Source organism: Rhizobium phaseoli, from assembly GCF_003985125.1.
GTDB lineage: Bacteria > Pseudomonadota > Alphaproteobacteria > Rhizobiales > Rhizobiaceae > Rhizobium > Rhizobium phaseoli.
This window is the reverse complement of sequence record NZ_ML133570.1, coordinates 167,945-225,615: the sequence shown is the minus strand read 5'-3', so window position 1 is coordinate 225,615 and position 57,671 is coordinate 167,945. Positions and strand designations below refer to the sequence as shown.

Genomic DNA, 57,671 nt, shown 5'->3' with positions numbered 1-57,671 from the left:
CCGGCGCGCGCTCAGCACTCTGGATCGGGCCGGACGAATGGCTTGTCATCGACGAGGATGGCGCCGATCTGATGGCGGTGTTGTCAGGCGTCGGCGCCGTGCATTCGGCGACCGACGTTTCCCACCGCAATGTCGCAATCATCGTCTCGGGACCGGGCGCGGAAAAGACTCTTGCCGCCGGTTGCCCGCAGGACCTGTCGCTTTCTTCCTTTGCGGTCGGGGCTGCGTCTCGCACGATCTTCGGCAAGGCGGAAATCGTGCTTCTGCGCACGGATGAAGAGACGTTCCGGGTCGAATGCTGGCGGTCGTTTTCCGACTTCGTCTTCGGGCTGCTCAACGAGGCGGCTCATGATGCCGGCCATTGAGCAGGGACCAGTCCTGCCTGCATAGGGCGCCCATTTGAGGGAGGAAAAATGCTGCATCATGCCTCCCTCGGCGTTTCCGATATAGAGCGGTCGGCGGCATTTTACGATGCCGCCCTCGGCGCTCTCGGTTGTGTCAGGGTCTGGGATGACATCAGGCCTGGTCAGACGGGACAGGCGGTCGGCTATGGCCTTCCCGGCGGCGGCGACAAGCTGGCGATCAAACATCGGCCACAGGGTCAGCGCCCAGCCGGCCCAGGATTTCATCTGGCTTTTGCCGCGCTAAGCCGTGAGGCGGTCGATGCGTTTCATGCCGCGGCAATCGCGCATGGCGGTCGTGACAATGGCGCTCCCGGTTTGCGGCCTCATTATGGCGAACACTATTATGCCGCCTTCGTCATCGATCCGGACGGCCACGCTCTTGAAGCGGTTCTCAATTCCGCAGAATCATAGCCGCATCCGGGCTTAGACGTCCTCGGGACGATCCTTCGGGTCGAACTGGATGATGGTAATCCACCTGGCCGTCAGGGCCGGCTTCTTCTCGTTTTCGATTTCGATCGTGACGTCGTAGGTGGTCATCAGCATGCCGCCGCCGCGGAATCGGGCGTCGGAGAGCAGGAAACGGCCGCGCACGCGGGCACCGCTTTTGACCGGCGTCATGAAGCGGACGCGGTCGAAGCCGTAATTGATGCCCATGGTCTGCTCGCGCACCTTCGGCAGGCAGTTGTAATTCATCGCCGAGAGCAGAGACAGTGTCAGGAAACCATGGGCGATGGTGCCGCCGAAGGGGCTCTCGGCGGCGGCGCGCTCCGGATCGACATGAATGAACTGGTGGTCATCCGTTGCCCCCGCAAAGGCGTCGATCATCGTCTGATCGACGGTGACCCAATCCGAAAGGCCCGTTTCCATGCCGATCAATCTCCGCACGTCGGAGAGTGAAATTTCCGTGCCCATGCATTTCCTCGTCAGATAAGCCCGCCGGGCCAAAGCCTTATCGTGCATTTATAACGATTGCGACAAGGATTTGCGCCAAGGGGAGGCGCCGGTCATTTTTCTATGAAAAAGGCGACGGAGCGTGGCTCGACGGTGACTCGGGCGCCGGACTTCTTCGTACCCGCCGGCGTCAATTGACGCCACGAAGCGTCGCCTTCCGACGGAAGCGTAAAGAGCTCGCGGCTTTCGGAACGATTGAAAAGCACGGCAAGCCGGGTCCGCTTGCCCTTTGAGGCCCGGTCGCCGGTTGCCAGCAGCATGCCGAGGGTGGCGAGTGACGGCGTCTCCCATTCGGCGACCGTCATCGGTTCGCCCGAAATCGAAATCCATTCGACGTCGCCATTCCCCGACAGGAAATCCGTTTCGGAAAAGACGGTGAAGCGGCGGCGCAGCCCGGAGACGAAGGCGGTATGGGCGATGAGAGCCTCATCCAATGCCTTCCAGTCGAGCCACGTGATTGCGTTATCCTGGCAGTAGGCGTTGTTGTTACCGCGCTGGCTGCGTCCGCCTTCGTCGCCCGCCGTCAGCATGATGCTGCCGCGGGTGGCAAAGAGCGTTGAAAGCAGCGCCATCACATCGTTTATCCGGCGCTTGCGGATCGAGGGGTAGAGCGTTTCGCCTTCGACGCCGTTGTTCCACGAGTGGTTTTCATTGTGGCCGTCGCGGTTGTGCTCGCCATTGGCGTCGTTGTGCTTTCCGGCATAGGAGACGAGGTCGATCAGCGTGAAGCCGTCATGGGCGGCCAGGAAATTGACGCTGCGCGTCCCTTGGCCGTCGTTGCGGGAGAAGATGTCGGACGAGCCGGCAAGCGCGGTTGCCAGGGCGCCGGTCTTCCACTGGTCACCGCGCCAGTAACAGCGCAAATCGTCGCGCACCCGGTCGTTCCATTCGAGGAAGGACGACGGGAAGTTGCCGAGCTGATAACCGCCCGGACCGATGTCCCAGGGTTCGGCGATCATGATCCGGTCGGCGAGCACATTATCGGCCAGAATGGCGGCAAGCGTTCCGCCGTCGCGCTCGAAGCCGGTCGCAGTGCGGCCGAGGACGGGCGCAAGATCGAAGCGAAAACCGTCGACGCCGGCGTTGAGCACGAAATGGCGCAGGCTGTCGATGACGAGACGGCGAACTTCGGGATGGTCGCAGGCGAGCGTGTTGCCGGTTCCAGTATCGTTGACCAGCTCGCCTGGGCAATTCTGGACATGGCGGAAATAATGCAGGTTGTCGAGGCCGCGCAGCGACAGCGTCGTGCCGTACCGGTCGCTCTCGCCGGTATGATTGAAGACGAGGTCGAGGATGACGGCGATGCCTTCGGCGTGGAGGGCGGCGACCGTCTCGCGCAGCTCCGCCATGCCGCCGGGAGCAAGCCGCGGATCGAGCGCCATGAAGGCGACGGGATTGTAGCCCCAGCCGTTGGTGAGGCCGAGCGGCGGCAGGTGGCGTTCGTCGATCCAGGCGGTGATCGGCATCAGTTCGACGGCATCGACGCCGATCCGCTTCAGGTGGGCGATGATCGAGGGATGGGCAAGGGCTGCGATGGTGCCGCGCTGGCGTTCCGGTATGTCGGGATGGAGGATGGTAAAGGGTCGGACCGCCACTTCGTAGATGAAGCCGCCCGGTTTGAAAAGCGGCTTGGCGATGGCGGCGCGCGTCTCCGAGGTGACGATCGCCTTCGGCATCAGATCCTGGCTGTCTTCCCCATAGACGCCGAGACGTGGGTCGTAGCGGAACGGCCGGTCGATCTCCTTGGCGTAGGGATCGATCAGCAGTTTGGACGGATCGAACCAGAGGCCGTTGTCAGGCGCATAGATACCGTCGGCGCGATAGCCGTAGCGCGCGCCTGCCTTCAGGCCGTCGACAAACAGACGGTGGGTGTGGTCGCCGTCGCGCGCCATCGGCAGGCGCGCGAATTCCCGGTTGCCGTCCTCTTCGAAAAGGCAGAGCTCAATCTGTGCGGCGTCATGCGACCACACGGCAAATTCGACGCCGGTCTCGAAGACAATCGCGCCAGCCTGCGCCGCATTATTCCCGCGCATGTTTCCCCCGGATCAGGTGATCACGGTTGGCGCGTCGCGTCCCGTGCGTTCCCGAATGCTGGCAACGCTGTCGGCGGCCGTAATGAGATCGGCGAGCGCTTCCTGCGTTTCGATGTTGTGGCGAGTCGAATCCGGCTCGTAACGCTCGATATAGACACGCAAGGTTGCGCCAGACGTGCCGGTGCCGGAGAGACGGAAAACGACGCGGGAGCCACCCTCGAAGAGGACGCGGATGCCTTGGTGCTCGCTTATCGATTTGTCGATCGGATCGTGATAGGCGAAATCGTCGGCTTTCTCGACCTTCAGGCTGCCGAAGCTCTTGCCGGGCAGGGTGGAAAGCTGGCTGCGGAGATTGTCCATCAGCCCGTTCGCAGCATCGGTGTCGAGGCCTTCGTAATCGTGGCGCGAATAATAGTTGCGGCCGTAGGTCTGCCAGTGCTGGGTGACGATATCGGCGACGCTCTCGCCGCGCACGGCAAGAATATTCAGCCAGAGCAGCACCGCCCAGAGGCCATCCTTTTCGCGGACGTGGCTGGATCCGGTGCCGGAGCTTTCCTCCCCGCAGATCGTCGCCATGCCGGCGTCGAGCAGGTTGCCGAAGAACTTCCAGCCGGTCGGCGTCTCATACATGCCGATGCCGCGTTTTTCGGCGACGCGGTCGGCTGCACCCGAGGTCGGCATCGAGCGGGCGATGCCGGCGAGGCCGCCCGAGTAGCCGGGAGCGAGATTGGCGTTGGCGGCGAGGATCGCCAGGCTGTCGGAGGGAGTGACGAAAATGCCGCGCCCGATGATCAGATTGCGGTCGCCGTCGCCATCGGAAGCGGCGCCGAAATCAGGCGCGTCGTCGCTCATCATCTCATCGAAGAGTTCTTTGCAATGAACCGGGTTCGGGTCGGGATGATGGCCGCCGAAATCCGGCAGCGGCATGAAGTTGCGGACCGAGCCGGAGGGAGCGCCGAGGCGGTTTTCGAAGATTTCTTTCGCGTAAGGACCGGTGACGGCGCTCATGCCGTCGAACGCGATGCGGAAGCCGAGGCTGATCAGATTGCGGATGGCGCCGAAATCGAACAGCTCTTCCATCAGCGCGGCATAGTCCTCGACCGGGTCGATGACCGAAAGGATCATGCCGCCGGGAAGCTCTTCCTTGCCGATGCGGTCGAGATTGACGTCGGCGAAATCGGTGATCTTGTAGCTGTCGATCGTCTTGGAGCGAGCATAGATCGCGTCGGTGATCTTTTCCGGCGCCGGACCGCCATTGTTGATGTTGTACTTGATGCCGAAATCTTCGGTCGGGCCGCCGGGATTGTGGCTGGCAGACAGAATGATGCCGCCGAAGGCCTTGTACTTGCGGATGATGTGGGAAGCGGCCGGCGTCGACAGGATGCCGCCCTTGCCGACCATCACCTTGCCGAAGCCGTTGGCGGCGGCCATCTTGACCGCCTTCTGGATGACTTCGCGGTTGTAGTAGCGTCCGTCGCCGCCGATGACGAGGCACTTGCCCTGGTAGCCCTCGAGCGAATCGAAGATCGACTGGATGAAGTTCTCCGCATAATTCGGCTGCTGGAAGACCGGAACCTTCTTGCGCAGGCCGGACGTGCCGGGCTTCTGGTCGAGATAGGGCGTGGTGGGTACGGACTTGATCATTTTAGGTCACATGCCTTTCGAGACGAGGCTTGAATAGAGGGCAGCGTAGCGTTCGGCGCTCTTCTCCCAGGAGACATCCGATTTCATGCCCTGCTTTTGTAATTGGGTCCAGAGTTTTCGGTCCGCATAAAAATGCATTGCACGGCGGATTGCCTGCAGCAGGCCCGTTTCCGTCACAGGTGAGAATTGTATGCCGGTTGCCACTTTCGCTGCAAGTGCGGCGTGATTGGCATCGATCACCGTGTCATTCAACCCGCCGGTGCGCGCGACGATCGGCACGCAGCCATAACGCAGGCCGTAAAGCTGGGTCAGGCCGCAGGGCTCGAAGCGCGAGGGGATGATAATTGCGTCACAGCCGGCCTGCATCAGGTGCGACATCGGCTCGTTATAGCCGATCGAGACGCCGATGCGGCCGGGATGACGGCTGGCGGAGGCAAGCAGCGCGCCTTCAAGTGCGGCTTCGCCGGAACCGAGCACGACGAGCTTACCGCCCATGGCGACGATTTCGTCGGCGACGTTGGCGACGAGATCCATGCCCTTCTGCCAGGTGAGACGGCTGATGACGCAGAAAATCGGAGCATCGTCATTGTCGAGATGGAAGAACTCGGCGATCGAGCGGCGGTTCTCGTCGCGGTTCTTCAGCGTCGTCGGGCCGTAATGGGTGTGGACGACGGGATCGGTTGCCGGATTCCAGATATCGGTGTCGATGCCGTTGACGATGCCGTGCAGATTGTCGATGCGGGTGGCAATGACACCTTCGAGCCCCATGCCGAACTCCGGCGTCAGGATCTCATCGGCATAGGTGGGGCTGACAGTGGTGATCGCATGCGCAGTCTGCAGGCCGCCCTTCAGAAAGCCGGTCGTGCCGTAATATTCGACGCCGTCGATGGCGAAGGCATGACCGGGCAGGCGCAGGCCGGGAAAGATCTCGGAACCGAACTGGCCCTGGAAGGCGATGTTGTGGATCGTCAGCACGCTCGGCAGTTCCGGCGTCGGATAATAGCGCATGTAGACCGAGGTCAGCGCCGCCTGCCAGTCGTGTGTGTGCACAAGATCCGGCCGCCAGCCGGGCAGCAGGCCGGCGGCGATTTCGGCGGCGGCAAGCGACAGGGCGGCGAAACGGCGCCAATTGTCGGGGTAGTCCTTGCCGAGCGGATCGAGATAGGGGCCGCCCGGCCTGTCGTAATAGGCTGGGGCATGGAGGACGAGGAGATCGAGGCCCTCGTGCTCGACCTCGAGCACGGTTGCTTTTTCTCCGAGCAGGTCCGCGAATTCGAGCCTGACGACCGGGTCGCGAATGACCTTCATGACGGCGGGATAGCCGGGCAGGAGGGTCTTGGTCTCGACTCCGAAGGCTTTGAGAGCGATTGGCAGGGCGCCGGACACATCGGCCAGGCCCCCTGTCTTGATCAGAGGGAAGACTTCGGACGAAACCGAAAGAACTTTCATAAGTCAGATATCCAGCTTGTCGATCATCGGTTGCGTGATCAGGCAGATGCCGCTTTCCGTCCGCCGAAAGCGCTTGGCGTCGAGCTCGGGATCCTCGCCGACAACAAGACCTTCCGGAATGACGACACCATGGTCGATCACCACATTCTTGAGCTGCGCGCGGCGTCCGATCTTCACATTCGGCAGGATGACCGCCCCTTCAAGCTTGGAGAAGGAATTGGCCCTGACACCGGTGAAGAGCAGGCTCTTGTTGAGGCTGGCGCCGGAGATGATGCAGTCGCCCGAGACAACGGAAGACGTGGCCGAGCCGCGGCGATCCTCGTCGTCATGAACGAACTTGGCCGGCGGGGTGATCTCGGCATAGGTCCAGATCGGCCAGGACTTATCGTAGATGTCGAGTTCCGGAACGATCGCCGTCAGGTCGATATTGGCCTGCCAATAGGCGTCGATCGTGCCGACGTCGCGCCAATAGGGCTCGTGCTCGAAATCCGATCGGACGCAGGATTTGGCGAAGCGGTGGGCGACCGCCTTACCGTTCTGGACGATATAGGGGATGATGTCCTTGCCGAAGTCGCGGCTCGAATTCGGGTCGGCGGCGTCGCGGCGCAGCGCATCGAGCAGGAACTTGGTGTGGAAGACATAGATGCCCATCGAGGCAAGCGCGAAATCCGGCTTGTCGGGGATGCCAGGCGGATCGGCCGGTTTTTCGACGAAGGCGAGGATCTCGTCCTTGTCGTTGACGTGCATGACGCCGAAGCCGGTCGCCTCCATGCGCGGCACTTCCAGGCAGCCGATGGTGACGTCGGCGCCGGAATCGACGTGCTGCTGCAGCATCCATTCATAGTCCATCTTGTAGACGTGGTCGCCCGCGAGAATGACCATGTATTCGACGCCGTAATCCTCGATGATATCGATGTTCTGATAAACGGCGTCGGCCGTGCCTTCATACCATTGCGTCTCGGAGACGCGCTGGCTGGCGGGCAGGATATCGAAGCTCTCGTTGCGTTCGGGACGGAAGAAGTTCCAGCCGCGCTGCATGTGGCGGATCAGCGAATGCGCCTTGTATTGCGTCGCGACGCCGATGCGGCGAATGCCGGAATTCAGCGCGTTCGACAGGGCAAAATCGATGATGCGGGCCTTGCCGCCGAAATAGACGGCGGGCTTGGCACGCCGGTCGGTGAGTTCCTTGAGACGGCTCCCCCTGCCGCCTGCCAGAACATAGGCCATTGCATCGCGGGCAAGTGGCTGAATACGCTTTTCTACCATTTTCTCCTCCCACCAGTCTTAATTTTCAGGTTCAAGCATGATTGTCGCCAAGGGCGGCAGGGTGATCGAGCAGGTGATGTCGCCGCCGGCATCGACGGCCTGCACGCGCCCGCCATTGCCCTTGCCGCTGCCGCCGTAGATGTCGGCATCGGTATTCAGAATTTCCCGCCAGCGGCCCGCCAGTGGCAGGCGGATCGAATAGTTCTCGCGATAAACGGGCGTGAAGTTGGTGATGACGGCGACCGGCTTCTGGTCCGGCGCCTTGCGCAGCCAGGCGAAGACGGAATTCTCGCCGTCGTCGGCGACCAGCCATTCGAAGCCGTCGCCCTCGCAATCACGCTCGTGCAGCGCCGGCTTGCTGCGGTAGGTGAAGTTGAGATCACGCACCAGGCGGCGCATGCCCTCGTGCATACGGTATTGCAGCAGGTTCCAATCGAGCGACTTCGCCTCGCTCCACTCGCTCCACTGGGCGAATTCCTGGCCCATGAACAACAGCTTCTTGCCGGGATAGCCCCACATATAGGCGTAATAGGCGCGCAGATTGGCGAATTTCTGCCAATCGTCTCCCGGCATCTTGGCAATCAGCGAGCCTTTTCCGTGGACGACCTCGTCATGCGACAGCGGCAGGACGAAATTTTCCGAATAGGCATAGAGCAGGCCGAAGGTAAGCTCGTTGTGATGGTGCTTGCGGTGCACCGGATCGCGTTTCATGTAGCTCAGCGTGTCGTGCATGAAGCCCATGTTCCATTTGAAGCCGAAGCCGAGGCCGCCTTCATGCACGGGTTGCGAGACTTTCGGCCAGGAGGTCGATTCCTCGGCGATGGTCATGACATTGGAATGCTGGCCATAGATCCGGGTATTGAGGTCTTGCAGGAAGCGGACAGCTTCGAGGTTTTCGTTGCCGCCATACTCGTTCGGGATCCATTCGCCGTGTTTGCGGGAATAATCGAGATAGAGCATCGAGGCGACGGCATCGACCCGCAGGCCGTCGAGATGGAACTTCTCCGCCCAATAGAGGGCGTTGTTGACGAGATAGGAAACGACCTCGGTGCGGCCGAAATTGTAGATCGCCGTGTTCCAGTCGGGATGGAAGCCCTTGCGCGGGTCTTCGTGCTCATAGAGCGCCGTGCCGTCGAACCAGCCGAGGCCATGCTCGTCGGTCGGGAAATGCGCCGGCACCCAGTCGAGGATGACGCCGATGCCGACCTTGTGGCAGCCGTTGACGAAACGGGCAAAACCCTCCGGCTCGCCGAAGCGGGCGGTCGGCGCGTAGAGGCCGGTCGTCTGGTAGCCCCAGGAAGGATCGTAGGGATGCTCGGTGATCGGCAGGAATTCGATATGGGTGAAACCCATGTCGACGCAATAGGGAATGAGGCTCGAGGCAAGCTCGTCCCAGGTCAGCATCGTGCCGTCCTGTCGACGCTGCCAGGAGGCGGCATGAACCTCATAGATCGAGATCGGCTGGCGGCGCTTGTCGGTCTCGCGCCAATGTTTGAGATGGGCCTCGTCCTCCCAGACCTGCTCCAGTTCAGCGGCGGCGACCGAGGCGGTCTTCGGCCGCAACTCGCTGCGCCGGGCGAAGGGATCAGCCTTCAGCGGCAGCAATACGCCGTCATGGCCGCGGATCTCGAATTTGTAGGCAACGCCGAGCGGCACGTCAGGGGCGAAGATCTCCCAGATGCCGCTGTCGGCACGCAGCCGCATGACGTGGCGGCGACCGTCCCAATTGTTGAAGTCGCCGACGACCGAGACGCGCTGCGCATTCGGGGCCCAGACGGCGAAGTGGATGCCCTGGGCGCCGTCATGGCGAATGAGGTGGGCGCCCATCTTGTCGAATAGGCGCAGATGCGACCCTTCGCGGGCGAAATAATCGTCCATCGGCCCGAGCACCGGCCCGAAGCTGTAGGGGTCGGTGACGGCCCATTCGGCATCGCCGCGCCGGGCGCGGTAGCGCACCGGCTGCAGCCTGGTCAGCGACACTGGACCGGCGAAAAAGCCGTCGGCATGCAATTGCTTCAGTTCGCCGATGACGCCGCCGTCAAGCGTCATGGCGGTCACTTCTGCGGCGCCCGGGATGAAGCAGCGGGCGACGAAGGTGTCGCCGGCCTGGTGCGCGCCTAGGACGGCAAAGGGATTGGAATGCGAGCCGGCAAGGATCGCCTTGATTTCATCTGCCGAAATTTCCCAGGAAAGCTTTACTTCAGGGATTGTTTTCGGCGTTTTCATCCGGCTCTCCAGATTTCGTCTGCATATTGCCTGATTGTACGGTCGGAAGAGAACCAGCCCATCCGTGCCGTGTTGTTGATCGTCTTGGTGTACCAGGCGGACTGGTTGGTCCAGATCTGGTCGACGTCGCGCTGAGCCTGGGCATAGGCGTCGAAATCGGCGGCGACCATGAACCAGTCGTGCGAATAGATGCCGTCGATCAGCGCCGCGTAGCGGTTGCGGTCATCTGGCGAGAAGACGCCGGAGCCGATGGCCGAGAGCGCCTGCGAAAGTTCGCGCGAGCCCTCGATGATGGCGCGGGGATTGTGGCCGTCGCTGCGGACCTTGGCGACCTCGTCGGCCCTGAGGCCGAAAATGACGATGTTGTCCTCGCCGACATTGTCGCGCATTTCGACATTGGCGCCGTCGAGCGTGCCGATCGTCAGTGCGCCGTTGAGGCCGAACTTCATGTTGCCGGTGCCGGATGCTTCCATGCCGGCAGTCGAAATCTGCTCGGAGAGGTCGGCGGCGGGAACCATGACCTCGGCGAGCGAGACGTTGTAGTTCGGCACGAAGACGACCTTCAGCAGACCGCGCACCGACGGGTCGTTGTTGATGGTGCGGGCGACGTCGTTGATCAGCTTGATGATGAGCTTGGCGTTGTAGTAGCTCGGCGCCGCCTTGCCGGCGAAGAGCTTGACGCGCGGCACCCAGTCCAGCTCCGGATGCGAGCGGATCTGGTCGTAGAGGGCGACGGCTTCGATGATGTTCAGCAACTGGCGCTTATATTCGTGTATGCGCTTGATCTGGATGTCGAACATGGCCGACGGATCGAGCTTCACGCCCATGCGGCTGGCAACGAGATTGGAAAGCGCCACCTTGTTGGCCCGCTTCACTGCGGCGAATTTCTGCTGGAAGGCCGGATCGGAAGCGTGCGCCTCGAGCGGGCGCAGCTTCTCGGCATCATCGAGGAATTCGTCGCCGATCGCCTCGCGGATCAGGCCGGTGAGGCCGGGATTGCACTGCTGCAGCCAGCGGCGCGGCGTGATGCCGTTGGTCTTGTTGTTGATGCGGTCGGGATAGAGCTTGTGCAGGTCGGCAAAGACCGTGACCTTCATCAGATCGGTGTGCAGCGCCGAGACGCCGTTGATCGAATGCGAGCCGATGAAGGCGAGGTTGCCCATGCGCACCCGGCGGTCGCCGCTTTCCTCAATCAGCGAGATCGAGCGGATTTCGCTGTCGGAAAAGTTCTTGGTCTTGCGGGCATCGAGCAGGATCTTGGCGTTGATCGCATAGACGATCTGCATGTGACGCGGCAGCAGGCGCTCGAACAGCGGTACGGGCCAGCTTTCCAGCGCTTCGGGCAGAAGCGTGTGATTTGTATAGGAAAACGTGTGGCGGGTGATCTCCCAGGCCTGTTCAAAATCCATGCCATGCACGTCGCAGAGCAGACGCACGAGCTCGGCGACCGAGACGGCCGGATGGGTGTCGTTCAACTGGATTGCCACCTTATCAGGCAGCGAGGTGAAATCATCATATTGCTGCAGGTGGCGGCGCAGGATGTCCTGCAGCGAGGCGGACGAGAAGAAGAACTCCTGACGCAGGCGCAATTCCTGACCGGCGGGGGTGGCGTCGGCCGGATAGAGAACCCGGGTCAGGCTTTCGGCCTTGTTGCTTTCGCGCAGCGCGCCGATGTGGTCGCCGGCGTTGAAGGCATCGAGCAGGATCGGATCGATCGGCTGCGCCGACCAGAGGCGCAGCGTGTTGACGCGTTTGCCGCGCCAGCCGACGGCCGGCGTGTCGAAGGCGGCGGCGATGACGCGCTCGGCCGGTTTCCAGACGTAGCGCGGCTGGTCGTCATGGGTGGTGATGAATTCGACGGAACCGCCAAAGCCGATTTCGTAGGAGCTCTCGCGGCGCTCGAACTCCCAGGGATTGCCGTGGGCAAGCCAGTTTTCCGGCAGCTCCACCTGCCAGCCGTCGGCCAACTGCTGGCGAAAGAGGCCATGGACATAGCGAATACCGTAGCCATAGGCCGGGACGTCGACCGTCGCCATGCTCTCCATGAAACAGGCGGCGAGACGCCCGAGGCCGCCATTGCCGAGCGCGGCATCCGGCTCCAGCCCGGCGATGACGTTGACATCGACGCCGAGCGAGGCGAGCGCATCGCGCACCTCTTCCATCAGGCCGAGGTTCGAGACGGCATCGCGCATCAGGCGGCCGATCAGGAATTCGAGGGAAAGATAATAGACGCGCTTGGCACCCGTCGCATAGACCTCACGGGTGGAGGCCATCCACTTGTCGATGATGCGGTCGCGCACGACCAGGATCGTCGCCGTCAGCCAGTCATGCGGCTTTGCCACCTTGGCGTCCTTGCCGATGCGGTAGGTCAGACGTTCGATGATTTCTTCAGCGAGAATTTCCGGCCTTGAGCTGCGGGGAGCGGGAGAAGGGATAACCGGCTTGGAAACGGTGTTCATGGTCAGATCTCGCCAATTTTAATTTGGTTTCAGGGTGTTATGCCTGATTTAATCGATTTGTCGCTGCGCTGGCCACAGTTTATGCATCGTTAGGAAGCACTTGCAACAAAGGATTTGGACAAACGAAAAATTTGCGAAACCTTCATATGCACGCCGTTCAAGGGGATTGATTTCAATGGATTTTCCCGATCTGATGCCGGCACAAAAACAAAAAAGCCGCGGCGGTCTGGTCCGACGCGGCTTTTTGTTTGTTGTCTGTCGAGCGTTCTATCAGTTCGTCAGGCGCGTCAGCTGCGACGATGCCTTCGCTCCGATCGCCTTGAAGGCGGCGAGGAGGTCTTCCATTTTTTCCGCCTGGAAATAATGGGAGTCGTCGGAAGCGCAATAATGCAGCAGCGCCTGTCCGCCCGCGGGCGCCATGAAAGCGATCGTATAGATTTCGATGCCTTTCGATTTCGCGTCGTCGCATGTCTTCTTCGTCGCGGTGTCGTAGGAACGGCCGCCGCTGGGATCATTGTTATTGTCGCCGTCCGTCATGAAGACGATGTACTTCTTGGGTACCTGACCGGTTTTCTGCTGGTGGGCGGCGTTTTCTGCGTCATTCCCCGCAGCGTTCTTAGCCGTTAAGGATAGATAGGCCGTGTTCATCGCGCCACTAGAGTTTGTGCCGCCATCCGCTTGAAGTGCGTTGACGTAGCCTGAGACGGCGGTAGTTCCCCAGGCGAGACTGCTGGCCGGGTATTCAACGATATCGTAGGACACCGCGCCTGTGCGTACATATTCGGCATTGGGATCCGCGCTATTGAGCTGATCAAAAAGATCGCCAGCGGCGAGCTTCAGCGCTTCTATTTTTGTGTAATAACGCGTGCGCGTGCCGGTGCAGGTGTCGTAGATTGTCTTGCCGTTTTTGTTGGGGTGAGGGTTGCATTTATAGGTGTATGATTCCGTCGTGGTGGTGGCGGTCGGATCTCCCATCGACCCCGATTTATCGAGTGCGAGATACATCGAGATCGAGCCCTTAGTCTGCGAATGGCCGCCGACTGTCGTGCCTGATGTCGAAAGGTGCTGCGTGGTGAAACCGACTGCTTGCATCAGCGGATTGACCGTCAGGTCGTAGGCCGGCGAAACCGTTACCTGGTAGGATGTCGAATTTCCCGATGTGCTCGTCTGCACGGTGACGCCCGTCGCGCTTTTGATATCGACGCCGCTTTGCAGATAATTCGCCATTTGCCCTGCGACGAAATTGCGCGCGAAGGCCTCGGCCTGAGAGGTTTGGATGGTGCCGTTCGCTAGTGCGGTGGCGGTCGCAAGCGCCGCGGAGTCGGCTGCTTCCTGCAGTTGCTGCTTGGAGATCAGCATATCGCCGACCTGGATCGCCATGCCGGCAGCGCCGAGAAGAACCGGCGCCAAAATCGCCGTCATGATACCGAAATTACCGCCTCGATCGCTGAACATGCGACGCAGGCAGGGATGCAAAAAGGAGGTGCTCATCATGTTCACCCAACTGGAAACCCTGTGAGGTGATTAACGCACGCTGGTTCTTTACGGCGCCCTTACGGCGTCAATCGAATTTTAACGAATCGTCGGTTTTTTCCAGTTTTGGGATTGGCTTATTTTAGCGGGATCACATCGACCGCCTGGACGGCGCGTTGGCTGCCATAGCTTTTCAACACGCCGATAACAGGGACGACGTCGGAATAGTCGCGGCCATAGGCGACGACGATGTGATCCATGCCGGCGGGGATGTCGTTGGTCGGGTCGAGCTCGATCCAGCCGATCGTCTCGCCGCACCAGATCCTGACCCAGGCATGCATGGCATCCGCCCCTTCCAGCCGTTCCTTGCCAGGCGGCGGAATGGTGCGCAGGAAACCGGAGACGTAACCCGCCGGAATGCCGAGGCTTCGCAGCGCCAGGATCATGATGTGGGTAAAATCCTGGCAGACGCCGCGCTTCAGCTTGAACGCCTCGAGCGGCGTCGTATCGACGGTCGTCGCGTCGGAATCGTAGGTGAAATCCTTGTTGATGCGGGTGCAGAGCGCATGGGCGATCTGCATCGCCGTCAGATCGGGCTTGGCGCAGCTTCGTGCATAGTCGGCGATTTCACGCATCTGCGTCAGACGCGGGCTGTCGCCGAGGAAGTGGTGCGGCGAATCCGGCGCCAGCGACCAGATGCCTGCTATCTCCTCGGGCAGGTCGGCAAGCAGCGGAGAGAAATCGGCGGCGATCGGCTGACTTTCGACCTGCACGCGGGCCTGCATGCGAATGTCGAGCGCCTCGTGCGGAGCGCGCAGCATGAAGGAGGTGGCGGGGTGTTGAAAGAAATCGACGAAATGCGACTGCTCGTCCGGCGTCGGCGAAATGGTGATCGATCCGGCGACCAGGCGTTGCCGGTTGGTCAGCGACAGTGGCATCAGGCGCATGACGTGGCGAGCGCCGGAGGCCGGCGCGTCGTAGCTGTAACCCATGCGGAGCGAGAGATCGTAGAGCACTGTCGTCACCCGAGATAGGTCTGGGCGAGCAGGTCGGAAAGCTGCTCCAATTCGCGTTCGAGCCGCTGATAGACCTCGGCTCCCATGCCCTCCGGCGTCATCACCGCCAGGCCGGAATGAAGCCGCATCGCCTCGCGGTAGAAGGGCGACATCTGGCCGTTGATCAGGGCATTCGGCAGTTGCTCGACTTCGTGATGGATTTCGTTCACCTGGAAGAGCACCGAGCGCGGGTTGAGCGGATCGAGCGCCAGCAGATCGGTGACAGTCAGCCGCGCCGTGTTGACGTTGTAGCGGCGGCGGTGGGTCATGACGCTGTCGCCGATCTCCAGCAGCATGTCGAGCGCGCCGTCGGGCGCCTCCGGGCCGGACATGTGGCCGAGCAGGCGGGTCATGTGCAGGCCGCGTTCGATATAACGGCCGAGCGAGAGGAAACGCCAGCCCATGAAGCGGTACATGTTCTCGTGCACAAGGCCGGCAAAGCCGGCAAGCTTGCGCAGAAGGATCGTCATCGCATGGCTGGCATCGTCGCCGGCAGAGACGGTGACACGGAAACGGCGGGCGGTCTTGGCGAGATCGTTGAGCGCCAGCCAGCCATCCGGCGAGAAACGGTCGCGGATGTTGCTCGCCGAATAAACCGCGCTGTCGATGTTGCGCAGCAGCGTTTCCGGCACGGCTTCCGCCGTATCGATATCGACGGCGGCGAGATAGGCCGAGACGTCGGCGAGCAGCGGCTGGCTCGGATCGGCGGCCTCGGCATAACGTGCATGCCAGGCGCGCAGGATGCGCAACGCCCCTTCGGCGCGTTCGATATAGCGGCCGAGCCAGAACAGGTTGTCGGCCGCCCGGCTGGGCAGGCTGCCCGGCATGTTGCGGGTGAAGCTGCCTTCGGCCGGCAGCAGCGTATGGCGCTCGACCGGTTTGTCGCTGACGATCCAGACATCGGCGGCCGCGCCGCCCGACTGCATGGCGATCGCCGCGACGTCGGCGCCGGAGCCGATGCGGGCAAAACCACCGGGCATGATCTGCCAGCCGTTGGCGGTGCGGGCGGCGAAGACGCGCAGCGACATCGGCCGCGGCACCAGCTTACCGTCCACCCAGGCTGGTGTCGTCGAGAGAGTGACGACCTCCTGGCCGACCAGCTTCGGACCGTCCGAACTCAGCCAGTCGGTGATGGAATCCCTGGCGGTCGCCCGTAGCGATGAGCCGAGCACGGATTCGCCGTCGTCGTCGAAGAAGGGCGCCCGGGAATAGGCCGGGCCGATCACCATCTTCTCGATATTCTTGGCGACGTGCTCGCGCTCTTCCTCCTGGCCGCACCACCAGGTCGCAATCGAGGGCAGTCGCAGATCCTGCCCCAACAGACGGCGGCAGATGGTCGGCATGAAGGCCAGAAGCGCCCGGGTTTCGAGAATGCCGGTGCCGAGCGCATTGACGATGGTGACGCTTTCGGTGCGCAAGGCTTCGACGAGGCCGGGCGTGCCGATATGCGAATTCTGGTTCAGTTCCAGCGGATCGGCGAAGGCAGAATCGAGACGGCGCCAGAGCACGCCGATCGGCTTCAGGCCGGCGACGGTGCGCACCATGACGCGGCCCTTGACGACAGTGAGATCCTCGCCCTCGAGCAGCATGAAGCCGAGATAACGGGCAATATAGGCGTGTTCGTAATAGGTCTCGTTGGCCGGGCCCGGAGTCAGCACGGCGATGCGGTCGTCGCCGGAATGCTTCATGTCCTGCAGCGCGTCGCGGAAGGCACCGAAAAAGGAGGCGAGGCGGTGGACCGGGGTTTCGGCGTAGATATCCGAGAAGGCTCGGGTGGTGGCGACGCGGCTTTCCAGCGCGAAGCCGGCGCCCGACGGCGCCTGCGTCCTGTCGGCGAGCACCCACCAGTTGCCGTCAGGCCCGCGGCCGATCTCGAAGGCGCAGAAATGCAGATAGTGGCCGGATGCCGGTCTGATGCCGGAGAGCGGGCGCTGGAATTCGGGATTGGCGGCGATCAGCGCCGGCGGGAGGACGCCTTCCTCCACCAGCCGGTTGTCGCCATAGATATCGGCAACGATCGCTTCCAGGAGATCGGCGCGCTGGACCAGGCCCGCCGACAGCGCCTGCCATTCGCGCTCGTCGATCAGCACTGGAATATGTGAGATCGGCCAGGCGCGTTCGCCGGTGCCCTTGCTGCCATAGGCGCGGTAGAAGACGCCGGCATCCCTGAGATAACGGTCGGCCCGGGCGAAACGTTCGGCGAGATCCTTTTCCGGCATCGCACTCAGATGCGAGAGGAAACGCTGCCAGACAGGGCGAACGACGCCATTGTTGTCGACCATCTCGTCGGCGGTGCCGGGAAGCGGTGCATAGTCGAAGGCCGCATCCTTGCCGATGCGATCCTCTGCCTCACCCTTGCGCTCCGCTGCGGGCCTTTTACCCATCAAAACTCACATCCCAACCCCGGTGTCAGCCCTCGGCCTCGACCCGCTCAAATTCCGGCGGGCCGCCGCAGATCCAGCGTCAGCGGGAATTCCGGCGAACCCGTCTCGGCGCGCGGAATATAGCCGCCCGCCGTATGTCCCCACGGCTCGAACCGGGCGAGCCGCCTTGCTTCCGCCTCGTTGCCGTTGACCGGGAAGGTGTCATAGGTCCGGCCGCCCGGATGGGCAACATGATAGATGCAGCCGCCGATCGAACGCTTCGACCATGTATCATAAATGTCAAATGTCAAAGGCGTGTTGACCGGCAGGACGGGGTGCAGGCCCGAGGCCGGCTGCCATGCCTTGTAGCGGACGCCGGCGACCGATACGCCGGAAGTGCCGGTCGGCGTCAGCGGCAGGGTGCGGCCGTTGCAAGTGACCGTGTAGCGAGCCGTATTGCTGGTTTCGAACCGCACCTGAAGGCGCTCGACCGACGAATCGACATAGCGCACCGTGCCGCCGATCGCGCCTTGCTCGCCCATGACATGCCACGGTTCCAGCGCCTGGCGCAGTTCCAGCTTCGAGCCTTCATATTCGACTTCGCCGCAGAAGGGGAAGCGGAATTCGAGCTGCGCCTTGAACCATTCGGGGCTGAGATCGAAGCCGTTTTCGCGAAGGTCGGCGAGCACGTCGAGAAAATCGGCCCAGACGAAATGCGGCAGCATGAAACGGTCGTGCAGGGTCGTGCCCCAACGGACGAACTTGCCGTCGACGGGGTTTGTCCAGAACCGGGCGATCAGCGCGCGCACCAGCAATTGCTGGGCAAGCGACATGCGCGCGTTCGGCGGCATCTCGAAGCCGCGGAACTCGATGAGGCCGAGCCTGCCGGTCGGACCGTCGGGCGAGAACAGCTTGTCGATGCAGATCTCGGCGCGGTGGGTATTGCCGGTGACGTCGGTCAGCAGGTTGCGGAACAGGCGGTCGACGAGCCAGGGCAGAGGCTTTTGGCCGCGGCCGGGCGGCGCGATCTGCGCCAGGGCAATCTCCAGCTCGTAAAGGCTGTCATGACGGGCCTCGTCGATGCGCGGCGCCTGGCTGGTCGGGCCGATGAACAGGCCGGAGAACAGGTAGGACAGCGAGGGATGACGCTGCCAGTGCAGGACGACGCTCTTCAGGAGATCGGGACGGCGCAGGAAAGGGCTGTTGTTCGGATTGGCGGAGCCCACGACGACATGGTTGCCGCCGCCGGTGCCGGTATGGCGGCCGTCGATCATGAACTTGTCGGCGCCGAGCCGGCTGGCGCGGGCCTCCTCATAGATCGCCGTGGTGATGTCGACCGTATCCCTCCATGTCGAGGACGGGTGGATGTTGACCTCGATGACACCGGGATCGGGAGCGACGCGGATGACGTTGATCCGCTCGTCCTGCGGCGGCGGATAGCCTTCGATGTGGACGGGCAGATCCAATGCGGCGGCCGCGCGTTCGGCCGAGGCGACAAGATCGAGATAATCTTCAAGTGTTTCTGTCGGCGGCATGAAGATGCAGAGGCGGCCGTCGCGGGGTTCAACGGAAAGCGCGGTGCGGACATGGCCGCCGATCTCGTTGGCCGATTGTGGCGTGATCGGTTGCTGGCCGTTGAAGGGCTGGAAGTGCGCTGCCTGCAGCGCGCGTCCGCTATCCTGCCCGAAATCCGGCAGCTCGGGCCGCTCAACGAAGGGATCGAGCGGATTGATATAGGGATATCGCGATGGCGGGATATAGGCGAGCGAATCGAGCGGCAGGCGATAGCCAACCGGGCTGTCGCCCGGCACGAGGAAGATGCGGCCACGCCGCGTCGACCATTTCTCGCTCGTCCACGTGCGGCCGCTGGCGCGCGCATTCCAGGCCTGGACAGGCAGCACGTAGCCGGTCGGGCGCGTCAATCCGCGATCGAAGACGCGGGCGATGCGGCTGCGTTCCTCGGCATCCTCAAGCTTAGAATTGGAGGGATCGACATTATCGGGCAGGCTCGCTTCCTTGACCAGCCATTCCGCCGGATCCTCGAAAGCGGGCGTGACATATTCCGGTGCAAGGTCGAGTTCGCCGGCGATGGCCGTCAGCAGGCGGCCGGCATCGTCCTCCGACACCTGGTAGTTGCGGCCTTCGGTGGCGACGAGATTGTCGTTGGACCAGATCGGCAGGCCGTCTTTGCGCCAGTAGAGCGAGAAGGTCCAGCGCGGCAGACTTTCGCCGGGATACCATTTGCCCTGTCCGTAGTGCAGAAAGCCGTTCGGCGCAAAGCGGTCGCGCAGGCGGCGGATGAGCGTGTCGGCCTTTTCGCGCTTGGTCGGTCCGACGGCGGCGGTATTCCACTCGTCGGACTGGAAATCGTCGATCGAGACGAAAGTCGGCTCGCCGCCCATTGTCAGCTGCACATCCTCGGCCTCAAGAACACGGTCGACCTTTTCGCCGAGTTCGTTGAGCTCCTCCCAGCTGTCGTCGGAGAAGGGCTTGGTGATGCGCGGGTGTTCAGCGACGCGCGAGACCTTCATGTCGAAGGCGAATTCGGTTTCGGCCTCGCCGAAGTAACCGCCGGAGATCGGCGCGGCATTGCGGTAATGCGGCGTGGCGGCCAGCGGAATATGGCTTTCGCCGGTCAGGAGGCCGGAGGTCGGGTCGAGGCCGACCCAGCCGGCGCCGGGCAGATAGACCTCGGCCCAGGCATGCAGATCGGTGAAATCGACCTCGGTACCCGAGGGGCCGTCGAGCGCCTTCAGATCCGGCGTCAGCTGGATGAGGTAACCGGAGACGAAGCGGGCGGCAAGGCCGAGATGACGGAGAATCTGGACGAGCAGCCAGCTGGTGTCGCGGCAGGAACCCGTGGCGCTTTCCAGCGTCTCCTCCGGCGTCTGGACGCCGGCCTCCATGCGGATGACATAGCCGATCTGCCGCTGCAGGCGGGCATTGAGGGCGACGACCATATCGATCGTCGCCTGGCCCGGCGACCAGTCGAGCGTCGGCAGCAGCGCCTTCAGGCGCGGCCCGGCCGGCTCGGGCGTCATGTAGATCGACAGATCCTCGCGGATCGTTTCAGGATAATCGAAGGGCCACTTGGTCGCTTCTTCTTCGACGAAGAAGTCGAAGGGATTGTAGACCGTCATGTCGGCGACGAGGTCGACCTCGATCTTGAACTCCGTCACCGGGTCCGGGAAGACGTAGCGGGCGAGATAGTTGCCGTAGGGATCCTGCTGCAAATTGACGAAATGGTTGGAAGGCGTGACCTTCAGCGAGTGGCTGAGCACCCGTGTCTTCGAATGCGAGGCCGGTTTCAACCGGATTATCTGGGGGCCGAGGCGAACCGGCTTGTCGTAAATATAATGCGTCAGATGATAGATGCTGGCTTTGATCGACATATTTCTCTTTTTATCCGGCGCGCATCGTCGTGCGTCTTGCTGTTCCCAAAGCCAGTCTGTGCAATGCAGCGAAAGAAAGCAAGGTGGAAAGGCCGGGGTGGCGACGGCTTTTACGACGCCCTGGCAAAGGTAACGGCCACCTTCAGCCCGCGGCCGCCCGTTCCGGGCTCCAACGTCATGACGGCGTTGAAAAGATTGGCGATTTCTTCGACGATGGGAAGGCCGAGGCCGGCGCCGGGCGCGCCGGATTCATTGCCGCGCGAAAAACGGCGGCGCACCGCCTCCAGCTTTTCGCGCGGAATACCGGGGCCGTTGTCTTCGACCTCCAGGCGGATCGTCTCGGTGGCGGCGATGACGCGGACGGTGGCTTCTGCCCCCTTGCCAGCATAGGCGATGGCATTGCCGGCAAGATTGCGCAGCATTTCGCCGATCAGCAGCGGCTCGGCGCGGATCATCGCCGGGCTCTCGCCTTCGAAGCCGAGATCGATGCCGGCGATGGCGGCGGCCGGGATCTGTTCGCCGGTAATTTCCTGGGCGAGGGCGGCGAGATCGATGGCGGAGGGGGCCAGCGCCTCCTTGGCCGTGGCGGCGTCGATCTTCGCCATCAGCAGAAGCTGGGCAAGGATGCGCTCGGCATGGGCGACGGCCTGGTCGCCTTTCAGCGCCGCCGCCTGAGCTTCGTCAAGCGAGCCGGCCCGAGCCGACAGAGCAAGCTGGGTGCGGATGATCGCCAGCGGCGTGCGCAGCTGGTGGCTGGCATTGCCGGTGAAATGGCGCAGCGCATCGAGGGCCGACTGCAGGCGGACCATGAAGGAATTGACCGTATCGACCAGCGGCTCGACCTCGCTCGGCACGCTCTGTTCGATCGGGTGCAGGTCATCAGGACTGCGCTCGCCGATGGCGTCGCCGAGCTTGTAGAGCGGACGGAGCGCCATCGTCACCGAGATCCAGACGATGACCGCCGCTCCGGCGATCATGACGGCGAGACGCAATGCCGAGCGCACGAGGATCGCCTGGGTCAATTGCCGGCGGGCAATGGTGGTTTCGGCGACCGTCACGACGAAGGGCACCGAGCGGATGCCGGTCGAGGCGGAACGTTCGAGGGTGGCGATGCGGATGGGCTCGCCGCGAAAATTGTCGTCGGCGAAGGCAGCCGCTCCGCTCGGCGTCTTCTGCAGGACCGGCAGAGCCTGGTAGCCGGTGATGAATTGGCCCGGCGGGCCGTCGACGCGGTAGAAGACGCGGTCCTGCGCAGCCGAGGTCAGCATTTCGAGCGCGACATAGGGGATATCGACCTGCAGCGTGCCGTCTTCGGCAACGACGACTCGTTCGGCGATTGCGAGCGCCGAGCCGGCGAGAACACGGTCGGAGACGATGTTCGAGGTCTGCACAGCCTCGCGATAGGTGTCGGCAAGCGCCACCGTGCCAATCACGGCCGTGGAGACGAGCAGCCAGAAGAGCAGCCGGCGCCTGAGGGAATAGGCCGCCTTCATGGGGCCTCGGGCAGCTTGTCGAGATAATAGCCGATGCCGCGAGCAGTCTTGACCGTCAGGCCGTGCGGCGACAGGCGCTTTCTCAGCCGGCTGACATATTGCTCGATCGCGTTTGCGGAAATGTCGTCGTCGAAGGCGGTCAGCGACTGGATGATCGCCTCCTTGGCGACGACCTTGCCGGCCCGCATGAAGAGGATTTCGAGCAGGCCAAGTTCGCGGGCGGGAATGTCGAGAGGGGTGGAACCGGCGGAGAAGGTGCGGGAATTGAGGTCGAAGGAAATGCCGCCGAAGCCGACCGTCGCCGAACGCAGCCCGGCCTGGCGGCGCAGCAGCACGCGCACGCGGGCCTCGAATTCGGCGATGTCGAAGGGTTTGATCAGATAATCGTCGGCGCCGAGATCGAGACCCTTCACCCGTTCTTCCGGCGCGCCGCGCGCCGTCAGGATAAGAACGGCCGCCTGGTTCTGCCGGGCGCGCATGGCGCGCAGCACGTCGAGCCCGTCCATCTCCGGCAGGTTGAGGTCGAGAATGACAAGGTCGAAATTTTCAGCGGCGATGACCGCATTGGCAGACGCGCCGTCATGAACGACGTCGACGGCATGGCCCGTGCCGCGCAAGATCGCCGAGAGCCCATCGGCCAGCGCGATATTGTCTTCGGTGAGCAGGATTCGCACGGATTTTCCCCTGTTTTTCGAGCGACGTTACAGGGGCGAAGGCGGGTTGTCACAGCGATTTTGAAGATTGGTGAAGGGGTCGGACAAGATCGATCTCAGCTGCCCGTCCGCTCCATCTCCCGGCGCTGCGTCATCGCGGCGGCGAGCAGCTTCTGGAAGCGCGGGTCGTCGCGGATGTTGTCGAGGTCGGAATCATTGTTGAACCATTTGATATGGTAGACGGAGCTGTTCGGCAGCAGCTTCTCCAACAGGTCGATTGCCTGGTCGACGTCGCCGAGGACGGAATAGACGCAGGCGAGATTATATTGGGCGACAATGTCGTCGGGATCGATGGCGATCGCCCGCGCCGCCCAGTCGCGTGCGCGCGCCGCGTCGCCGAGATGGGCAAGCGCCAGCGCGCCGCGATGGGCCGGGCCGGAATTTTCCGGATTGAGATTCAGCGCGCGTTCGGCGCGCAGCAGACCGAGGCGCGCCCAGTTTTCCCTGTCCACCTCACGGCCGAGCGAATGGTAGGCGGCCATCAGATGGATCGGCGAGACGTAGTCGTCAGGGCGGATTTCGGCGGCGCGGGTGAAATAATGAACGGATTCGGCAAAGTTTCCGTGCATGAAGAAGAACCGGGCATAATGGAAATTCGCCTCGAAGAGGTTCGGGTCGAGCGTCAGGGCACGTTCGAAGGCTGCCGCCGCCCGATCATCGTAGCCGCTCTGGTGCAGCGCCAGACCGTGCGAGGCATGGGCTTCGGGAAGATCGGGATCGAGCGCCAGCGCGCGGGCGCTCATCTCGAGGATGCGTCTCAGCGGCACATCGTCGGGTGCCCAGTCGCGGATTGCGGCGTCGCAATCGGCGATGCCGGCATAGGCGCGGGCATAGTCCGGATCGAGCTCGACTGCCTTGCAGAACATGCGTCTGGCGAGCTGCAGATAGGATTTCGTCCAGGTGTGGGAAAGCTGGCGGCCCCGGAGATAATAGGTATAGGCCTCGACATTGGCGGTCGGTTCGTTGGCGATCGCTTTCTTCTCCTCCGGCAGCAGGCGCACCTTCAGCTGGCCGACGATCGCATGGGTGATCTCGTCCTGGATGGCGAAGATGTCGGTGAGGTCGCGGTCGTAGCGCTCGGCCCAGAGATGATCGCCATTGGCGGTGTCGATCAACTGGCCGGAGATGCGCACGCGCTTGTCGAAGATGCGCACGCTTCCTTCGAGCACATAGCGCACGCCGAGTTCCTGGGCGAGCCGCTTCAACTTCACCGATATGCCCTTATAGGTGAAGATCGTATTGCGCGGCACGACGTGCAGGCTGGAAATCTTGGAGAGATCGGTGATGATGTCTTCGGTTATGCCGTCGGAGAAATAATCCTGGTCGGCGTCGCCGCTCATATTGGTGAAGGGCAGCACCGCGATGAAGCAGGTATTGCGGTTCTGCGCTACGAGCCTGGTGGAAGAGGGCGGCGCGAGCGTGACGGTATAGACCTGCACTGGCTGCCGGATGTTCTTCAGCATGTGCTCGCCGATGAATTCGAAGCCGAGATTGAGGCGCGAGCCGACCTGATCGCGGACCGAAGCCGACACGGCAATGCCGCCGGGCGCGGCGATACGCTCGAGTCTCGCGGCAAGATTGACGCCGTCGCCGAAAATGTCGCCGTTTTCGACGACGACGTCGCCGAGATTGATGCCCATGCGGAATTCGACGCGCTCATCCTTGGGAACGTTCTCGTTGCGGGCCGACATGCTGCGCTGGATCTCGGCGGCGCAGGCGACCGCATTCACCACGCTCTGGAATTCGGCAAGGATGCCGTCGCCGGTGAGTTTGACGATCCGGCCCTTGTAGTCCGAAATCCGGATATCGACCAGCTCGCAGCGATGGCGGTTCAGCGCCTGCAGCGTGCCTGACTCATCGATGCCCATCAGTCGGCTATAGCCGACGACGTCCGCAGCGAGAATAGCGCTCAGTCGTCGTTCCATGACCCCTCCCATGGATCTTCCTGGAATAACCTAGCTATTTTCAGAGTTTTTCGTCGCGCATAGTCGTCGCCCAAAAACAAAATTCGGGCCGCTTCGACGTTTTGACGCGGTAGCGCGACCATATATCGTCGCGGGTCTTCATCAATACTCTAAAGGGGTGAAGGACGGCTTTGATTGCTAATACTTTATGGTGAAAAAGGGTTCTCGTTGGCGGAAACGAAATAGACGGCATGGTCAAAGCTTGCCGGTCGGCACCGAAAGCGATCAGTTACCGAGTTGCGTTGGCTGACCGGCGGGGTTCGCTGCGGCGCGCCCTTGCCCCCTTCCGCAGGCTCGGGCATTGTTACGGCATGAGGAGAATTTTTATTTTGCTGTTGGCGTTCTGGCCGGGTTTTGCGCTCGCCGATCAGACCTTCTATCCGGCGAAATCGGGCAGGGCCGAGGCGCCGGTGCTGACAGTTTATTCCTCGCTCGACGAGCCGCTGGCGCAGCCGATGATCCGGGGTTTTCAGGAGGCCAATCCCGATGTCGCGGTCAGGTATGAGGATATGCTGACGGGCGAAATCTACGACCGGATCGTCGGGGAGACGGATGCCGGCGGCAAGACCGCGGATTTTGCCTTCTCCTCGGCGATGGACCTGCAGGTGAAGCTCTCGAATGACGGCTATGCGCAGGTCAGCAATCTGCCGATGAGCGCCGCATGGCCGAAATGGGCGAACTGGCGCAACACCGCTTATGCGCTGACCTTCGAGCCGGCGGTCTTCGTCTATCACAAGCCGAGCTTCGCGCATGAGCCGGTGCCAAGTTCGCGGGCGGAATTCGTCGACTATCTGAAGCGCAAGGGCAATGCGATCTATGGCCGGATCAGCACCTACGATATCGAGCGGTCCGGTGTCGGCTTTCTGTTCATGGCGCGCGACCAGGAGCAGTTCGGCGACATCTGGTCGGTGATTGGCGCGATGGGCGCGGCCGGCGTCAAGCTTTACTCGACGAGCTCGGCGATCCTCGAACGGGTTGCCGATGGGCGCTTCGTGCTCGGCTACAATATCCTCGGCTCCTACGCCGCCGACTGGGCGTCGCGGCATCCCGATGTCGGCATCGTGCTGCCGAAGGACTATACGGTGGTGATGTCGCGGATCGGCCTGGTGCCGCAGGCGGCCGCCGAGCCGGAGCTCGGTCGCCGCTACCTTGCCTTCTTCATGTCGAAGGAGGGCCAGACGATCATGGCGCGCGAGCTGCAGATCCCCGCGGTGAGTCCCGAGGTGGCCGGCGAGAATACCGCCAATACGCTGCAGGAGCTGCTCGGCGCCCAACTTCGGCCAGTGCCTGTCAGCCCCGGGCTGATGGTCTATCTCGACCAGGTGAAGCGGGCGCGGCTGATCGCGCACTGGAACGAGGTCCTGCGGGCGCAGTGAAAGGCTCCCAGCAAGACGACGCGTGCAATTACGGCAAAAAAGTGTCCTTTCCTCCTGGATATCTGGCGGCTGTCAGCTAGATGACAGCTTGTTGTGGTGGCTTTGGCTACTTCTTCTCCGTGGAGGCGGAGAACCGAAGCCTTGGGAGGTCTTCCGCTCGTCATTCAGGACAACTGTGTCCGCCGGCCGGCTACCCCTCCCGATTCCCTGGAGAATAACAGGCGGTGCGCTCAGCCGCCGACGGAGGACACATCGTGAAGCATACGTTCATCGCAACCATCATTGCAGCGGCGATCGCGCTGCCCGCCTATGCGGCCGACTACACCATCATCGCGCCGGCCGCGCCCGGTGGCGGCTGGGACCAGACGGCCCGTTCGCTGCAGACAGCGCTGCAGCAGGAGAAGATCTCCGGCAACGTCCAGGTCCAGAATGTCCCCGGCGCCGGCGGCACCATCGGGCTGGCGCAGTTCAGCAGCCAGGCCGCCGGCAACCCGAACTCGCTGATCGTCGGCGGCTATGTGATGGTCGGCGCCATCCTCACCAACAAGTCGCCGGTGACCCTCAAGAACGTCACGCCGATCGCTCGCCTGACCGGCGAATATGAGGCCGTCGTCGTTCCCGCCTCGTCCGATATCAAGACGATGGCGGATCTGGTCGCGGCGCTGAAGAAGGATCCGGGCGCGGTTTCCTGGGGCGGCGGCTCGGCTGGCGGCACCGACCACATCACGGTCGGCCTGATCGCCAAGGCCGCCGGCGTCGACCCGACCAAGATCAACTATGTCGCCTTTTCCGGCGGCGGTGAAGCACTTGCCGCCATGCTCGGCAGTCAGGTTACAGCCGGCGTATCGAGCTACAGCGAATTCGAATCGCAGGTGAAAGCGGGCACGCTGCGTCTTCTTGCCGTATCGAGCGACAAGCGTATCGACGGCGTTGATGCGCCGACGCTGAAGGAAGCCGGCACCGATGTCAGCATCCAGAACTGGCGCATGGTCGCCGCGGCCCCCGGCCTGTCGGCAGAGCAGGTCGCGGCCATCACTTCCGATTTCGAGAAGTTGCACAGCTCCGCCACCTGGCAGGAAACGCTGAAGACCAAGGGCTGGGCCGACACCTACCTGTCCGGCGACGCCTTCAAGGCGCAGCTCGAAAAGGATGTCGCCGCCACCGAAGGCATTCTCAAAGAGATCGGACTTGTTCAATGAGCGGGGATAACACCTCCTCGGCAACCACACGCCGCCCTGATTGGGCGGCGTTCATCATTGCCGCATTCCTCTTTCTTGTCGCCGGCGTGATGTTCTGGGATGCATCGCATCTGAAAGCAATCGCGCAGTACGACCGCATCGGCCCGGCAACGATGCCCGAAGTGGTGGCCTTCGGCCTCTTCTGTCTTGGGATCTGGACCGTCGCCGAAGCCTGGCGCGGCGAGTTTCCGGAACGCGATCGGCAGGAAGTGGCGCCCGTCATCTGGATCGTTGCCGGTCTTGTCGGACAGATGCTGCTTCTGCGCCTTGCCGGCTTCTCGATCGCCACCGGTCTGCTGTTTGCATTCACGGCACGCGGCTTCGGCAAACGCAAGCTCTGGATCTCGCTGCCGTTCGGCATCGTCTTCAGCTTCGTCGTCTGGGCGATCTTCTCGCAGCTGCTGCAGCTGACGCTGCCGGCCGGCCCGCTCGAACGCCTGTTCTTCTGACAGCGCGGATGCGCTGTCGGCACTTTTGATTTTGCGCAGCGCCGGTCGGGTAACGCACGGCCGGGAACGCGCTTGGGATATCAAGATGAGCACATTCGAATTCCTATGGCAGGGGATCCTGGTTGCGATGCAGCCGATGAACCTGGTTTATGCGCTGGTCGGCGTGACGCTCGGCACTGCCGTCGGCGTGCTGCCCGGCATCGGACCTGCACTCACCGTGGCGTTGCTGTTGCCCGCCACCTATAAACTCGATCCCGGCGGTTCGCTGATCATGTTCGCCGGCATCTATTATGGCGGCATGTATGGCGGTTCGACGACCTCGATCCTCTTGAACACGCCAGGCGAAAGCGCCTCGATCGTCACGGCGCTCGAGGGCAACAAGATGGCGCGGGCCGGGCGTGGTGGGCCGGCGCTGGCGACGGCGGCGATCGGTTCTTTCGTCGCCGGCCTGATTGCGACACTCGGGCTCGCCTTCATCGCTCCCTATATCGTCAAGCTGGCGCTGGTTTTCGGACCGCGTGAATATTTCGCACTGATGGTGCTCGCCTTCGTCACCGTCTCCTCGGCTTTCGGCGATTCGGCGCTGCGGGGGCTGACCTCGCTGTTCATCGGCTTTGCCCTTGCCATGGTCGGCATCGACCAGCAGACGGGGCAGGCCCGGCTTTCCTTCGGCATACCCGACCTGCTCGACGGCATCGAAGTGACGACGCTGGCGGTGGCGATGTTCGCAATCGGCGAGACGCTCTATATCGCCGCACAGGGCAACCGGGGCGAGGATAAGGTCGAAGCCGTCAAGGGCTCGCTGTGGATGAACGCGCAGGACTGGGCGCGTTCGTGGAAGGCGTGGCTACGCGGCACGCTGATCGGCTTTCCGATCGGCGCCATGCCGGCGGGCGGCGCCGAAATCGGCACTTTCCTCTCCTATGCGACGGAAAAGCGGCTGGCCAAGAACCCCGAGGAGTTCGGCCATGGCGCGATTGAAGGCGTGGCCGGCCCGGAGGCGGCGAACAACGCGTCTGCGGCTGGGACGTTGGTGCCGCTGCTGACGCTCGGCCTGCCGACGACGGCGACGGCGGCGATCATGCTGGCCGGCTTCCAGCAATACGGGCTGCAGCCCGGGCCGCTGCTGTTTGCCACCAACCCGCAGCTCGTCTGGGGTCTAATCGCCAGCCTGCTCATCGCCAATGCGATGCTCCTCGTCCTGAACCTGCCGATGATCGGGCTCTGGGTAAAGCTGCTGACGATCCCGAAGCCGTGGCTCTATGCCGGTATCCTGCTGTTTGCGACGCTCGGGACGATCGGTGCCAATCCGTCGGTGTTCGAGCTCGGCATGCTGCTGGCGTTCGGCCTGCTCGGTTACGTGATGCGGCTCTTCGGCTATCCGATTGCGCCGACGGTTGTCGGCCTGATCCTCGGGCCGCTTGCCGAACAGCAGCTGCGCCGGGCGTTGGCGATCAGCCAGGGCGACGTTACGACGCTGGTCATGTCGCCGATCGCCGCCGGCCTGCTCATTGTCGCAGCCGCCGCCTTCCTAATCCCGCTGATCCTGCGGCTGCGGGGCCGCGGACAGGTGCTTGCGCAGCTGGCGGCAAACGAAGACTAAAAAGACAAACCCTGCCTCAAGGCCGGCCATGGAGACATGCGCCGGCCGCTTCTTTTTGCATGGCTGAGGTGATTTTCCGTTCATTGTGCTGCGGGACGGGCGGCCCCACTTACAGGTGGTCAATCATAGAACGAGAGTAAAACACAATGTCCGCTATCCGCAGTTCAATCCGCACCGGTTTGCTTGGCCGTGCATTTGCCGTGCTCGGCGCCGCAAATGCAGTCAGCGCCGCTGTCGAAGCCGGCCGCCGGCCCCGCGCCCGCGACCTCAGGGAACTCGGCATCGATCCGGCTTCCTTCGATCAGGTCACGCGCTAAAGCGCGTCGCGATCTTTCAGATTCGCTCTTCGCGCTTTAGCTCTTTGTTTTGACGCATGTCGTTGCCGCAAAACCGCTGCTCACTTTTGCGCGACATGCTTTAAGATCTTCAAGGCATGCATGAATGAAACAGCCCGCAACCGGATGGTCGCGGGCTTTATTTTTGATATCGTCAGGCGTGAAGTTCTTCCTGCCGGGGCGCGTGATCTTCCCGCTCGCGCCTGTTGTGGCGGATGGATGACCAGAGCGACAGGCCGATCAGGGCGGCGCCGCCAAGGCCGGTGATCACCTCGGGGATGTGCACCAGGGTCTGCGCATACATGATCACTGCGAGGATCAGGATGGCATAGAAGGCGCCATGCTCGAGATAGCGGTATTCGGCAAGCGTTCCCTTCTCCACCAGCATGATCGTCATCGAGCGCACGTACATGGCGCCGATGCCGAGGCCGATCGCGATGACGAAGAGGTTCTGCGTCAAGGCAAAGGCGCCGATGACGCCGTCGAAGGAGAAGCTGGCATCCAGCACCTCCAGATAGATGAAGGCGCCGAGGCCGCCCTTGGCGGCCGCGCTCATCGTCTGCTGCGAAGCATCGAGCAGCTCGCCGACGACCTCGACCGCCAGGAAGGTGAGCAGGCCGTAGATGGCGCAATGGACGAAGATGCTGGCTTCCTCGCCGCCGATCAACCAGGAGAAAACAAGCATCAGCGCCAGCACGAAGGCGATCTCGATGCCCCTGATGGTCGCCGAGCGCGCCATCACCTTTTCCAGGCCGCGCAGCCAATGGATTTTCTTCTCGTGGTCGAAGAAGTAGCTGAGGCCGACCATCATCAAGAAGGTACCGCCGAAGGCGGCGATCGGCAGGTGCGCATCGTTCATGATGCGGGCATATTCTTCGGGCTCGCGGGCAGCCAGCACCAGCGCGTCCCAGGGACCGATCCGTGCCGCGATCGCGACGATCGCCAGCGGAAAGACGATGCGCATGCCGAAGACGGCAATGATGATGCCCCAGGTGAGGAAGCGCTTCTGCCAGAGCGGCGTCATCTCCTTCAGCTTGTTGGCATTGACGATGGCATTGTCGAAGGACAGCGAGATCTCGAGCACCGCAAGCACGGTGCAGATGAAGAAGACGGTCGCCATGCCGCCGATGGTGCCGGTCGTCTGCCAGCCGAGCACGGCGCCGAGAACAAGGCCGAGAGCGGTGACGATGAAAGCCCAGCGGAAATAGCCGAGCGAGGATTTATGGGTTGCAGATTGAATCATGGCCGCACCTCCCGGCCGCAAATCTTGTTGGAGAGCTTTGAGAGCGAAAAACGCGGCATGCCACAACGGGCATGCTGGCAAGGCATGGTGAGCATTTTCATCGATGAAAAATCCGCCGGCTAAGCTGCAGGCGGTACCGACATCACGAGAGCGCCGTAAAAACTCTCGCCAGAGGGGCCCGGCACCAAACGTTGCCCGCAGCCGATGTCTGGAAGGCTGCGAACAAGCTCTAGGTAATCAACTTCCCGGCGCAGTCAAGGCCGTCGTCGCAGGCAGATCGGCCGATTTTTTGGGAACCATCCCGGCGCCCGCTCGTTAAGCTCTGGTTGAGCTGAAAAGGAGGCCGATGATGCACACTTCGACCCATGTTCCGGACAAACGAACGGAGGCGTCAGACCGCATGAAGCGGGCGAAGCCGAACCGCATGCAGAAGGCGCAGGTGTTGCCGCCGCATCACGTCGACCTGACGCTGACGCCCGGCGTCATTCATGACATCCATGTGCCAGCGCATGTGACCGGCGCTGATCTTTCCAAAGGCGGCCCCGACCTGAAGGGGCACACCGAAACCAAGAAATAACGCCTATTCCAGCGGCCTCTTCAGCGCCTGCTAGCAGATTTCGAAACAGGATGAGGAACATATGACGATCACCTTTGTGCCCCGCGACATCGCCATCCGGCATGAAAACGAATGGCAGGCTATACGCGAGGCGGCGGACGAACGCATCGATATCGGCAAACGCGAGAAGCCGCTTGTCTCGTCCATTCCGGGCTCGGCATTGGGTGGGAAAAACGATTCTTCGGCCGCACGCGCCGAATGAGCAGTAGACCCATCATGTCGAGACGGCGCCCGGCATGATGCCGGGCGTTTTCTTTCTGGCGCTGTTCATCCCGGTCGGCACGTTTTGCGGCGCCATTCCCTCGCCGGCTATTTATGGCTTGGGAATTCGTTCGGCTTTTTCCTTCATGCCGATTGCAGCTTCCGCGCAGGTTTTTCCGTCTGACGCCCGGCCTGTCGATTCCATTCGTGGGAAAGATCGGGCGTGCAAACATCTTCGATCGCCGCGCCAACCTTTCGGAAAGGATTGGCCGGCGATAATCCCGGCCTCACGGGAATCGGACAGATGGCCAAGACAGCGACACGCGGCCGCCGCAAGGCGCCGGCGAGAGGAAAGAGCAAAGCGCGCAGCGGCGGCGGATTGCTGCCCTGGGCGGTGATCGGCATTGCCGCGATTGGCGGCATTGTTGCTCACGACCATTGGAAGAGCATTCAGCCGCTGCTTGCGCGCCAATCGGCGCCGGCCACGCGGGAAACGGCGGAGGCGAGGCCGGTTGCCAGGAGGGATGTGCCGCCGAAGCAGGTGGCGCTTGCCGCGCCGACGCCGAAAACGGCACCGGCCACGCCGCAGCCGTTGCCGCCGGCCGCCATCCCGACACCGGCCATCCAGCCGATCAAGGCGGTTCCGGCCGCGATCCCTCCCGGGGCTGCGGAAACGGGAACGGCCGCCTTCGGTTATTGCGGGCAGGGCGCCCATATCAACTGCGTCGGCGACGGCGGCGTCTTCTGGTACAAGGGCGAGAAGATCATCATCGCCGATATGGCAAGTCCGGTGGTCGACCGGGCGCGCTGCGATGACGAGCGGAGGATCGCCTTTGCCGCCAAGTCGCGCCTGCTGACGCTTCTGAACGCCGGGGCCTTCACCATGAATGCGGCGGGCAAGACCGACGCTTCCGGCGCCCCGCGCGTCGTTTCGCGCGATGGGCGCTCCTTTGGGGCGCAGCTGATCAACGAGGGGCTGGCGCGCAAGCCAGGAGCGGGCGGCGCCTGGTGCGCCTGATAATCGTTACTTGCCCTTTTTCACCAGTTTGCCGCCGGTGTGGAAGCTGCCGGTGAAGGAGGAATCCTTGCTTTCGGCGGTGCATTCGATCGCGATCGGCTTGCCGGCGTAGGGATTGCCGAAGGTGCAGAAGCCGGCGACCTTGACCTGACCGGTCATCTTGTTGCCGACGCCCGTGGTGACGAGGCTAAGCGGCAGGCGGGCATTGCCATTGGAGGCGGGCTTGATCCCGGCGCCGTCGCCCTGGAAGCCGAGCGCCTTGCCGTCCGACGTGAAGATGAACGTCACCGAGCCATTGGCCAGTGTGACGCTGGCAAGCTCGTCCTTGCAGCCCTTGGTGGCGTCGAACTTGGCGACGACGAGCTTGGCGCATTTGCCGGCAAGGGTGATGACGCCGGCTGCGCCGGGAAAAGTTTCGGCGGGAGAGGCCGGCGCGGCGGCGGCCGGCAAGGCAAGGGCGGCGGCAAAAAATGCGGCGGCGGCAAGCGCGGATAAGTTCATTTCGATTTCAAACCCCATGTGCTGGCGAGGCGAATCACTGCCTCATCCTCGATTCGCCATGGCATGGTTCTGTGTCCGAATTTGGTTCCGCTGTCGCCGCGGCCTGAGATTCTCGCTGGCTGCGGGTGATCAGCGATCGACGGCAAATGGGAAGAAAAGCCCGTTGAGCTTGCTTCGGCAAGGGCGTCGCCGTCAGGCATCGACAACAAGCCGACAGGATATGACGGTGGCAAGGCACTCGTCGAGCGCCTGCCGTGTTGAATGCACTGTCTGATCAGGGGGAATGGGTCCAGGCAGGGAAGTCCAGACCCATTCTTTCCCGATCGGAGGTCAGTCGGATCAGGAATTTGCGGCTGCCGGACGAGCCGGCAGCCCTTTTTATTAGAATGCGCGCTGCAGGCGGAAGTAGCCCGAGGTGACGTCTTCAGCATTGTCCGGATCGAGGTACTGAACCGAAACCTTAGCCGAAAGGTTGTCGACGATCTGGTAGTCGATCGTTACGCCGGCCTTCCAGGCGTCAACGTCGTCGTTGAACTCGCCAGCAGTGACGCCGTAGTTGTTGTAGTACTGAACAGCCGGGGTGATCTTCAGCTTGTCAGTCGCCTTGATGGCGTATTCAGCAGCGATCGCCCATTCGGCCTTGTTGTAGTAGGCGTTCGGGTTGGATGCGTAGACGACTGCGAGGCCGAGCGTGCCCGGGCCGACGGCAACCGTACCCATAGCGCGGACGGCGCCTTCTTCGTTGTCGGTGTCGTAACCAGCCGTGATCTGGTAGCTGAAGGCACCGGCCTTGCCGCCGAGACCAATGGCAACGCCGACGTTGTTGGCGGTTTCGCCGTTGTAGAACGGGCTGTCTTCCAGCTCGTCGACGCTGATGCCAGCGTAGAAGGCGTCGGTTTCGTACTGATAACGCAGCGAGTTATGCAGCGTGACCGGAGAACCGATATCGTCGGTTTCGCCCGAGAGGCCATCGTCCCACCAGCTGTAGAACAGACCAGCGCGGAAGCCGGCGATGTCGAGGTAAGCAGAGTCGAGCTGGGCCTTCTGGGCCGAAGCGTTGTCAGCATTGAACTGCATGACGATGACGCCGGTCAGCGGACCGTACTCGGTGTCGCTCTTGGCGGTGAACTGAACCTGGCCGCGCGTACGGGCGTCCCAATCGGAATCGTTGGGAACAGAACCGCCGCCGCCGGCGCCGATCGAGCTGGCGTTCGGGGCAACGTCAACCTGGAAACGGATGTAGCCGTTGATCTTGAGGCAGGTTTCGGTGCCGGGGATGTAGAAGTAGCCGGTGCCGTAAGCGTCGCAGACGCGAACGTATTCAACCGGTTCCGGCTCGGCAGCAACGATAGCGTCAGCCGCCTGAGCGCCGGATACTACTGCGAGAGCAGCAGCGGAGCCGAGAAGAAGGCTCTTGATGTTCATGGAATAACCTCCAGTTCAGATGGGAGAGGATGAAGACCGTTGCCATCGGCAGTCCCTACGGATCTTCACCCCGTGTGAGCGAAGCGGCACCTTTTTGACCAGGTGCCTGCCTCGCCGCGGTAGTTACATGGGGGATGTTGCGCCGCAATAACGATCTCGATCATGACAGCAGGCCGGTGTTGCTATGTTGCTGAAACAACACGCGTTTTGTCATCTGTTCGTCACAAACTCGACACCTCCTGATGCTTGATCAACGAGGAGCTTGAAAACGCTAATGCAAGTGACGGGCGTGTGAGCATATCCTCATATACTGTCGCGCCGTCGCTGTGATCTGCGCGAAATCCGGGGATGGCGCATAAGTTACTGCGATGAGCATGATCGGAGCGTGGCAAGCGACACTGGGACCGCGGCGCTTTCGTTATCTGCCTTTTTATCTTTTTGCCGTGGGTGCGGAAGCTACCGGGAGAGCGGAGTGGCGACGACCAGTCCGGGGCACTTGCGGGAGGCGTAATGACCCGGGGGCGCCGGGAAGTGTCTCAGGCGTGGAGGCAGCCGTGGCAAAGGCCGGCAAGGCGAGGACGGCGGCAACAAGGGCCGCGGGTGCCGAGACGAAAAAACTCCTACCCACTGTCTGCGCGGCGAACCCGCCGTTTGCTGGAAGGTCAGCGGCGGCGAACGCCTGTGCCCAAGAAATTTACTCCAGGGTGGCTTCCTTGCGGGCAACATTGCCGCTCACATCGATGTCACTGCCCAACATCGCACTGCCGGTCAGGTCGACACCGTAGTCCAGGAGGTTCTGACGCGTCAGGTGAAGCACAATCCGGCCGGCCTGCTCGACCGGCCTGCCACGCATATGGGAGACGACGTACTCGGCCGTGACGGGGTAGCGTCCCTCAGGAAGGCTGATACCCTTTGCAAGGGAAATCTTGTCGTTGGAAACCACAAGAGTTTTGCGTCGTTTGATGACCTGGGCCAAGTCTGAAACTCCTACTGGGGGCAGGTGTATCACACCCGCAAGCCGCGATGTAAAAAGGCCTCTCGATTTCTCGAAAGGCCTTCTAGCTCAAGCAATCTGGATGGTGGGCGTGACAGGGATTGAACCTGTGACCCCTACGATGTCAACGTAGTGCTCTCCCGCTGAGCTACACGCCCATCCGATGGCGGCGCATAGATCACAAAACCTTTGGAGCCGTCAATAGGCTTTTTTCAGTTTTGTGACGTGCCGCCCGGCAAGCCTTATGCGGCAAGCATTTTGTTGACCTCGTCGACGAGGTCGCGCAGGTGGAAGGGCTTGGAAAGGACCTTGGCATCCTTCGGCGCCTTCGAATCAGGGTTGAGCGCCACAGCGGCAAAACCGGTGATGAACATCACCTTCAGGTCGGGATCGAGTTCGGTGGCGCGGCGCGCCAGTTCGATGCCGTCCATCTCGGGCATGACGATATCGGTCAGCAGCAGGGAAAACGGCTCCTCGCGCAGCCGGTCATAGGCGCTGGCGCCGTTATCATAAGAAAGGACCTTGTAACCGGCCTTTTCCAGCGCTTTCACCAAGAAGCGGCGCATGTCGTTGTCGTCTTCGGCGAGAAGTATCTTCTGAGTCATCAATCCAGACCGCTGATCAATAGGTTTTGGGTGGGCTGCCAGCCGTTTACACTAGTCGTTGCCCGGTAAACAACCGGTGAATTGCCTGTGCGTGATTGCCATCCCTCCTACATAGTATGGACTTGAGGCCGGGCAACTGGCAACATGGCCGAAGCAGTCAGTTCATGACATGGTAAAGAGGGCCGAAAGTGCCGGAAATCCGCGAATACGAGCTTTTTGAAGTCCATGAGCCCGTGTCGCAGACCATTCCCTTCGTCTACAACTCCCCCCATAGCGGCCGCATTTATCCACCGGAATTCATCGCCCAGTCGAGGCTCGAAGGCATCGCCATCCGCCGTTCCGAGGATCACTACGTCGATGAGCTCTTCGGTTCGGCCGTCACCCTCGGCGCGCCGCTTCTCGCGGCCAACTTTCCGCGCGCCTATCTCGACGTCAACCGCGAACCCTACGAGCTTGATCCCAGGATGTTCGACGGGCTGCTGCCGCCCTATGCCAATGTCAATTCGCTGAGGGTTGCCGGCGGGCTCGGCACCATTCCGCGCATCGTCGCCGAGAACATGGAGATCTATGCGCGGCGCCTGCCGGTGCAGGAGGGGCTGGATCGGGTGGAGGCGGTCTACAAGCCTTACCATGCGGCGCTGCGCCGGCTGATCGCCCGCACCCATGTGCAGTTCGGCTTCGGCGTGCTGATCGATTGCCACTCGATGCCCGGCAATGTACGCGTTGCCGGCTGCACCGGCCGGCCCGATTTTATCATCGGCGATCGCTACGGCACCAGCGCTTCGGCCGAGCTTTCGCGCGCCGCCATCGCCATCCTCGAGGAAATGGGCTTTGCGGCGATCCGCAACAAGCCCTATGCCGGCGGTTTCATCACCGAACATTACGGCCGCCCCTCCCGCGGCCTGCATGCATTGCAGATCGAGGTCAACCGGGCGATCTATGTCGACGAAGTGACGCTGGAGAAGCGCGAGGATTTTGCCGCGGTGGCCGACGCCGTGACGGCCTTCATGCAGCAGATGGCGGATTACGTCGAAAAGTTCGCCGGGGACCGGGCGCTGGCCGCCGAATAAGCTCTCTGTCAAATTGGGATTTTTAAATGGCCGCCGTCTTTCGCAAGGGCCAAAAAAGAACCGCGCTTGTCAGCGCGGCTAAGTCTAGGGAGGAAACACCCAAGGAGGGTATTTACAGTCAGAAGACTGTACCGAAGACGCTACTATTGCATTGCACAAATGTCAAGCAATATATTGCGCTGCGATATCTTTGGGCAGTACGTCCGAAATTGCCCGCTGCGTTTGCATTCCCGCCACGTTTCGCTATGAAAGCCCCGTTCCCGCCAGCCAAAGGGTGCCACCATGCTTCCTGACCGTTCGTTCTTCAATCGTCTGGCGGAGGCCGCCCGCGCCGAGACGCTGCCGCGCTTCCGCTCCGGCCTCGATGTCACCAACAAGCTTTCCTCGGGATTCGATCCGGTAACGGAAGGCGACCGGGCGGCCGAGCTCGCCATCCGGGCGCTGATCGAGGAACATTTCCCCGATCACGGGATTCTCGGCGAGGAGCACGGCAATGTCGGGCTTGACCGGGACCATGTCTGGGTGATCGATCCGATCGACGGAACCCGCGCCTTCATCGCGGGTGTACCGGTCTGGGGAACGCTGATCGGTCTGCAGAAGAAGGGCCGGGCGATCATGGGGATGATCGAACAGCCTTTTACCGGCGAGCGCTATTTCGCCGACGAAAACGGTTCGATCTACAGCGGGCCGGAGGGCGAACGGCGGCTGGTGACGCGCCGGTGCGACAGGCTTTCGGACGCCATCCTGTTCACCACCTCGCCGCATCTCTTCGGCGGCGCGGAGATGGAAAAATACCGGGAGATCGAGAGCCAGGTGCGGCTCTTCCGTTACGGCTGCGACTGCTATGCCTATGCACTGCTTGCTGCCGGCCATGTCGATCTCGTCATCGAGAACGGCCTCAAGCCCTATGATGTCGGCGGCATCATTCCCGTCATCGAGGGCGCGGGCGGCATCATCACCACCTGGGACGGCGGCCGGCCGGAAAATGGCGGCTCGATCATCGCCGCCGGCAGCCGGGCGGTCTATGAGCAGGCGATGGCCGTGCTGCAACGCTAATCCCTTGACCGGCCATCCCCCGGTCAGCTTGGTCAATCCCCCGATCGGTTCCTGATCCGGGCTCACGTGCCGAGGGCGGCCACATCCTGGTTCTCCTCGGCATCGCTGCCGGGAATGAAGGCATGGAAGGCCGCCAGCGCCGCAGCGCGGTAGATATCCCGTTCCTGAAAGATTTCATGGCGGGCGCCGTTGATCGGCACGAGCTGACCGGCGCGGAAATAGCGCGAGAGCCGCTCTTGTGCGGTATAGGGAACGACGCCGTCACGCGTCGGGGCGATCACGATGGTCGGGATGGTGATCGAAAAGAGATGGTTGGGTGAGGTGACCCGATCCATGGTGCGGAACGCCTCGGTGAGCCAGCGGGCGGTCGGCGGACCGAGCGTCAGCTCCGGATGAGCCTTCATCATTGCGACATTGCGGTCGAAGCGGTGCTCGTCCGAAGTCAGCGGGTTGTCGCTGAAATCAGGCTCCTTCAATTTCGAGGTCAATGGCAGGAAACCAAGGCCGAGAGCAGTCAGCGTGCCGGCAAGGATACGGATGACGCGTGGCGAGGCTGCCTGGCCGGTCAGGCCGATGAAGGGGGCGGACAGCACCATGCGGTCGATGCGGGTGGTCAGATAAGGCGCGGCCGACAGCGCGATCAGCCCACCGGTGGAATGGGCGAGCAGGTAGAAAGGCAGGCGTGTATCCGGCAGCACCACCTTTTCGAGGAAGGTGTCGAGATCGTGCTCATAATCGGCAAAGCGGCGGATGTGACCGTGATTGCGGCGCTTCATCAGCCGCGGCGAACCGCCCTGGCCGCGCAGATCGAAGGTCGCGACCCAGAGGCCTTTCGCTGTCAGGTCGCGGATCGTTTCGAAATACTTCTCGATATATTCGTTGCGGCCATGGAGAATGACCACGGTGCCCTTGGCGACCTGGCCGCCGGAGCGAAAGACGGCGTAACGCAGCTGGTGGCCGTCATGGGTTTCAAAATACCCTTCCGTGCGGTTTTCCGGGGCGGGATTGTCGGGCGTCGAATAGAGAACCTGATCCATGACTTTGCCAATGCGCCGCTGCTGACTGCTTCTCCATCAGGGATAGCGCATGGCTCCCGGCTTGGAAAGCGGCGGCTCCGCAAAGCGGCGGGAGAAAAGGGCCGGCAGGAGCATGAGGGTGCCCGCAGCCGGCCTAAGTTGAGGCTGAAGAAGAAGGGACGATGCACTTCAGCCGTCGGGACCAGATTTACCCGACGCTGCAATCTCTAGGCGCATGCGTCTGAATGCGTACCGAACCGGTCGTTCATGCGGGGTTCACGGGCCGTTCAAGGCGATTTCGAAAGGGTCTTGAACTCCGCAAATCCCATCACCATCTCCTTGCTGCGGGTGCCAAGAAGGGCCCGCGCACCGTCCCGGGGCCGCCAAACATGGGGTTTCAGGGACAATTTATCGCAACACGTCGCTTCCACAGGAGGACATCATGCGTCACGTAGACTTCTCTCCCCTTTATCGCTCGACGGTCGGTTTCGACCGGCTGTTCACCATGCTCGACAGTCTTGCCCAGCCGGAGCAGGCGCAGACCTACCCGCCCTATAATATCGAGCGCACCGGTGAAAACACCTATCGCATCACCATGGCAGTTGCCGGTTTCGACGAGACCGAACTTTCGATCGAAGCCCATGCCCATGTGCTGTCCGTGAAGGGCGAAAAGAACGAGGACACCGCCGAAGGCGGCGAATTCCTCTACCGCGGCATTGCCAAGCGCGCCTTCGAGCGCCGCTTCCAGCTTGCCGACCATGTCGAGGTGACCGCCGCTTCGCTGAAGAACGGCCTGCTGCACATCGACCTTCTGCGCAATATTCCCGAGGCCATGAAGCCCCGCAAGATCGCGATTGCCGCAGAGCCGGTCGAGGTTCCGAAGGCCATCGAGGCGCAGGTCGTCAACAGCTGATCATCATCCTGTTTGGGTAGATGGACGGCGCTCCGCTTGGGGCGCCGTTTTTTATTGCCGCTCGCTTTATTGCTGTTCAGGCCGGGCTGGCGGCGTCCTTGATCTGCTGGTCGGTTGCGCGGCGGGCCGCTGCGGCGGCATATTTCTGGGCGATGACGGCGCAGACCATCAGCTGGATCTGGTGGAAGAGCATCAGCGGAAGCACGATCGCGCCGATCGATTGGCCGGCAAATATGACGTTTGCCATCGGCACGCCGCTTGCGAGACTTTTCTTGGAACCGCAGAAGGTGATGGTGATCTCGTCGCCCTTGCCGAAGCCGAGCCGGCGGCTGCCGAACATCGTCAGCACCAGCACTATCCCCAGAAGTACGGTGTCGGCGACGACGACGACGGCGATATCCGCGACTGAGAAGGTATGCCAGAGGCCCTCGACGACTGCCTTCGAGAAGGCGAGATAGACGACCATCAGGATCGAGCCGCGGTCGACGGGCATCAGAATCTTCTTCCTCCTGGCGCGAATCCAGTCGCCGATCCAGGGCTGCAGGATCTGGCCGACGATGAAGGGGGCAAGCAGTTGCAGCAGGATCTGCTGAAGCGCGTCGAGGGAGAAGCCGCCATGGCCGCCGACGGAAAAGAGCAGGCCGACGAGCAGCGGCGTCAGAAACATGCCGAAAATATTCGAGGCGGAGGCCGAGCAGATGGCGGCAGGCACGTTGCCGCCTGCCATCGAGGTGAAGGCGATGGATGACTGCACCGTCGACGGCAGCACGCAGAGGAAGAGAATGCCGAGATAGAGCGGCTGCGGCAGGATCGTATCCGGGATGAAGCCGAGCGCCAGGCCAAGCAGCGGGAAGATGCCGAAGGTCGTCAGCAGGATGACGAGATGCAGGCGCCAGTGCAGCAGGCCTGCTATGACGACATCACGCGAGAGGCGGGCGCCGTGCAGGAAGAACAGGGCGGCGATGGCGAGATCGGTGGCGATGCCGAAATAAGCCGCGAAGGTGCCGCTTGCCGGAAACAGCGAGGCGAGGATGACGGTGCAGACAAGCAAGCTGGTGAAGGTATCGGGCAGAAAGCGGCGCATGGGCGGTCTCGCGGCAAAACAGGATTGGTTATTGTTCTGTCGTCCATTATGATCCAGGATACAAGAAATAACAGTTATCAAGAAGCTGGATTTCATGCTGGACCTTTCGCAATTGCGCAGTTTCGTCGCCGTCGAACAGATGGGCAGTTTCACACTCGCCGCGGAAAGGCTGGGTCTCGGGCAATCGACGGTCAGTCAGCATATTCAGCGGCTGGAGGCGACGCTCGGTCGCAAGCTTTTGGCGCGCGACACGCACAAGGTCATGCTGACCGGCGATGGCGAAGCGCTGCTGACGCATGCGCGCGCCATGCTGTCGATCGAGGGGCAGGTGCAGTCGCTGTTTAAGAGCAACAGCCTGCGCGGCAGCCTGCGGCTCGGCGTCTCGGAGGATTTCGTTACCAGCAAGTTGCCGGCGGCACTGGAGGATTTCGTTCGGTCGCATCCGTCCGTCGACCTGGAATTAACCGTGGCGCTTTCCGGCGTCCTTTACGAGATGCAGGACAATGGCGACATCGATCTGGTGCTTGCCAAGCGTCGGCTCGGTGATGCGCGCGGCAAGCTCGTCTATCGCGAGCCGCTGGTCTGGCTGGCGCGCGATCCCGAACGCGTGCTCGCCTCCGGCCCGCTGCCGCTGATCGCCTTCCCGCCGCCGAGCGTGACGCGGGCGATCGCCCTGGAGGCGCTCGGGCGCAACGGCGTGTCGTGGCGGATCGTTTGTACCTGCGGCAGCCTCAGCGGGCTGACGGCGGCGGCGCGGGCCGGGATGGGTGTGCTGGTGCAGCCGCGCAGTATGGCGCCATCGGGGCTGAAAGAGATCGCCGCAGGAAAATTGCCGGCGCTGGAGGACGTGGAATTCGTACTCGTGCCGCGCAAGGGCGCCGACCAGGCGCTGGTCGCCGCCCTTTCGGACGATATTCTGCAAAAGGTCAGGGGGCTGAGGTCGGCGTGAGCCATCGTCGGCACCGGGAGCCGGCCCGGCGGCGGGCTCGGCCGATCAGGCGGCCAGGCACTTCAGGAAACCATCCACGTCTGCTTCCGTGGTCGCAAAGCTGGTGACGAGACGGATCAGGGTTTCGCCGTCGGCGACGAGTTCGGGCATTGCCGCAGGCACCGGCCATGCGTAGAATTTTGCCCCCCTTTCCTCGGCGGTTTTTGCCGCGCTTTTGCTGATGACGGCAAAGACTTCGTTTGACGCGGTCGGCCAGGCGAGCCGGGCGGCGTTGCTGGCGCCGATGCCGGCGCGCAAGCGGTCGGACATGCCATTGGAATGGCGAGCGAGGTCGAGCCAGAGGCCGTTTTCGAAATAGGCGTCGAACTGGGCGGCGATGAAACGCGACTTGGAGAAGAGCTGGGCGGCGCGCTTGCGGATGAAGGGCATTTCGCGCGCCCGCTCCGGATCGAAGAAGACGATCGCCTCGGCGCACCAGCAGCCGTTCTTGGTGCCGCCGAAAGAGAGCATGTCGACGCCGCGCTTCCAGGTCATTTCGGCCGGGGTGGCGCCGAGCGCAATCAAGGCATTGGCGAAGCGGGCGCCGTCCATGTGGAGCGGCAGGTTGCGCTTTCTTGATATGGCGGCGATCTCGCCGATCTCCGGCAGGGAATAGACGGTGCCGATCTCGGTTGCCTGAGTGATGGTGACGGCGCTGGCACGGCCGTGACGGAGGGCGTCCTCCGGAAAGTTTGCGATCTTCGCCGAAAGCTTGGCGGGATCGATCTTGCCGGCTTCGCCGTCTACGGGGACGAGGCGGGCGGAACCGGAGAAGAATTCTGGCGCACCGCATTCATCCTCGATCACATGCGCCTCGGAATGGCAGAAAGTAATGCCGCCGGGGCGCTGGACGCTTGCCAGAGACAAGGAATTGGCGGCGGTGCCGGTGGCGACGAAGAAGACGGAAACCTCACGCTCGAAGATCTCGCAGAAACGGGTCTCGATCTTTGTGTCGAGATCGCCAGCGCCATAGGCCGGGGCAAAACCGGCCGATTCCGCCAGCAGGCGTTCGGCAATGGATCTGTGGGCGCCGGCCCAATTGTCGGATGCAAAGAACATAGCGGAGCCCGTGGGGAGTGAAACAGGTTGGGAGGTTCGCAGCGGACATTACGTCAATCCTTTACGGGATCAAGGCTCTTGCCGGCAATCCATGACGAAAACTGAACGGCGCAATCAATAAATAAAATGTCCCGCGCTGGCGTAATTTTATTTCGTGATTGCGACTGATTTGGTAATCTTCCTTCGCAAAATGACGATTTTTGGTGCGGCGCTCTTGCGAAGCCAAATGCTTTCTGGCATAGAGCAGGTGAATTAGGACAGTGTTGCTGTCCTATTTTGGCCATTGCGGCCGAAGAGGCGCCGAAAGCCCTGGAACAGGCGGGCTTTCACGCTATAGTTCTTCCGAGCGCCAAGCCCCAGGACGGGCGGCGCGCGGAGGCGAATGGCAGGCGCGGAACGCGACGGTTTGCTTTCCCTAAAAGCAGATGTCTGCGGCGATCTTCACAATGCAACAGCGCTGTCATGCGCCGACCCTATCTTCAGGTTGCGGCGCATGACGAAAAGCCGCTCGCGGCACCGTGGGCTTCGACAGGAGGAAAGATGATGACGAAGACGCCATCCATGGAATTTGACCGGTTTGCTGCTGCCGAGGCGCGCGCGACGGCCAATATTTCCAAATCCGCCTCCGGCCTGCCGAAGAAGCAGGGCCTCTACGATCCCCGCAACGAGCATGATGCCTGCGGCGTCGGCTTTGTCGCGCATATGAAGGGCGAGAAGTCGCACCAGATCGTCAAGGACGGCTTGTTCATTCTTGAGAACCTGACGCACCGCGGCGCCGTCGGCGCCGATCCGCTGATGGGCGACGGCGCCGGCATCCTGGTGCAGATCCCCGACCGCTTCTTCCGCGAGGAGATGGCCGGGCAGGGGATCACGTTGCCGCCGGCCGGCGAATATGGCGTCGGCCATATCTTCATGCCGCGCGATGAAAAGCAGATCGAGCACTTCAAGAAGGTGATCAAGGACGTCATCGAAGAGGAAGGCCAGGTCCTGATCGGCTTCCGCGACGTGCCGGTCGATAATTCCTCGCTCTCCAAGGCGCCGGCAATTGCTGCCACCGAGCCGCATCATGTGCAGGTCTTTATCGGTGCTGGCGAGGATGCCGAGAACAACGACGAATTCGAGCGCCGGCTGTTTACGCTCCGCAAGGTGATCTCCAACCGCATCTATGACGAGTTCGACGGCGAGGAGAGCAATTTCTATCCGGTGTCGCTGTCGTCGGCGACCGTGGTCTACAAGGGCATGTTCCTGGCCTATCAGGTCGGCGCCTATTATAAGGACCTGTCGGACCCGCGGTTCGAGAGCGCGGTCGCCCTCGTGCACCAGCGTTTCTCGACCAACACCTTCCCATCGTGGAAACTCGCCCATCCCTATCGCATGGTCGCCCATAACGGTGAGATCAACACGCTGCGCGGCAACGTCAACTGGATGGCGGCGCGCCAGGCGTCGGTTTCCTCGCCGCTGTTCGGCGAAGACATCTCCAAGCTCTGGCCGATTTCCTACGAGGGACAGTCGGACACGGCCTGCTTCGACAATGCGCTCGAATTCCTAGTGCGCGGCGGCTATTCGCTGGCGCATGCGGTGATGATGCTGATCCCGGAAGCCTGGGCGGGCAACCAGTCGATGGCGGCCGAACGCAAGGCCTTCTACGAATATCATGCCGCATTGATGGAGCCGTGGGACGGGCCGGCTGCCGTCGCCTTCACCGACGGCAAGCAGATCGGCGCGACGCTCGATCGCAACGGCCTGCGGCCGGCGCGCTACCTCGTGACCGATGACGACCGTGTCATCATGGCGTCCGAAGCCGGCGTGCTGCCGGTTCCGGAGGAAAAGATCATCCAGAAGTGGCGCCTGCAGCCGGGCAAGATGCTGCTGATCGACATGGAGGAAGGCCGCATCATCTCCGACGACGAGGTGAAGTCGCAGCTTGCGACGGCACATCCCTATCGCAGCTGGCTCGACCGCACCCAGCTCATCCTCGAAGAGCTGAAGCCGGTGGAGCCGCGGGCGCTGCGCCGCGACGTGTCGCTGCTCGACCGCCAGCAGGCCTTCGGCTACACGCTCGAGGACACCCGCATCCTGATGTCGCCGATGGCGACGACAGGTCAGGAAGCGATCGGCTCGATGGGCACCGATACGCCGATCTCGGCGATGTCGGAAAAGCCGAAGCTGCTTTACACCTATTTCAAGCAGAACTTCGCGCAGGTGACGAACCCGCCGATCGACCCGATCCGCGAAGAGCTCGTCATGAGCCTTGTCTCCTTCATCGGCCCGCGCCCGAACATTCTCGACCATGAAGGCATGGCGAATGCCAAGCGCCTCGAAGTGCGTCAGCCGATCCTAACCAATGGCGACCTCGAGAAGATCCGCTCGATCGGCCATACGGAAGACCGGTTCGACACCAAGACGCTCGATTTCACCTATGATATCGAGCGGGGTGCTGCCGGCATGCCCGAAATGCTCGACCGGCTTTGCGAGCGCGCCGAGGCAGCCGTCAAGGGCGGCTACAACATCATCGTGCTCTCCGACCGTCAGATCGGACCTGATAGAATCGCCATTCCCGCGCTGCTCGCCACGGCTGCCGTGCATCATCACCTGATCCGCAAGGGGCTTCGCACCTCGGTCGGCCTCGTCGTCGAGACCGGCGAGCCGCGCGAAGTGCATCATTTCTGCCTGCTCGCCGGCTACGGCGCCGAGGCGATCAACCCCTATCTCGCCTTCGACACGCTGCTCGACATGCATGCCAAGGGGGAGTTTCCCAAGGAAGTGGACGCCTCGGAAGTCGTCTACCGCTACATCAAGGCGGTCGGCAAAGGCATCCTCAAGGTCATGTCGAAGATGGGCATCTCGACCTATCAGTCCTATTGCGGTGCGCAGATTTTCGATGCGATCGGTCTGTCGTCGGAACTGGTCGACAAGTACTTCTTCGGCACCGCGACGATGATCGAAGGTATCGGCCTCGAGGCGATCGCCGAAGAGACCGTCGCTCGCCACAACGCTGCCTTCGGCAAGGATCCGCTGCTTGCGACGACGCTCGATATCGGCGGCGAATATGCCTATCGCATGCGCGGCGAAAGCCATGCCTGGACGCCGGATGCGGTGGCAGCGCTTCAGCATGCCGTGCGCGGCAATGCCGAGGATCGCTACCGCGAATTCGCCGAGATGGTGAACATCACGGCCCTGCGCATGAACACGATCCGCGGGCTCTTCAATATCAAGAGCGCCGAGTCGCTCGGCCGTAAGCCGGTGTCGATCGACGCGGTCGAGCCGGCGGCCGATATCGTTAAGCGGTTCTCGACGGGCGCGATGTCCTTCGGCTCGATTTCCCGGGAGGCGCATACGACGTTGGCGATCGCCATGAACCGGATCGGCGGCAAGTCGAACACCGGCGAGGGCGGCGAGGAATCCGACCGCTACATGCCGCTCTCCGATGGCTCGAGCAATCCTGAACGTTCGGCGATCAAGCAGATCGCGTCGGGCCGCTTCGGCGTCACCACCGAATATCTGGTCAACGCCGACGTGCTGCAGATCAAGGTGGCGCAGGGCGCCAAGCCCGGCGAAGGCGGCCAGCTGCCCGGTCACAAGGTCGATGCGACGGTCGCCAAGACCCGTCACTCGACGCCGGGCGTCGGCCTGATCTCGCCGCCGCCGCATCACGACATCTATTCGATCGAGGATCTGGCGCAGCTGATCTACGATCTGAAGAACGTCAACCCGACGTCGGATGTCTCGGTCAAGCTCGTCTCCGAAGTCGGCGTCGGCACGGTTGCCGCCGGCGTCGCCAAGGCGCGCGCCGACCATATCACGGTGGCCGGCTTTGACGGCGGCACGGGTGCATCGCCGCTGACCTCGCTCAAACATGCCGGCAGCCCGTGGGAAATCGGCCTTGCCGAAACCCAGCAGACGCTGGTGCTGAACGGCCTGCGTTCGCGTGTTGCGCTGCAGGTGGACGGCGGTCTGAAGACCGGCCGCGACGTCATCATCGGGGCGCTGCTCGGCGCCGACGAGTTCGGCTTCGCTACCGCGCCGCTGATCGCGGCCGGCTGCATCATGATGCGCAAGTGCCATCTCAACACCTGTCCGGTCGGTGTGGCGACGCAGGATCCGGTGCTGCGCAAGCGTTTCAAGGGCACGCCGGAGCACGTCATCAACTACTTCTTCTTCGTTGCCAACGAAGTGCGCGAAATCCTCGCTTCGCTCGGGTTCACCCGGCTCGACGAGATCATCGGCGCCTCGGAGCTGCTGGAGAAGGACGAGATGCTGGCGCATTGGAAGGCCAAGGGGCTCGACTTCAGCCGCATCTTCCATAAGGTCGATGCTGCCAAGGAAGAGACCTTCTGGACGAGCCGGCAGCAGCATCCGATCGACGATATTCTCGACCGTGCGCTGATTGCGCAGGCCGAGCCGGCGCTGACCGACAAGACGCCCGTCGCCTTCGAGGTCGACATCAAGAATGTCGACCGTTCGGCAGGCGCGATGCTGTCCGGCGAGGTCGCCAAGCGTTATCGCCACCGCGGGCTGAAGGAAGATACGATCAATGTCACGCTGCGCGGCACGGCGGGTCAGAGCTTCGGCGCCTTCCTGGCGCGTGGAGTCACCTTCAACCTGATCGGCGACGGCAACGACTATGTCGGCAAGGGACTTTCGGGCGGCAAGATCATCATCCGGCCGCCGGAAAATTCGCGGATCGTCGCCGAAAACTCGATCATCGTCGGTAACACCGTGCTTTATGGCGCAACCGAGGGCGAATGTTACTTCCGCGGCGTGGCGGGCGAACGTTTCGCCGTCCGCAACTCGGGAGCGATCGCCATCGTCGAGGGTGTCGGCGACCATGGGTGCGAATATATGACTGGCGGTGTCGTCGTCGTGCTCGGCGCCACCGGCCGCAACTTCGCGGCCGGCATGTCCGGCGGCGTCGCCTATGTGCTCGATGAAGCCGGCGATTTTGCCAGCCGCTGCAACATGGCGATGGTCGAACTCGAGCCGGTGCCCGAGGAGGACGACATGCTGGAGAAGCTGCATCATCACGGCGGCGATCTCATGCACAAGGGACGCGTCGACGTCTCGGGCGACATGACCCGCCATGACGAGGAGCGCCTTTACCAGCTGATCTCCAATCATCTGCACTATACGGGCTCGTCCCGCGCCAAGCAGATCCTCGATCACTGGGCCGACTACCGTCCGAAGTTCCGCAAGGTCATGCCGGTCGAATACCGCCGTGCGCTTGAGGAAATGGAGCGCAGCCGGATGGGCATCGCCGCCGAGTGATTTGCACCGGGATATTCGCCACTGGCTGATTGCGGGTGGCGAATATCGGAAACGTCTCGATGATCCGTGACGATCATGCCGACGGCCGATGGCCGTCGAGATCGACCGGAAGTTTCAGGGGATATGTTCCAATGACGGTCAAGAGAAGCAACCCGCCCGGAATGCCGGGGCTGACGACAGACAATTGGCCGCGGATGAGGCGGTCATGAGGGTAAGGGACGAAGAGATGGGTAAGGTAACAGGGTTTCTGGAAATCGACCGGCAGGTGGCGAAGTACCAGCCGGCGTCGGATCGTATCCGCCATTTCCGCGAATTCACGATTCCGATGTCGGATCCGGAAGTGCAGAAGCAGGCCGCGCGCTGCATGGACTGTGGCATCCCCTATTGCCACGGCCCCACCGGCTGCCCGGTGCACAACCAGATTCCCGACTGGAACGACCTCGTCTACAACAACAACTGGGAAGCGGCGATCCAGAACCTGCATTCGACCAACAACTTCCCGGAGTTCACCGGCCGCGTCTGCCCGGCGCCTTGCGAGGAAGCCTGCACGCTGAATCTCGAAGATGCGCCTGTTGCCATCAAGACGGTCGAGCAGGCGATTGCGGACAAGGCCTATGAACTCGGCTTCATCCGGCCGCAGCCGGCCACCGTCCATACCGGCAAGAAGGTCGCGGTCATCGGCTCCGGTCCGGCGGGCATGGCGGCGGCCCAACAGCTCGGCCGCGCTGGCCACGAGGTGCATGTCTATGAGCGTGAGACCAAGCCGGGCGGCTTGCTGCGTTACGGCATTCCCGATTTCAAGATGGAGAAGAACTTCATTGACCGCCGCGTCGAGCAGATGAAAGGCGAGGGCGTCACCTTCCATTGCGGCGTCAATGTCGGCGTCGACGTCAAGGTCGAGCAGCTGCTCGCCGATCATGACGCTGTGCTCTATTGCGGCGGCTCCGAGACCCCGCGTGAGGCTGGCATTCCGGGCATTGACCTTGCCGGCGTGCATGATGCCATGCCCTATCTGGTGCAGCAGAACCGCCGCGTCGGGCGCGAGAACATCGACAGCGTCGGCTGGCCGTCGGATCCGATCCTGGCCGGCGCCAAACATGTCGTCGTCGTCGGTGGCGGCGATACGGCATCGGACTGTGTCGGCACGGCGTTCCGCCAGGGCGCCGTCAAGGTCACCCAGCTCGACATCCGGCCGCAGCCGCCGGAGAAGGAAGACAAGCTCGCCGTCTGGCCTTTCTGGGCGACGAAGATGCGCACCTCCTCCTCGCAGGCCGAGGGCGCCGTACGCGAATTCCAGGTGGCGACACTCGAATTCATCGGCGAAGACGGTGTGCTGACAGGCGTCAAATGCTGTGAGGTCGATGAGCGCCGGCGGCCGGTTGCGGGCACGGAATTCGTCATCCGAGCCGATCTCGCCTTCATCGCCATCGGTTTCCGCGGCCCGTTCACGACAAGCGTGCTGAAGGAGCTCGAGGGCAAGCTGACGCTCAATACTGATAAGCGCGGCTCGACCAACGTCGTCGCCAACGACCGGGACTACAAGACCTCGATCGACAAGTTCTGGACGGCGGGCGACGTGCGCCGCGGCCAGTCGCTGGTGGTCTGGGCGATCCGCGAAGGCCGCCAGGCTGCCCGCGCCATCGACGAGGCTTTGATGGGCTCGACCGTGTTGCCGAACTGACGGTCGGCTCACCCAGACTCAGGAAGAGACGAACTCCGCCTGTGAACTGACCCCCGAAGGTTGTTGCCCAACTTTCGTGGGTCAGTTCACAGGCGGAATTTTTTATGGAGTCGCGTCCAGAACGGCGCTTTGTTGCCGGTGCGACCGCTTGACGCGCCGGGCTTCCCCGCAAGCCTCGAGCAATGCCCGCACATGAAGCTTGCGGCGGACGCGGGCTCAGGAGGAGCCGGCGGCGACCGGAGCGGAGGTGCCCCGCCGTTTCGGCCAAGGCATTTCACCATCGGCCGCGGCACTGGGGGATATTGACCGCCGCGAATGATCGACAAGGATCTTTCAAATGGTTTCCGCGCTTGACAGCACACGGATGGTTTCGGCCCAATATGCCCTGAAGAACCTCCGCAATTCCGACGACGACTCGCAGGATACGCAAAGTTCGTCGGCGGCCAGTATCCTGAGCAGCTACGGGCTCGATCCGAGCTCCGCATCGCTTCTTTCCAACCAGGCGCTGTCGGGACTGCTCGACACGCTTTCATCCCAGAGCGACACGACTGAAGAAACCGATGCGACGGGTGACCGCGCGGATATCACCAGCGCCTCCTTCATGGCGATGCTGAAGCAGCAGTTGCAGGAAGCCGCCGCCGCAGAGGGCGAGAGCGGCAAGGCTCATAATATGCTGGCGGCGCTGGAAGCAGGCACGCTCACCATTTCCGATCCGACGCAAGGCGTGTCGGTCGCTGCCTGGGACGTCGACGATCCCGATGAGGCAGACACAGAAAGCAAGGCCGGCAAGGCGATCGACGTCAGCGGCTGGAGCGATTTCCTGAATGCACATCTGGAGCGTGGCTCCGATGGCGCCTTCGTCAAGGAAAACGGCAGCTATGTCGACCAGACGACCGACAGCAATGCCTTCTTCGGCCTGATCGGTTCGAACTATTATTATCTGAGCTGGCCGCAGGCGGCGGCAAAGTGAAGGCAATAAAGGCGGCTCGAACAGGATGATTTTAGGCCCGGTCGGCCTAAAATCTGAATCCTGTTCTAAATTAAAGAGTTAGAGCATGATGTCGCCCGAAAACCGCGCACAGTTTTCGGCATCATGCTCGCACCGCCTTTCTCATTTCACCGAGACTTCGGCCGGCGTCTTGGCCGCCGGCATGCGGTAGTCGTCGACGCGCCCGACGGGCGCCGGCGTCATCTCGCCCTGCTCGACGAGAAGATCGCGCGGCGATTTCGTCAGCGTCACAGGCGGCGGCCGTGCGCCGAGAAGCTCGGTGCCGCCGTCGAGATTGGGATCGGAGAGACTGATGGGCACGGTGTGTTCGACCGGATTGGTAGGAAGCCCGAGACCGGGCAGGGCACTTTCGTCCAGCCGCACCAGATCCGGGCTTGCCTGGGTGCCGAGAATACGGCGGGCCGGCTTTTCCACATAGAAGGCAAGTTTGCGGCGGCCGGCTTGCGTGAGATTGATACCGTCGGACGTGCGCAGGCGCACCTGCTGGCCGTTCACATCCGAACCGGTGACGATGAAGTTGCTGTTTTCGTCGACGAAGCCATCCCAGATATCGACGAATTCGCCGCCGAAGCTTTCGACCTGGTTGCGATAGAGCTGGTTCATCTGAACAGCATCGGCCGTCATCTGATCGGATTCGAAGGCAGGCAGCCCGACCCAGAGCAGCGGGATCTTCCGGTCGGTAACCTCTTTGCCGAAGGCAAGGACACGGCGACGATATTCGGCGAACCAGCCGTCGGTGCGGAATTTTTCCTTGGCGGTGTCGGTTACCATCTGCTGGCGGTCATTGGCGCCGATCATGACGACGACGATGGCCGGCTTCAGTTCGTCGATCATCTTCGGCAGCTGTTGCGGCCAGTCGTAATAATCGTCGCGGACAAGGCCTGAGGAGACGTTGCCGCGGGCTTCGACGACGACGCCGGGCGAAGTCTCGAAGGCGGCGGTCAGGCCATCGCCGAGGCCGCTGGCGAGGAAGTCGCCGACGATCAGGATTTTCTTGGCATCGCCGAGCTTCTGCACGACCGGCTCTTCCTGCACCGGCGGCCGCACCGACGGCGCGGTGCGGGTATTGACCACCGCCTTCTGCGCCGGCGGGCGCTTGCGCTGCTGCTGGCGTCTCGGCTGCGGGGCATCAGGGACCTGCGGACTGTCATCGAGATAGCGCCGGCCCAGGAAGAAATCGAGGATCGACCGGCGTTGGTAGCGCTGCTCCTGGGCCTCGGCGACATGCACCGGTGCAAGCGCGCCGATACACAGCGAAGCCGCCGTCAAGGCGAGCACCAGCCAACGGGTTGGGGGTCGATCCATTTTCTTCATCATGGGCAGTTCCGCATCTGCCGGCATCTTGCACGCGGGGTAGGTCCGCGTCCACTCCCGCTATTCATGTAGGTCACGGTTCTGCCGCTTCCAATCAGGGCTTGCTTTCCGGCATGGCGATAGAACGTTTCCGTTTTTCTTCGAATCACGAAAATGTTCTATCTTTTCCTTTTCACACAATTCCGAATGCAAAACCGCGGCACACTTTCGCTGGAATTGCTCTAGCGGCGAAGTGCGTTCAGAAGCGGCAGGGAGGGCTCGCCGTCCGGCTGCATGCCGATGCGCTCCTGCACCGCCGATATCGCCGCCTTCGAACCCGAGCCGAAATTGCCGTCGACCTCGCCATTGTAATAGCCGAGGGTCTTGAGGCGGGTCTGCAGCTCGAATTTCTCGGTGATATCAAGGGCGCCGTCCGGGCGCGGCCAGCGCTGCTGCATGCCGCCGTAACCGGCGATCTGATCGGCCAGCAGGCCGACGGCAAGCGCGTAGCTGTCCGAGGCGTTGTAGTTCTTGATGGTGAAAAAGTTGGCGGTCATCAGGAAGCCCGGGCCGTTCGGTCCGGCCGGCATTTTCAGCATGGCCTTGGTGCCACCCTCACGGAAGGCCTTGCCATTCGGTCGTTTCAGACCAAGCTCCGCCCATTGGGCGAGCGTATGGGTCTTGCCCACCTGCTTGGCGGCGGCCGCGGGAACGACGACTTCGTAGCCCCAGGTCTTGCCGGTATCCCAGCCGTTCTTCATCAGGAGATTGGCCGAGGTCGCCAACGCGTCCGGCACCGAATTCCAGATGTCGCGATGGCCGTTGCCGTCGGCATCGACCGCGTAAAGCAGGTAGCTCGTCGGGATGAACTGCGTGTGGCCCATGGCGCCCGCCCAGGAGCCGGTCATCTCGCGTGCCGGGACGTCGCCGTTCTGCAGGATCTTCAGCGCGGCAACCAGCTGCTTTTTGGCGAATTTGGCGCGGCTCGGGTCGGCATAGGCCAACGTCGCCAGCGCGCGCGGCACGTAATGCAGCCGGTCGTCCTTGTCGAGAATCGCTCCGTAATTGGATTCCATCGACCAGATGGCGAGCAGAATAGTCTTGTCGACGCCGAAGCGCTGCTCGATCGCCTTGAGCGTGCGGGCATGCTTGGCGGCCATCTCGCGGCCGATCTTGACCGTATAGGGATTGACGCGCGAATCGATGTAATCCCAGATCTTCGAGGTGAATTCCGGCTGATAGGCGGCTTTTTCGAGCACCGTCGGGTCGGGCTCGCTCACCCCCGAAAAGGCCTTTTGGTAGGTTGCCTTACTGATGCCACTCTGTGCGGCTGTTTGGTAAAAATCCGCGATCCATTTCTGGAATCGGGAATCGGCTTTCGCGCTGTCGGGGACCAGGCCTACCTGGGCGGCGACAACGAGGGCGAGAGCAAGACTACGAAGGGAGTTTTTGTGATTCTGGATCATCGACAGTCGTATCCGTCATCTTCAGTTTTCGGTGCAGCAGAGGCGTCATGTCCGCCCAGACCCGAGACTACAGGAACGGAGTCAACAAATTCTTTACCATGGCGGCGCGCTCCGGTCACCATTGCAAAACAGTAGCAATTCTATACTAGGTAGAGCGAAAAGGCTCATTTTCCAAAGCGATATGGCGAAGCAGGAGGCCGGTGTGGCTCAGCACAACAAAGTTCGTAAAGCAGTATTTCCGGTGGCCGGGTTGGGGACGCGATTCCTGCCGGCGACAAAGGCTGTTCCGAAGGAAATGTTGACCGTCGTCGACAAGCCGATCATTCAATATGTCGTCGACGAGGCGATCGAAGCCGGGATTGAACATCTGGTTTTCGTCACCGGGCGCAACAAGCACGTCATCGAAGATTATTTCGACATTCATTTCGAGCTGGAACAGACGTTGCGCGAGCGCGCCAAGAAGGCGGAAATCACCCTTCTCGCCCAGCAATTGCCGAAGGCCGGCACGGTGAGCTTCACCCGCCAGCAGGAGCCGCTCGGCCTCGGTCATGCGGTCTGGTGCGCCCGCGAAATCGTCGGTGACGAGCCTTTCGCACTGCTGCTGCCCGACATGATCATGAAGGGCGACAAGGGCTGCATGAAGGGGATGATCGACCTTTACGGCCAGAGCGGCGGCAATATTATCGCCGTTGAGGAATGCGCGCCCGACCAGGCGCATAAATACGGTATCGTCGGCGTCGGCGAGGCGATCGGCGAGGGCTTCCGGATCACCGGCATGGTGGAAAAGCCCGCCAAGGGAACGGCGCCTTCCAACTTCTTCATCAACGGCCGCTACATCCTGCAGCCGGAGATTTTCAAGATCCTCGAAACCCAGGAGCGCGGCGCCGGCAACGAGATCCAGCTCACCGACGGTATGCTGAAGCTGCTGAAGGAACAGGATTTTGCCGGTTATCACTTCCGCGGCACGACCTACGACTGCGGCGCCAAGGATGGCTTTATCCTGGCAAATGTCGCCTACGCCCTCGAGCGCGCCGATATCCGCCCGACCGTCGAAAGCGGCTTCAAGGACTTGCTTGCCGGCCTGAGGTAAGCTTCTCTTCAGCGCATACTTGACAGAGCGCCGCGCGTCCCACCGGATGTGCGGCGTTTAGCGTTTCAGCTTAAGCCCGACGCCGGCGCGCCATTGCTGCGAGTCGGTGCCTTCCTTGCGCGTCGTCAGTTCGTAGCCGAGCGTGCTGGTCAGATCGAGATAGCGGTTGATGTTCCAAGTCAGGCCGGTCGCCGCGGTATAGACGAGTTCGTCGTTGATGGTGCTGTCGCTGGGATAATCGCGCCAAGTCACCCCGCCGATCATCGTGCCGACCAGATTGTCGCGCAGCTGATGTGTGACCGTCGTTGTCAGCGCGTGCGAGACGTAACCGCTCTCGCCTGCCGTGGTCGTCGGCTGGATGCTCGTCTGCAGGTCGAGATTGACATCGGTGCCGCGGATCGGCGACCAGAGCAGGCTCGCATCGAGCGTCGCCGTGTCGATCGACGAGAGCCTGTTATCTTCGAAATCCGCCCTCTCGTAGCCGACGCCGACTTCGCCTTTCAGCTTTTCGCCGAGATCGACCTCGACGCCGGCTTTGGCGCCATAGCTATGGCCGGAACGCTCGTAGCCGGCGGAATCGCGCGTCTCGTCATAAAGCGTCCGGCCGATCGTCGCCTCGATGAAGGGGATGAGTGCGGGCGACAGCTCGTAGCCGACGCGGCCGCGCAGCGTGCCGGTCGTCTGGTTGCGGTCGCTCAGCTCAACGGTTGTGCCGTTGGCAAGCGTGGCGTCGGAATAGATCGAGCGGGTGAGTGCCAGCGCCGTCGTACCGCGCAGGATGCCGAAATCGCGTTGGACGGAGGCGCCGGCCGAAAATTCCTGCACATCGGATTGCTGCGTCGCATTGGCGATCGCGTCGGGATCGTCCGTATCTTCGCGGTAGAAATTATACCCGGCGGTGAGGTGCGCGACCGTATCCTGAGGAAGATCCAGCCTGAGGTCGCCGTTGATCTTGAAGGAAGGCTGCTCCTCGCCTTCGCCGCTGATATTCTTCTGCCAGGCGCCTTCCGAGGTGACGCTCAGCTGGTGGCGGCTCCAGTCGGAGGTCAGCGTCGCTGCCGCATCGGTCTCGAGGAAGGCGCGCCGCTGCCTGGTGTCGCCGTCCTTGGTGGTCTCGGTGTTGATGCTCTGGGTGACGCTCGGACGGAGCACGAAAGTGCCGAGCGGAATGCCCGGCGTTTCCGCCGTCGAGGCGCTCTCAGCAGCCCGGCGGCGCGACGTTTCGTCGATCGGCGCTTCGCGGGTGTTCAGCCGGCGGATGTCGTCGTCGAGGATGGAGCCGGTAATGTCGTCGCCGGTTTGCGGATCCGCTATTGCGGGCCGCTGCTGGGCTTCATCCGCAGTCGCGGCCGCGCCGTTTGCCGCAGGCGCGGTGGAAACATCGGTTTCCTCATCGAAACCGGTGGCTGCGTTGTTTGTGGTGCGGGTGTTCGTCGCGCTTGCCGGCTGCTGGGAGGCGGACTGCGCGAAAGCGGGGGTCTGGCCGAGAAGCAGGCAGCCGAATGCAGCAAAAGAGACGGCACGGCTCATGGCGCGGAGCGGCGTCACACTGCTCGTCTGATTTGGGTGGCCCATGCAATTCGCGCCTGACATGCTTTCGGTTCTTACCCAAAGGTAAAGCCTCGTGGTTAATCATTCGTTGCCGTCGGCGGGCGTCGTTCACAATTCGGAAAGATGCCGGGGTGGACTTGGAAAGTGAAAAGGTCTAACGCAGGTCCATGAACAGAAGAGCGATAAAACTGGTCGAAAACGGCGTGCTCGAATCAGCAAAACGCACGATCGACATCGAAAAACGCGGTCTTGAAGCGCTCGAACAGGCCTTGGACAATGGATTGGCCGGCCCGTTCACCCGCGCAATCGAAGTCATCGGCGATATCTCCGGCCGGGTGATCGTCACCGGCGTCGGCAAGAGCGGCCATATTGGCGCAAAGCTGGCGGCGACCTTCGCTTCGACCGGGACGCCCGCCTTCTTCGTGCATGCGGCCGAAGCCAATCACGGCGATCTCGGCATGATCGCGCGCGACGACGTCGTGCTGGCGATTTCCAAGGGTGGCGAGAGTGCCGAGCTCAAGAGCATTATTTCCTTCACGCGGCGCTTCTCCATTCCGCTGATCGCGCTCACCTGCGGCGAAAGCTCCTCGCTTGCCACTGCCGCCGATATCGTGCTTCTGGTGCCGAATGAGCAGGAAGCC

44 protein-coding genes and 1 tRNA gene (2 of these 45 running past the window's edge) are annotated in these 57,671 nt (G+C 62.3%); 19 read left to right on the top strand and 26 right to left on the bottom strand.

Annotated features, from left to right (window positions below; all coding sequences use genetic code 11):
* Both EFD56_RS12905 and EFD56_RS12900 read left to right on the top strand, forming a co-directional pair.
* Nucleotides 1–365, top strand: partial view of a sarcosine oxidase subunit gamma gene (locus EFD56_RS12905; RefSeq protein WP_064818988.1) — the 3' portion only. It extends 184 nt beyond the left edge of the window; the window shows 365 of its 549 coding nt (coding positions 185–549); its start codon lies beyond the left edge, outside the window; its stop codon occupies nucleotides 363–365.
* 48 nt (nucleotides 366–413) lie between these two features.
* Complete coding sequence (locus tag EFD56_RS12900) at nucleotides 414–815, top strand: VOC family protein (RefSeq protein ID WP_126905455.1); 402 nt, start codon at nucleotides 414–416, stop codon at nucleotides 813–815.
* Nucleotides 816–827: 12 nt separating this feature from the next.
* On the opposite strand, the gene EFD56_RS12895 is transcribed toward EFD56_RS12900, so the two are convergent.
* The 14 genes from EFD56_RS12895 to EFD56_RS12830 form a co-directional block, all read right to left on the bottom strand.
* Complete coding sequence (locus EFD56_RS12895; RefSeq protein ID WP_126905454.1) at nucleotides 828–1,316, bottom strand: MaoC family dehydratase; 489 nt, start codon at nucleotides 1,314–1,316, stop codon at nucleotides 828–830.
* Between the two features lie 92 nt (nucleotides 1,317–1,408).
* On the bottom strand, nucleotides 1,409–3,388 hold the full coding sequence (gene glgX, locus EFD56_RS12890; RefSeq protein ID WP_126905453.1) for a glycogen debranching protein GlgX: 1,980 nt from the start codon (nucleotides 3,386–3,388) through the stop codon (nucleotides 1,409–1,411).
* A 12-nt stretch (nucleotides 3,389–3,400) separates the two neighbouring features.
* Nucleotides 3,401–5,032, bottom strand: coding sequence for an alpha-D-glucose phosphate-specific phosphoglucomutase (locus EFD56_RS12885; RefSeq protein WP_004668364.1), 1,632 nt, complete (start codon nucleotides 5,030–5,032; stop codon nucleotides 3,401–3,403).
* A 6-nt stretch (nucleotides 5,033–5,038) separates the two neighbouring features.
* Nucleotides 5,039–6,481, bottom strand: a complete 1,443-nt coding sequence (glgA, locus tag EFD56_RS12880) for a glycogen synthase GlgA (RefSeq protein WP_126905452.1) — start codon at nucleotides 6,479–6,481, stop codon at nucleotides 5,039–5,041.
* Nucleotides 6,482–6,484: 3 nt separating this feature from the next.
* Nucleotides 6,485–7,747: a glucose-1-phosphate adenylyltransferase gene (gene glgC, locus EFD56_RS12875; protein ID WP_004668370.1), complete on the bottom strand. Its 1,263-nt coding sequence runs from the start codon at nucleotides 7,745–7,747 to the stop codon at nucleotides 6,485–6,487.
* A gap of 18 nt (nucleotides 7,748–7,765) precedes the next feature.
* Nucleotides 7,766–9,973: a 1,4-alpha-glucan branching protein GlgB gene (gene glgB, locus EFD56_RS12870; protein ID WP_126905451.1), complete on the bottom strand. Its 2,208-nt coding sequence runs from the start codon at nucleotides 9,971–9,973 to the stop codon at nucleotides 7,766–7,768.
* Nucleotides 9,970–12,432, bottom strand: coding sequence for a glycogen/starch/alpha-glucan phosphorylase (locus EFD56_RS12865; protein ID WP_004677859.1), 2,463 nt, complete (start codon nucleotides 12,430–12,432; stop codon nucleotides 9,970–9,972). Before EFD56_RS12865 ends, glgB begins: the two co-directional genes overlap by 4 nt.
* A 270-nt stretch (nucleotides 12,433–12,702) precedes the next feature.
* Complete coding sequence (locus EFD56_RS12860; RefSeq protein WP_126905450.1) at nucleotides 12,703–13,923, bottom strand: TadE/TadG family type IV pilus assembly protein; 1,221 nt, start codon at nucleotides 13,921–13,923, stop codon at nucleotides 12,703–12,705.
* A 119-nt stretch (nucleotides 13,924–14,042) separates the two neighbouring features.
* Nucleotides 14,043–14,930, bottom strand: a complete 888-nt coding sequence (locus EFD56_RS12855) for a transglutaminase family protein (protein WP_126905449.1) — start codon at nucleotides 14,928–14,930, stop codon at nucleotides 14,043–14,045.
* Nucleotides 14,927–17,344 (bottom strand): circularly permuted type 2 ATP-grasp protein, encoded by a 2,418-nt coding sequence (locus EFD56_RS12850; protein WP_126905448.1) that lies wholly within the window; start codon nucleotides 17,342–17,344, stop codon nucleotides 14,927–14,929. The genes EFD56_RS12855 and EFD56_RS12850 overlap by 4 nt, the downstream gene beginning before the upstream one ends.
* Before the next feature lie 47 nt (nucleotides 17,345–17,391).
* On the bottom strand, nucleotides 17,392–20,715 hold the full coding sequence (locus EFD56_RS12845) for a transglutaminase family protein (RefSeq protein ID WP_126905447.1): 3,324 nt from the start codon (nucleotides 20,713–20,715) through the stop codon (nucleotides 17,392–17,394).
* Between the two features lie 110 nt (nucleotides 20,716–20,825).
* On the bottom strand, nucleotides 20,826–22,208 hold the full coding sequence (locus EFD56_RS12840; protein ID WP_126905446.1) for a sensor histidine kinase: 1,383 nt from the start codon (nucleotides 22,206–22,208) through the stop codon (nucleotides 20,826–20,828).
* The gene (locus EFD56_RS12835) at nucleotides 22,205–22,882 is read right to left on the bottom strand and encodes a response regulator (protein WP_037117355.1); all 678 of its coding nucleotides are present in this window, start codon (nucleotides 22,880–22,882) and stop codon (nucleotides 22,205–22,207) included. The genes EFD56_RS12840 and EFD56_RS12835 overlap by 4 nt, the downstream gene beginning before the upstream one ends.
* A gap of 95 nt (nucleotides 22,883–22,977) precedes the next feature.
* Entirely contained in the window at nucleotides 22,978–24,846 is a 1,869-nt protein-coding gene (locus tag EFD56_RS12830; RefSeq protein WP_126905445.1) for an adenylate/guanylate cyclase domain-containing protein, read from the bottom strand.
* 368 nt (nucleotides 24,847–25,214) lie between these two features.
* Between EFD56_RS12830 and EFD56_RS12825 the strand changes: the two genes are divergently transcribed.
* From EFD56_RS12825 to EFD56_RS32600, 5 genes are all read left to right on the top strand, one after another.
* The gene (locus EFD56_RS12825) at nucleotides 25,215–26,261 is read left to right on the top strand and encodes an ABC transporter substrate-binding protein (RefSeq protein WP_126905444.1); all 1,047 of its coding nucleotides are present in this window, start codon (nucleotides 25,215–25,217) and stop codon (nucleotides 26,259–26,261) included.
* 254 nt (nucleotides 26,262–26,515) lie between these two features.
* Nucleotides 26,516–27,460 carry a Bug family tripartite tricarboxylate transporter substrate binding protein gene (locus EFD56_RS12820; RefSeq protein ID WP_126905443.1) on the top strand — a complete coding sequence of 315 codons (945 nt, stop codon included), beginning with the start codon at nucleotides 26,516–26,518 and terminating at the stop codon, nucleotides 27,458–27,460.
* The gene (locus EFD56_RS12815; RefSeq protein WP_126905442.1) at nucleotides 27,457–27,948 is read left to right on the top strand and encodes a tripartite tricarboxylate transporter TctB family protein; all 492 of its coding nucleotides are present in this window, start codon (nucleotides 27,457–27,459) and stop codon (nucleotides 27,946–27,948) included. The genes EFD56_RS12820 and EFD56_RS12815 overlap by 4 nt, the downstream gene beginning before the upstream one ends.
* Before the next feature lie 85 nt (nucleotides 27,949–28,033).
* Nucleotides 28,034–29,551: a tripartite tricarboxylate transporter permease gene (locus EFD56_RS12810; protein ID WP_004677843.1), complete on the top strand. Its 1,518-nt coding sequence runs from the start codon at nucleotides 28,034–28,036 to the stop codon at nucleotides 29,549–29,551.
* A gap of 146 nt (nucleotides 29,552–29,697) precedes the next feature.
* Nucleotides 29,698–29,868 carry a hypothetical protein gene (locus tag EFD56_RS32600; protein WP_164736826.1) on the top strand — a complete coding sequence of 57 codons (171 nt, stop codon included), beginning with the start codon at nucleotides 29,698–29,700 and terminating at the stop codon, nucleotides 29,866–29,868.
* A 172-nt stretch (nucleotides 29,869–30,040) separates the two neighbouring features.
* Here the strand turns inward: EFD56_RS32600 and EFD56_RS12805 are convergent, their stop codons facing one another.
* Entirely contained in the window at nucleotides 30,041–31,129 is a 1,089-nt protein-coding gene (locus tag EFD56_RS12805) for a DUF475 domain-containing protein (RefSeq protein ID WP_126905441.1), read from the bottom strand.
* A gap of 346 nt (nucleotides 31,130–31,475) precedes the next feature.
* On the opposite strand from EFD56_RS12805, the gene EFD56_RS12800 reads away from it, so the two are divergent.
* The 3 genes from EFD56_RS12800 (at nucleotide 31,476) to EFD56_RS12790 (ending at nucleotide 32,964) form a co-directional block, all read left to right on the top strand.
* Entirely contained in the window at nucleotides 31,476–31,706 is a 231-nt protein-coding gene (locus tag EFD56_RS12800; RefSeq protein ID WP_010008599.1) for a hypothetical protein, read from the top strand.
* A gap of 61 nt (nucleotides 31,707–31,767) precedes the next feature.
* A complete protein-coding gene (locus EFD56_RS12795; RefSeq protein ID WP_126905440.1) occupies nucleotides 31,768–31,947 on the top strand; it encodes a hypothetical protein in 180 nt (59 codons plus the stop codon).
* 303 nt (nucleotides 31,948–32,250) lie between these two features.
* Nucleotides 32,251–32,964: a hypothetical protein gene (locus EFD56_RS12790; RefSeq protein WP_126905439.1), complete on the top strand. Its 714-nt coding sequence runs from the start codon at nucleotides 32,251–32,253 to the stop codon at nucleotides 32,962–32,964.
* A 6-nt stretch (nucleotides 32,965–32,970) separates the two neighbouring features.
* Here the strand turns inward: EFD56_RS12790 and EFD56_RS12785 are convergent, their stop codons facing one another.
* From EFD56_RS12785 to cpdR1, 5 genes are all read right to left on the bottom strand, one after another.
* A complete protein-coding gene (locus tag EFD56_RS12785) occupies nucleotides 32,971–33,465 on the bottom strand; it encodes a hypothetical protein (RefSeq protein ID WP_097602253.1) in 495 nt (164 codons plus the stop codon).
* 381 nt (nucleotides 33,466–33,846) lie between these two features.
* Nucleotides 33,847–34,890, bottom strand: a complete 1,044-nt coding sequence (locus EFD56_RS12780) for a porin (RefSeq protein ID WP_126905438.1) — start codon at nucleotides 34,888–34,890, stop codon at nucleotides 33,847–33,849.
* A 694-nt stretch (nucleotides 34,891–35,584) separates the two neighbouring features.
* Entirely contained in the window at nucleotides 35,585–35,866 is a 282-nt protein-coding gene (locus EFD56_RS12775) for a hypothetical protein (RefSeq protein ID WP_080711960.1), read from the bottom strand.
* 101 nt (nucleotides 35,867–35,967) lie between these two features.
* Nucleotides 35,968–36,042 (bottom strand) — tRNA-Val (locus EFD56_RS12770).
* A gap of 84 nt (nucleotides 36,043–36,126) precedes the next feature.
* Nucleotides 36,127–36,489 (bottom strand): response regulator CpdR1, encoded by a 363-nt coding sequence (cpdR1, locus tag EFD56_RS12765; protein ID WP_003542883.1) that lies wholly within the window; start codon nucleotides 36,487–36,489, stop codon nucleotides 36,127–36,129.
* 188 nt (nucleotides 36,490–36,677) lie between these two features.
* On the opposite strand from cpdR1, the gene EFD56_RS12760 reads away from it, so the two are divergent.
* On the top strand, nucleotides 36,678–37,559 hold the full coding sequence (locus tag EFD56_RS12760; protein ID WP_010009312.1) for an N-formylglutamate amidohydrolase: 882 nt from the start codon (nucleotides 36,678–36,680) through the stop codon (nucleotides 37,557–37,559).
* 282 nt (nucleotides 37,560–37,841) lie between these two features.
* On the top strand, nucleotides 37,842–38,615 hold the full coding sequence (gene hisN / locus EFD56_RS12755) for a histidinol-phosphatase (RefSeq protein ID WP_004677817.1): 774 nt from the start codon (nucleotides 37,842–37,844) through the stop codon (nucleotides 38,613–38,615).
* 62 nt (nucleotides 38,616–38,677) lie between these two features.
* Here hisN and EFD56_RS12750 read toward each other — a convergent pair whose 3' ends face one another.
* Entirely contained in the window at nucleotides 38,678–39,652 is a 975-nt protein-coding gene (locus EFD56_RS12750) for an alpha/beta fold hydrolase (protein WP_126905437.1), read from the bottom strand.
* 421 nt (nucleotides 39,653–40,073) lie between these two features.
* Between EFD56_RS12750 and EFD56_RS12745 the strand changes: the two genes are divergently transcribed.
* Nucleotides 40,074–40,544, top strand: a complete 471-nt coding sequence (locus tag EFD56_RS12745) for an Hsp20 family protein (protein WP_126905436.1) — start codon at nucleotides 40,074–40,076, stop codon at nucleotides 40,542–40,544.
* 76 nt (nucleotides 40,545–40,620) lie between these two features.
* On the opposite strand, the gene EFD56_RS12740 is transcribed toward EFD56_RS12745, so the two are convergent.
* A complete protein-coding gene (locus EFD56_RS12740) occupies nucleotides 40,621–41,628 on the bottom strand; it encodes a bile acid:sodium symporter family protein (protein ID WP_126905435.1) in 1,008 nt (335 codons plus the stop codon).
* 94 nt (nucleotides 41,629–41,722) lie between these two features.
* On the opposite strand from EFD56_RS12740, the gene EFD56_RS12735 reads away from it, so the two are divergent.
* On the top strand, nucleotides 41,723–42,577 hold the full coding sequence (locus EFD56_RS12735) for a LysR family transcriptional regulator (RefSeq protein WP_126905434.1): 855 nt from the start codon (nucleotides 41,723–41,725) through the stop codon (nucleotides 42,575–42,577).
* Between the two features lie 45 nt (nucleotides 42,578–42,622).
* On the opposite strand, the gene EFD56_RS12730 is transcribed toward EFD56_RS12735, so the two are convergent.
* Nucleotides 42,623–43,675 carry a threonine aldolase family protein gene (locus tag EFD56_RS12730; RefSeq protein ID WP_126905433.1) on the bottom strand — a complete coding sequence of 351 codons (1,053 nt, stop codon included), beginning with the start codon at nucleotides 43,673–43,675 and terminating at the stop codon, nucleotides 42,623–42,625.
* 540 nt (nucleotides 43,676–44,215) lie between these two features.
* Here EFD56_RS12730 and gltB point away from each other — a divergent pair.
* The 3 genes from gltB to EFD56_RS12715 all read left to right on the top strand — a co-directional run bounded on the left by gltB (nucleotide 44,216) and on the right by EFD56_RS12715 (nucleotide 51,591).
* A complete protein-coding gene (gene gltB / locus EFD56_RS12725) occupies nucleotides 44,216–48,940 on the top strand; it encodes a glutamate synthase large subunit (protein WP_206513414.1) in 4,725 nt (1,574 codons plus the stop codon).
* A 226-nt stretch (nucleotides 48,941–49,166) separates the two neighbouring features.
* Nucleotides 49,167–50,621 (top strand): glutamate synthase subunit beta, encoded by a 1,455-nt coding sequence (locus tag EFD56_RS12720; RefSeq protein WP_097541222.1) that lies wholly within the window; start codon nucleotides 49,167–49,169, stop codon nucleotides 50,619–50,621.
* 337 nt (nucleotides 50,622–50,958) lie between these two features.
* Nucleotides 50,959–51,591 (top strand): hypothetical protein, encoded by a 633-nt coding sequence (locus tag EFD56_RS12715; RefSeq protein WP_037141303.1) that lies wholly within the window; start codon nucleotides 50,959–50,961, stop codon nucleotides 51,589–51,591.
* Nucleotides 51,592–51,732: 141 nt separating this feature from the next.
* On the opposite strand, the gene EFD56_RS12710 is transcribed toward EFD56_RS12715, so the two are convergent.
* Nucleotides 51,733–52,971 carry an SGNH/GDSL hydrolase family protein gene (locus tag EFD56_RS12710; RefSeq protein WP_126905431.1) on the bottom strand — a complete coding sequence of 413 codons (1,239 nt, stop codon included), beginning with the start codon at nucleotides 52,969–52,971 and terminating at the stop codon, nucleotides 51,733–51,735.
* Between the two features lie 194 nt (nucleotides 52,972–53,165).
* A complete protein-coding gene (locus tag EFD56_RS12705; protein ID WP_126905430.1) occupies nucleotides 53,166–54,389 on the bottom strand; it encodes a lytic murein transglycosylase in 1,224 nt (407 codons plus the stop codon).
* 202 nt (nucleotides 54,390–54,591) lie between these two features.
* On the opposite strand from EFD56_RS12705, the gene galU reads away from it, so the two are divergent.
* Nucleotides 54,592–55,479, top strand: coding sequence for a UTP--glucose-1-phosphate uridylyltransferase GalU (galU, locus tag EFD56_RS12700; RefSeq protein ID WP_126905429.1), 888 nt, complete (start codon nucleotides 54,592–54,594; stop codon nucleotides 55,477–55,479).
* Between the two features lie 57 nt (nucleotides 55,480–55,536).
* Here galU and EFD56_RS12695 read toward each other — a convergent pair whose 3' ends face one another.
* Nucleotides 55,537–57,054 (bottom strand): outer membrane beta-barrel protein, encoded by a 1,518-nt coding sequence (locus EFD56_RS12695; RefSeq protein WP_126905428.1) that lies wholly within the window; start codon nucleotides 57,052–57,054, stop codon nucleotides 55,537–55,539.
* A gap of 143 nt (nucleotides 57,055–57,197) precedes the next feature.
* Between EFD56_RS12695 and EFD56_RS12690 the strand changes: the two genes are divergently transcribed.
* Nucleotides 57,198–57,671, top strand: partial view of a KpsF/GutQ family sugar-phosphate isomerase gene (locus EFD56_RS12690; protein WP_004677791.1) — the 5' end (the start) only. It continues 522 nt past the right edge of the window; the window shows 474 of its 996 coding nt (coding positions 1–474); its start codon is at nucleotides 57,198–57,200; its stop codon lies off the right edge, out of view.

Excerpts from the sequence above, each read along its gene's own strand:
- EFD56_RS12900 (WP_126905455.1), top strand. The coding sequence starts at position 414 with ATGCTGCATCATGCCTCCCTCGGCGTTTCCGATATAGAGCGGTCGGCG.
- EFD56_RS12895 (WP_126905454.1), bottom strand. The coding sequence starts at position 1,316 with ATGGGCACGGAAATTTCACTCTCCGACGTGCGGAGATTGATCGGCATG.
- glgX (WP_126905453.1), bottom strand. The coding sequence starts at position 3,388 with ATGCGCGGGAATAATGCGGCGCAGGCTGGCGCGATTGTCTTCGAGACC.
- EFD56_RS12885 (WP_004668364.1), bottom strand. The coding sequence starts at position 5,032 with ATGATCAAGTCCGTACCCACCACGCCCTATCTCGACCAGAAGCCCGGC.
- glgA (WP_126905452.1), bottom strand. The coding sequence starts at position 6,481 with ATGAAAGTTCTTTCGGTTTCGTCCGAAGTCTTCCCTCTGATCAAGACA.
- glgC (WP_004668370.1), bottom strand. The coding sequence starts at position 7,747 with ATGGTAGAAAAGCGTATTCAGCCACTTGCCCGCGATGCAATGGCCTAT.
- glgB (WP_126905451.1), bottom strand. The coding sequence starts at position 9,973 with ATGAAAACGCCGAAAACAATCCCTGAAGTAAAGCTTTCCTGGGAAATT.
- EFD56_RS12865 (WP_004677859.1), bottom strand. The coding sequence starts at position 12,432 with ATGAACACCGTTTCCAAGCCGGTTATCCCTTCTCCCGCTCCCCGCAGC.
- EFD56_RS12860 (WP_126905450.1), bottom strand. The coding sequence starts at position 13,923 with ATGAGCACCTCCTTTTTGCATCCCTGCCTGCGTCGCATGTTCAGCGAT.
- EFD56_RS12850 (WP_126905448.1), bottom strand. The coding sequence starts at position 17,344 with ATGGGTAAAAGGCCCGCAGCGGAGCGCAAGGGTGAGGCAGAGGATCGC.
- EFD56_RS12845 (WP_126905447.1), bottom strand. The coding sequence starts at position 20,715 with ATGTCGATCAAAGCCAGCATCTATCATCTGACGCATTATATTTACGAC.
- EFD56_RS12840 (WP_126905446.1), bottom strand. The coding sequence starts at position 22,208 with ATGAAGGCGGCCTATTCCCTCAGGCGCCGGCTGCTCTTCTGGCTGCTC.
- EFD56_RS12830 (WP_126905445.1), bottom strand. The coding sequence starts at position 24,846 with ATGGAACGACGACTGAGCGCTATTCTCGCTGCGGACGTCGTCGGCTAT.
- EFD56_RS12815 (WP_126905442.1), top strand. The coding sequence starts at position 27,457 with ATGAGCGGGGATAACACCTCCTCGGCAACCACACGCCGCCCTGATTGG.
- EFD56_RS12810 (WP_004677843.1), top strand. The coding sequence starts at position 28,034 with ATGAGCACATTCGAATTCCTATGGCAGGGGATCCTGGTTGCGATGCAG.
- EFD56_RS32600 (WP_164736826.1), top strand. The coding sequence starts at position 29,698 with ATGTCCGCTATCCGCAGTTCAATCCGCACCGGTTTGCTTGGCCGTGCA.
- EFD56_RS12805 (WP_126905441.1), bottom strand. The coding sequence starts at position 31,129 with ATGATTCAATCTGCAACCCATAAATCCTCGCTCGGCTATTTCCGCTGG.
- EFD56_RS12800 (WP_010008599.1), top strand. The coding sequence starts at position 31,476 with ATGATGCACACTTCGACCCATGTTCCGGACAAACGAACGGAGGCGTCA.
- EFD56_RS12795 (WP_126905440.1), top strand. The coding sequence starts at position 31,768 with ATGACGATCACCTTTGTGCCCCGCGACATCGCCATCCGGCATGAAAAC.
- EFD56_RS12790 (WP_126905439.1), top strand. The coding sequence starts at position 32,251 with ATGGCCAAGACAGCGACACGCGGCCGCCGCAAGGCGCCGGCGAGAGGA.
- EFD56_RS12785 (WP_097602253.1), bottom strand. The coding sequence starts at position 33,465 with ATGAACTTATCCGCGCTTGCCGCCGCCGCATTTTTTGCCGCCGCCCTT.
- EFD56_RS12780 (WP_126905438.1), bottom strand. The coding sequence starts at position 34,890 with ATGAACATCAAGAGCCTTCTTCTCGGCTCCGCTGCTGCTCTCGCAGTA.
- cpdR1 (WP_003542883.1), bottom strand. The coding sequence starts at position 36,489 with ATGACTCAGAAGATACTTCTCGCCGAAGACGACAACGACATGCGCCGC.
- hisN (WP_004677817.1), top strand. The coding sequence starts at position 37,842 with ATGCTTCCTGACCGTTCGTTCTTCAATCGTCTGGCGGAGGCCGCCCGC.
- EFD56_RS12750 (WP_126905437.1), bottom strand. The coding sequence starts at position 39,652 with ATGGATCAGGTTCTCTATTCGACGCCCGACAATCCCGCCCCGGAAAAC.
- EFD56_RS12745 (WP_126905436.1), top strand. The coding sequence starts at position 40,074 with ATGCGTCACGTAGACTTCTCTCCCCTTTATCGCTCGACGGTCGGTTTC.
- EFD56_RS12740 (WP_126905435.1), bottom strand. The coding sequence starts at position 41,628 with ATGCGCCGCTTTCTGCCCGATACCTTCACCAGCTTGCTTGTCTGCACC.
- EFD56_RS12735 (WP_126905434.1), top strand. The coding sequence starts at position 41,723 with ATGCTGGACCTTTCGCAATTGCGCAGTTTCGTCGCCGTCGAACAGATG.
- EFD56_RS12730 (WP_126905433.1), bottom strand. The coding sequence starts at position 43,675 with ATGTTCTTTGCATCCGACAATTGGGCCGGCGCCCACAGATCCATTGCC.
- gltB (WP_206513414.1), top strand. The coding sequence starts at position 44,216 with ATGATGACGAAGACGCCATCCATGGAATTTGACCGGTTTGCTGCTGCC.
- EFD56_RS12720 (WP_097541222.1), top strand. The coding sequence starts at position 49,167 with ATGGGTAAGGTAACAGGGTTTCTGGAAATCGACCGGCAGGTGGCGAAG.
- EFD56_RS12715 (WP_037141303.1), top strand. The coding sequence starts at position 50,959 with ATGGTTTCCGCGCTTGACAGCACACGGATGGTTTCGGCCCAATATGCC.
- EFD56_RS12710 (WP_126905431.1), bottom strand. The coding sequence starts at position 52,971 with ATGCCGGCAGATGCGGAACTGCCCATGATGAAGAAAATGGATCGACCC.
- EFD56_RS12705 (WP_126905430.1), bottom strand. The coding sequence starts at position 54,389 with ATGATCCAGAATCACAAAAACTCCCTTCGTAGTCTTGCTCTCGCCCTC.
- EFD56_RS12695 (WP_126905428.1), bottom strand. The coding sequence starts at position 57,054 with ATGGGCCACCCAAATCAGACGAGCAGTGTGACGCCGCTCCGCGCCATG.